The following is a 55,614-nucleotide window of genomic DNA, read 5'->3' on the forward strand; positions in this document are numbered from 1 at the left end:
AGAAGACGAGCGGACGAAGTGATGGCGTCGGCGGACGAATGGAGCCGTTCCAGGACGCGCCCTTTTCGCCGCACAGCGGCTGACCTAGACTGCCGTCGGACAGGTGCGGACAGGTGCGGACACTGGGTGGTTCAGTGATCGAGCGACTTGACACGGCGGATGTGGACCACGAACTCACCTCCGTGACGACCCGTCCAGAGCTGGCGGCCCTGCTCCGTGTCGTCCACCTCCGTGCGGATCACCCCTCCCTGCGCGAGCTGGAGTTACGCACCCGCAACGCGCCTGTCCGACTCTCCAGATCGACGACGTCGGACATGCTCGCGGGCCGACGGTTCCCGAGAAAGGCCGTGCTGCTGGTCTTCCTCGGTCAGTGCGGCATCAGCCGGACCGCCCCTTGGGAGCGGGCCTGGGAACGCATCGCCACCACCGAAGGTCCCCCGGCAAAAACCGACGTCCAGGCGGTCCGGAAACAATGCGCGGGGTTGCTCGAGGCGGCCCGACGGCAAGCGGACGAGATCATCGCCGACGCGCGGAGACAGGCCGAGGCGATCGTCGCCGCGGCCCTGGAGAACCGGTCTTCGTGCGAATCGAACCCGTTGGCCGATGCGGCGAGGGATCCGGTGAGTGTGCGTATGAGCATCGCTGAGATCCGTCGTCAGAATCCACTCGTCTACGCGACTCCGGCCGCTCTGGGCAACACCTTCGGCAAAAGCCGTGAATATCACCGGAAGGACTGTCGCAGGACCGAGACCGTCAAACTGACGGCTGTGACACTGAGCGAGGCGCGCGTGAAGGGGTTACGCCGTTGTCCTGAATGCAGGCCCGACGGCGCCCCGGCTCAGTCCGCCGAACACAACGGCGTGGAACCGGAGCGTTCATGACGGCAGGTGACGCCGGCGGGACCGATGTGAGCCGGATCTTCGAACACGCGCTGCTGCGCATCGATCAGGACATCGCCCAGGTTTCGGCCGACCTTCAAGAGGCGCACCACTACATCTACAGCCGTTTCGTCCAGCCCCCCGAGGCCGGCGGCTGGCCCCAGTTCCTGGACGAATCGGGTCCCCCGACCGCAACGGGAACCGCGTGCGTGGCGTCGTCGCTCATCCGCATGGGGGTCAAGCGCCAGGACGTCCATCTGATCGAGGCGACCGATCTGCTGTGCAGCGAGCAGTGTGCCGACGGTGGCTGGTCGAAACCGGGGTTCGCCGATCACCTGAGCCTCACTCTGGTCACCTGCTTGTCCCTGCACGCCCTGGCGGCACTCGGGCTCTTCAGCGGACACCCGGTGGTCGACGAGGGCCTGATGTGGCTCAGTCGCGCGCAGAACGACGACGGCGGGTGGGGCTGTCTGGCCTCCGACGACCTGAGTGACGTCACGGCCACGGCCTACGCGCTGAGAGCGCTGGATCTGGGCCATGCGTCGGCGGCCCCCCTCCGGCAGGTGCGGGAGAGGGGAGTCGACTGGCTCGTCCGTCAACAGAACGACGACGGTGGCTGGGGCATCCGGCACGGCGAGCACTCGACGGCCGCCCACACGGCACACGCGGTGGAGGGGATGCAGGCCGCCCACATGCCATGGGTCTGTGCCGCCGCCCTCGACGACGCAAGGGAGTGGCTGCTCACGACGCTTCCGAAGGCGCCCCTGGTCCCATGGATCGAGCACTACCAGCTGCCTGCCTCCATCGCCTCAGGGCTGCCCCGCCGCCTGCATTCGGCCCGCCTGCGCTGGACCCACCTGCCCGCCGAGAGATCGCTGATCGCCCTACTGGCACTCGGAGTCGACGTGCACCACCCCACGGTGCGCCGACTGGTCGAGGACCTGGCCGAACGGCACGAGAAGGAACTCTGCTGGCAGGTCCCCGGCGTTCCCGCCGTCTCGGCCTCCTGGGCGGTCCTCGAGGCGGTCAACGCGCTCAGCCGTTACGTGGAGGCGGTCGAGGCATCCCGCTGGCGGACTGTCTGCCAAGTGTTGACGGCGAGTGTCGTCCCGCGTATCGCGGAGCTGGAGAAGGCTCAGGAAGAACTGCGTCTGCGCACCGATGTGCTGGCAACACCACCCGTCGACGAGGGCCGTCGGGCATGGAAGACCTTGCTGTCCCCACAGGTGCTCGCGATCGAGTTGACCGCCGTCGCCCTGGGCAGCGGCCTCGTCGCCACCCTGGGGAGGGCGATCGGCGCGGACACCGAAGCCCTCGTGCTCGCTTGGGGCGCCTGGGTCGTGGCGATTCCGCTGTTCATCATGGCCGCACGACGAGGATGAGCATGCAGGAGATCTCGTATCCCGAGAAGATCGATCCTCGCCTGCACATCTACCCTTCTCAAGAAGCCGATCGCCTGAAGAGCCGTCTCCTCGAACATCATGAGACGGGCATTCTCGATGCGATCGGCAGGGAGCTGTTCACCCGTATGGACACCGCGGGGCTGGTGCCGATCTTCGTTCTGCGGGGCGGGCTCGCCCTCAAGGACGCCTACGTCGAGGCCGCGGGCTTCGGGCCGGCCGGCGTGATCGTCCCGTGGCGGGCGCGGCACACCGAGGATCCGACGGTCAGCTACGCGTCCCTGCCCGTAGTGCCCGGCGCTCGGTACGCGCTGGTGGATACGCTCATCGCTTCGGGCCGCACGATCATCGCCTGTCTCCAGGCCCTACGGGTCCGGGTTCCGGGAGCCCGGGTGGACGTCGTCGCCCCCTTCCTCGCCACCGCCGGCCGGGAACGCGTCATCGCCGACGCGGCCGACACCCACATCCACTGCGTATGGCACGCGGAGGACGTCGACGGCGACGGTCGCATGGTCGGTCCCGGGTTCGACGTCGGGGACCTGGTCCTCGGCTGGCAGGGTCGGCATCTCGTCTGGAGCGGCGAAAGGGGCGAACGTGCTTGACGGTCTCGCTCACTGGGAACGAACCCGGGCCCCTCTCACCGGCGCGGCGATCCTGAAGGGGCTCGGCGTCACGGGGTCACAGACCATGTCCGGTGTGGCACTCGATGTGGGATGCGGCTCCGCTGCCGTGGCAAGGGAGTTGAGCGATCGCTTCGACCGTGTGATCGGCCTCGACATCGATCACGCGATACTGCGCCGCGCGAGGGTTCCCGAGATTCCCTTGATCACGGCGGACGCGGCGAAGCTGCCATTGGCCACAGAAAGCATCGACTATGTCTTCAGCTACGGAGCGCTGCACCACACCGATCCGAAACAATCGCTGGCGGAAATCGTCCGGGTCACCTCTCCCGGCGGACGGATCGCTCTCATCGATTTCTCCGCGCCGAACATGCCCCGACAGCGCAGGACGGGATACACCTGGCGGGTCGTCACATCGCTCCGCAACTACAGAGGTCGCCTCGGTGTCGTCGCGGCGCTGCGGATCGTACTGTTCCGTCTGAGTCCGCGGTGGAGACGTCATCTTCGCGCGGACGTCTTTCTGAGCGAGCGGGATTTCGTATCCGTCTACGGCTCGTTCCTGCCCGGTGCACGCTTCTCCCACGAGGAAGGCCGAATGACCGTGACATGGAGCAAGCCCCATGCCCTTTGAGGAAACGACTTCGACCACGCGCCCGCGCATCGCCGTCGGCTCGACCAACCAGGCCAAGATCGACGCGATCCGGGAGGGATTCACCCAGCTGCTCGGGCCCGTCCTGGTCGAGGGCGTGGCGATCGCGGGCGCCCCGGAGCAGCCCCGCGGTGACGACGAGACGCGCAGGGGTGCCGAGTACCGCGCGGAATCGGTGCGGAAGGCACTCCCGCAAGCCGACTACTGGGTGGGACTGGAGGGGGGAGTCGAGACGGTCGACGGCACGGTCATGGTCATGGCCTGGGTCGTCATTGCCACCGCCGACCAGGTCGGACGGAGCAGAAGCTCCACCTACCAACTGCCGCCGTCCGCCGCCGCCGTGCTCACGGCCGGCGGCTCTCTCGGCGATGTCTCGGCAGCCGTGGGCGGCGACGACTGGCGCACGTGCGGCCTGGTGGCGTGGCTGTCCGGCGGGCTGATCACCAGAGGCTCTCTCTATGTACAGCCGGTGACCCTCGCGCTTCTCCCGTTCCTGAGCCCCTGGTCCGAAGCGCGGGAAAACCTCGCCTCGCACTTCGATGTCTCGCGGTGACGGCGTGGGGCTCCTCGTCGTGGGCGACATGGCGGTCGACGTCCTGGTGACGCCCGACGAGGACCTGCGCGAAGTGGGATACACCGAGGGGTCGGTTCTTCTCACTCCGGGAGGCTCCGGCTTCAACCTCGCCCGGGCGGGCAGGGAGAACGGGTTCTCTCCCGTTTCACTGGTCTGTGGCCTGGGCGACCCCAGATCCTTCCCGGCCCGATTCCTGGCCGAGGAGCTGCAATCGCTCGGCATCGAGCTGATCAGCGACAAGAACACCGTCGAGCAGACCGGGGCGGTATTCGTCGGCTATCTTCCGGACGGCTCGCGCGCAATGGTGGCGGCGCCGAATGCCAATCGGAACGCCCTCACCGAACACACGGTCGCCGTGGCAAACACCGCGCGGGCGCCTTTTGTCCTTGTCTCGGGATACATGCTGTTTCGCGCATCGACGCGGGAGGGCACTCTGGAGATCATGCACCGGGCCGCGGCCCGCGGCGCCAGGGTGGCTCTCGATATCGTCCCGCATTCGGTGAACCGGTGGCTGCGGCTGGAGGAACTGCGGTCACTGCTCGGCCCGGTGGATTTCCTGGCAGGTGAGCACAAGACGTTCGCGGCCTTCGGCGCCCCACCGGAACTTCTGCTCGACGACGTCCGCGGAGTGCTCATGCACACCCTCGGCGACCGCTACCACGTCCACACGCGCTCGGGCATCGTGCAGGGCGACTTTCCCCGCCCGTCGGACGCCACGCAACGGCGCGGACTGACCGACCGGCTCCTGGTCTCGACACTGCGCGAGCACTTCTTCTCGCTATGACGTCGTCAAGGCCACCAGCGAATCCGGTACGGGGTTCTGGTTCCGGGGCGGGCGAACAGGTCAGGCCCGGAACCGGTCCGTGGTCGGCTCCGGGTGGTTCGGGGTCGGCTTGCGGAGGTTTCCGACGAGGCCGCCGGCCGCGCCCAGCGACACCAGGCCCATTCCTGCGGCGGTCGCCACGCCCTTCACGCCGTCCATGGTCAGGTAGCAGAACGCGGCCACGCCGCCGTTGAACAGGAACAGGAACCAGAGCGTGGACGACTTCGACAGGAACGCCTTGATCTTCGGCTTCTTCGCGATGCGCGAGCCCGCCAGCAGCGAGACGGCGATGCCGGCGTAGGTGGCCACGCTCTTCGGGGTGCCGTCGAGGACGGCGCCGGAGGCGGTGCTCGCGGCGAGGCCGCCCACGAAGAACGACCAGAGCAGCAGGTTGGCGACGAACGACTTCACGGTGGCGAGCAGCGACTTCACGGGGTGTTCCTTCTGGCCGGGGGTGCGTGGTTCTCTGGCGATTGCGATCTCTGACGACCACGATCCCTTCGTCCGACCGCCGTCACGAGGGAGCGGCCTCCCGAACCCGTGGTGTAGCCCGCTACACCGTCTGCCGCTGCGGGGAGCGGGGAATTCGGTGGCGTCCCGTGAGGTGAGCCGTTAACTTCCGCCTGAGCGCGGTGAGTTACGAGGCGCGACCGTGAGGGGAGCCACGCATGGAGACCGAGGGCGCGCGACCCGACCGTCTGGGGCCACTGCTCGACCAGTTCGACCAGGCCAGGGAGATGGCCCAGGTGCGGCTGACGGGGCTCGGTGACGAGGAGTATCTGTGGGAGCCGGTACCCGGCTGCTGGTCGCTCCGGCGTCGGGGCGAAGCGGCGACCCCCAGGGCCTTCGGGCCCGGGGAGTGGGTGCTCGACCTGGGTGCCGCGGACATCCCGGCGAACGAGTACGCCGAGGTCGCCCGGCAGGCCGCCGACGGCATGTCCGTCGCGAAGATCGCCGAGGACTGGAGCGTGAGTGTCGAGCGGGTCGAGCAGATCCTCGCCCACACCGGCGCCCCGGAGCCCGACGCGACGCCGATCACGACCATCGCGTGGCGGCTGGGGCACCTGCACTTCGAGTTCGCGGGCATGTGGGAGTGGACCTTCGGTGAACGGCGACGGGACCCGAAGCTGATGGTCGACTTCACGCCCTCCGCCGCCCCGACCCTGGAGCGGTTCTGGGCGGTGATCGACCGCTGGCGGGACGGCGTCGCCGGCGTCACCGACGAGCAGCTCGACACGGTCGGGTTCTCGCGGTACCCGTACAGCAACGACCGCGACTACCCGTACATCGGTGTGCTCGCGTCGGCCAATCTCGAATTCATCCACCACATGGCCGAGATCGCGTTGCTCCGCGACCTGTGGCGGTCCCGCTTCACCTCCGCCGGCTAGGCCGGGCGCCCGGCGCCCCGCGCGGGCGCCGCGGCGTCATGGCCGCAGGTTCAGAACGAGCCGCAGTGTGTCCGTGAGGACCGTGGTGGGAACCGACGGGTCGGCCACCCGCTGGATGCCCAGGCCGATACCCAGGCTGAGCAGGGTCATCGCGGCCTGGTCGGCGGGCATGGCCAAGCCTGCCCCCAGTTCCTCGGCCAGCGCCTCCAGGAGCTGGGCCAGCACTTCGCGGACGGCCGTGGCCCGCGCCGTGATCTCACGCCGGAGCTCGTCGTCGTGACGGGCGCGCGTGAGGAACTCGACCTCGAGCGTGGTCCACGCCTCGTCGCCGATGTGTGCTTCGCCCCAGGCGGAGAAGGCCGCGAGGCGGACTTCGAACCGGTCGTCGCCGCTGACGGAGTCCGTCAGCAGCCTCAGCTGCTCGGCACGGATGTCGTCGATGGCGGCGAGGCACAGGTAGTCCTTGTTGCGGAAGTTCGAGTAGACGGCTCCCTTGGAGAACCCGGCTGCTTCCGCGACGTCGGTGAGGGAAGTGGCGGCGTAGCCGTTGCGCAGGAACAGGTCCCGGGCGGTCGTGACGAGCCGTTCACGAGTGCGTTCCTGGCTCTCGACGCGGCTGAGGCGGGCCATGTTTTCCGTTCCCTTGTCCGTCCTGTGCGGCGTCCGTCCTGTGCGGCTGTCCCGCGAAGTCCGAAGGCTCTCGGATCCTATCCCCGCAGGGCCTGTTCCCCGATTTCAGATACCGCTAGTATCCGGATCTCGGCGGTATCGCAGAGGGGCGGAGACTGCATTGACAACGACCGGCAGGCGAGCGACACCTTCCCGAGGGCTGGTGCTGGGCTGCGGCGGAACGCTCGGCGCGGCCTGGACGATCGGCGCCCTGCACTCGCTCCAGGAGGCCCTGCGCTGGGATCCGCGCGACGCGGACGTCCTGGTGGGCACCTCGGCGGGGGCCGAGCTGGCCGCCATGCTGGGGAGCGGCATCGGTGTGCGGGATCTGCTGACCGCACAGCTCGGGAGCCAGGACTCCCGTCCCGAACTGGCCCGCCACTTCGCGGCGCCGCCCCGAGGGGTACCGCCACGACCGGCGGCCCTCCTCGGATCACCACGACTCGCCCGCCGGGCACTGGCCGGCGCCCTGCCCGCGCTGACCGGTCTGTCCGGCCTGTTGCCGAGGGGCCGGGGCGACGCCACCTGGCTGGCGGCCGCCGCCGACTTCCTGGCACCGGACGGAAAGTGGGTGGCCCATCCCGCGACCTGGCTGGTGGCGACCGACTTCGATTCGGGCCGGCGCACGCCCTTCGGTCATCCCGACACCCCGCCGGTCGCCCTGCGGGACGCGCTCCGTGCCTCCTGGGCGGTCCCGGGCTGGTTTCCGCCGGTGCGCATCGGCGGCCGACGCTACGCGGACGGCGGCATCAGCTCCCCGACCTCGGCCGACCTGCTCGTGCCGTGCGGACTGGACGAGGTGTACGTCGTGGCGCCGATGAGTTCGCGGGCTCCCGGACGGCGCAGCGGACTCGGCCGGGCCGAAGCGGTGCTGCGCCGCGTCATGACCCGCATCCTGAGCGCCGAGTGCGCCGCGCTGAGCGCCGCGGGTACCCGCGTGGTCCGCATCGAGCCCACGGCCGCCGACCTGGCCGCGATGGGCGGCAACCTCATGGACCCGCGCCGCCGTCCGGCCGTGCTGGAGACCTCTCTTCGTACGACGCGGGCGACGGTTCGTGACCGTCTGACAGAGCCCGTGCCATCTCCCCGCCCGCGTACAGGAGCCTGACATGTCCCGACCCGACGGCACCGCCGCGACCGTCACGCGCGAGACCCACGCGGTGGAGGCGCTCATCATCGGCAGCGGTCTGTCCGGCATCGGAGCGGCGGTCAAGCTGCGTGAAGCCGGTCTGCGCGACCTCGTCCTCATCGAGAAGGCGGACGAACCGGGCGGCACCTGGCGGGACAACACCTACCCGGGCTGCGCCTGCGACGTCCCCTCCGCCCTGTACTCCTACTCCTTCGCGCCCAACCCCGGGTGGATGCGGGCCTTCGCCGCCCAGCCCGAGATCCGCGCCTATCTGCACCGCACGGCTGCCACGTACGGGATCACCCCGCTCATCCGCTTCGGCACCGAGGTCCTGCGCGCACAGTGGCACGCGGACGAGTCGCGCTGGCACGTCGAGACCAGCCGCGACCGCTACACGGCGCGCTTCCTCGTCTCGGCCGCGGGACCCTGGCACGAGCCGTTGATTCCCGAGATACCCGGGATGGCGGACTTCCCCGGTGAGGTCTTCCATTCCTCGCGCTGGCGTCACGACCACGAACTGGCGGGCGCGCGGGTGGCCGTCGTCGGCAGTGGCGCGTCGGCTGTGCAGTTCGTGCCCGCCATCCAGCCGCGGGTGGCCCGGCTGGACCTGTTCCAGCGGACCGCGCAGTGGGTGCTTCCCAAGCCCGACCACCATGTGCCGGGGGTCGAGCGCCGGCTCCTGCGACGCTTTCCGGCCGCCCAACGGGCCCTGCGGAGCGCGGAGTACGCGGCGATGGAGGCCCTGGGCCTCGGCTTCCGGCATCCTGCCCTGCTGCGGGCGGTGCAGAAGGTGGGCTCCCTCCACCTCGCAGCCACGGTGAAGGACCCGCGGCTGCGCCGGGCGCTGACACCCGATTACACGCTCGGCTGCAAACGGCTGTTGCTGTCGAACACGTACTACCCGGCACTGACCCGGCCCAACGTCACCGTCCACGCGACGGCGGTCGAGGCCGTGCGCGGCAACCGGGTCGTCGGCGCGGACGGCACCGGCGCCGACGTCGACACGATCATCCTGGGCACGGGCTTCCACATCCTGGACATGCCCATCGCCCAGCGGGTGTTCGACGCCGACGGCGTCTGCCTGGACGAGCACTGGAAGGGCAGCCCGGACGCCTATCTGGGCACCACCGTCAGCGGATTCCCCAACGCGTTCATCCTCCTCGGGCCGCATCTCGGAACCGGGCACTCCTCGGCCTTCATGGTCCTGGAAGCCCAACTGGAGTACCTGGCGGGCGCGGTGCGGCACTTCCGCTCGGCCGGCTGGGCGGCCATGGACGTCCGTCCCGAAGTCCAGGCCGCCTTCAACGCCGAGGTGCAGCAGGCCCTTCCGCCCACCGTCTACAACTCGGGTGGATGCTCGAGCTACTACCTCGACGACAACGGCCGCAACAGCTTCAGCTGGCCCTGGTCGACGGGCCGGATGCGCCGACGGCTGGCCGGGTTCGACCCGGAGGCGTACGACGTCACACTGACGACCGGGGTCGGGCGCCAGGCCCCAGCCGGGCGGTGACCTCCCCGGGGCCGAGGGCGGAGTGTTCCGCGGAGCACTCGACGACGACGCGGAGCGGGGCGCCGCAGTCGGTGTGGCGCACGTCCAGCACGGGACCCTCGGCGTCGAGGGTGTACGCCTCGCCCCACTGGCTCAGTGCCATCAGCACGGGCCACAGGTCCCAGCCCTTGCGGGTCAGGCGGTACTCGTTGCGGGGGCGGCTGCCCGGCTCCTGGTAGGGGACGGTCCTCAGGACGCCGGCCGCGGTCAGCTTGCGGAGGCGGTCGCTGAGGACGGCCTCCGACAGGCCGATATGGCGGTGGAAGTCGTCGAAGCGGCGGACTCCGTTGACGGCGTCGCGCAGGATCAGCAAGGTCCACTTCTCCCCGATCACGTCGAGCGTGCGCTGGACGGGACAGTTCTCCGTGCTCGCCTCAAGCCACTTCATCCCGCCATCCTAGGTCCCTGACTTCATCATTGACAGTCAGCTGACGAGGAGGCTAGCTTCACTTGAAAAAGTCAGACGGAGGCACTGGACTGTGGGACGAACACGTACGTATCAGTGGGAAGATCCGGCGGTCCTGGCGGACGCCGCCGGGCGGATGGCCGGTCTCGACTTCCTGCGCGAGCTGCAGGCGGGACGACTGCCGGGGCCGCCCGTCAGTCACGCCCTCGACTTCACCCTCGACGAGGTGGAGCCCGGCAGGGCCGTCTTCTCCCTGACGCCCGGTGAGGAGCACTACAACCCGATCGGCAGCGTCCACGGCGGCATCTTCGCCACCCTGCTCGACTCGGCGGCGGGTTGCGCCGTCCAGTCCACCCTCCCGCTGGGCACGGCCTACACCTCGCTCGACCTGACGGTGAAGTTCCTGCGGCGGATCACCGCCGACACGGGCACCGTCCGTGCCATCGGTACGGTGGTCAGTGCCGGTCGTCAAACGGCCCTGGCCCAGGCGCAGTTGTTCGACGCGACGGACCGTCTGCTCGCCCACGCCACCAGCAGCTGCCTGCTCTTCCCGGTGCCCCGCCCTCAGGGATGACCCGGCTCCGTGCGGGACCGGGCCATCCGGCCGGACGGCCTCATGCCGCGCTCGGCGCCGCGGCCAGTCCCTGCTTGACGTACCGCGTGGTCTCGTCGGCGAGGATCTCGGGCAGGCCCTGCTCGAGGCCGACGAGCGCCTGGGCGGCGACGTCGGCGGGGTCGGCCTTCTGGTCGGCGGGAACGGCGGCGGCCATGTCGGTGTCCATGTACCCGACGTGCAGCGCGGACACGGTGATGCCGCGGGGTGCCAGCTCCTCCCGGGTCGCGTTGGTCAGCGCCCAGGCGGCGGCCTTGGTGGCCGCGTAGGAGCCGAGGCCGGCCGGGTGCAGCCAGGAGAGCACGGACAGGACGTTGAGTACGGCGCCGCCGCCGTTGCGCTCGATGACCGGGGCGAAGGCACGGGTCACGGCGAGCGGCCCGAAGAAGTTCGTCGCCATCTCCAGTCGCACCGCGTCCAGGCCGCCGGCGATGAGCGAGGTGCCGGTGGAGATGCCGGCGTTGTTCACCAGCAGCGTCGCGTCGGACGCCACGCGGGCCGCGGACAGGATGGACTCCTCGTCCGTGACGTCCAGGCGGAGCGGGGTCGCGCCGGCCAGGTCGACGGTCTCCGGGCGGCGCGCTGCCGCGTACACCTTCGCGCCACGCTCCAGGAGCTGGGTGGCCAGCTCGCGTCCCAGTCCGCGGTTGGCGCCGGTGACCACTACGACGGCGTCCTTGAGTTCCATGTCTGCTCCCTGTGCTGTGGACCCCGGGGAGGGGCGTATTTAGATTACGGTCACAATCTAAACTGAGCATAGAATAGATGGCAACCGACATTCAACCGAGGAGGTCCGATGGGCCGTGTGTCACAGGCGCAGGCGCGGGAGAACCGCGAGCGGGTCGTGCGAACCGCCTCCCGGCTGTTCCGCGAGCAGGGCACGCACATCAGCGTCGCCGACCTGATGAAGGCGTCCGGGCTGACGCACGGCGGCTTCTACAAGCAGTTCGCCTCCAAGGACGCGCTCATCGACGAAGCCACCGCCCATGCCTTCGGGGAACTCGCCCAGCGCCGCGCGGCCGCCCTCGAACAGGGCACCGGGCAGCGCGCCGCCGCCCAGCAGGCGCTGATCGACGCCTATCTGTCCGTCGAGCACCGCGACAACCCGGCTGAGGGCTGTCCCACCGCCGCGCTCGCCCACGACATGGCCCGTGAACCCGGCGCCGAGGGGGCGCATCGCGTCTACACCGAGGGCGTGGGCGACTTCGCCGAGTGGCTCGCCACCGAGGACGAGGACGGCATCGCCCGCCTGTGCACGATGCTCGGCGCACTCGTCCTGGCCCGGGCCACCAAGGACTCGCCCCTCTCGGAGAAGATCCTCGCGGCCGCGCGGGCGGCCCTGACGGAAGCGGACTGATGCCGCCTGGCTCGAGGCGGATCTCGGACGGACTCGAGCGGATCCCGTACGGAGAAGTGCGCATGCGGGCCGGGGCGCCCGCCCGACGGCGTGGAGGCACGGCTGCGGGAGCCGCCCGCACCTGACTCTCGGCGGGCTCCCTCCCGCCCGGACGGGGTCGAGACGCCGGGCGGCCGACTCGACGTGCCACGTATCGAGCCTGTTCACCGCTTGCCGGGCCGGGCGTCGGGTAGCTTGTTCGCCGCGTCCGAGGTGAACCGGCGCTGGAGCTCGGCGCGGGCGATCCGCTTGCGGAATTCTCCTGCGTGGCCGGTGAAGCCGGGCGGTTGGCCGGGGCGGCCCAGGTCCCGCGCTCCGTCGCCGTGGCCGGCGCGCCCGCGGCGGCGTACACGAGCTGCCCCTCGGTGTGCGAGTGGGGGTCGAGCCGGTGGCCGTGCGGAAGCCACGCTGCTCCTTGCAGCGTCGGCTTCCGGGATTCCGAGAGGTGCTCGGCGGCTGGCGGTCTTTCGGCACAAGGCGGCAATCGACCGGTGGCCCGGCAGCGGTGGCGAAGCGGATCGTCAGGCTCGTACCTCGACCACCTCGACTCCCGCCTCGCGCAGCCGATGGCAGCTCTTCTCGTCCCCGGGCGCGTTGGTCACCACCACGTCCAGATCCTCCGGACCGCACACCCGGGCCATTCCCGTGCCGGGGAACTTGCCCGCGTCCGCCACCAGGACCACCTGGGCGCTGGCGGCGATCATGGCCCGCTTGACGGGCACCTCGACGGCGGTGGTGTCCAGCACCTGCCCGTCGGGGCGGACTCCGCTGGTGCCGAGGAAGAGCCGGTCGGCGTGGATCTGGCGCAGGTTGTCCTCGGTGAGGAAGCCGACCAGGGACCGGTAGTCGCGCCGGACCACGCCGCCCAGCAGGATCAGCTGAACGGCCTTGTCGTCCTGGAGTTCCTCGTAGACGGCCAGGTTGCTGGTGATCACGGTCAGGGACCGGCCGTGCAGATGGCGGGCCACCCGGTGGGCCGTGGTGCCGATGTCGAGCAGCACGGTCTCGCCGTCCCTGACGAGGTCCGCGCACCAGGCGGCCAGGGCGTCCTTGGCCTCGACCCGGACGCCGGCCACATCGGCGAACGGATCGTCCTCACCGAGGACCGGGGCGGCACCGCCGTAGACCCGCTTGAGCAGTCCCTCGTCCTCCAGTTGCGCGAGATCGCGCCGGATCGTGGCCTGGCTCGCCCCGACCCCCTCGGCCAGGTCGGTCACCGTGGTGGGCCCGTCCGCACGCAGGGCGCGCAGGATCAGCTGATGTCTTCGGTCCGCGAGCATGCGGCAGACCCTACGCGCCAACGCGCCAAACTCAAGCAAAGTCGAGCATGAATGTCTCGATCTACGCTTGACTCTTGTCAAAGCTGCGCACTGGGTGCACTCTCTTGCGTAATTCAGAGCCAGGCCCGGACCCCACTCCGGTCGGCCGAAGCGGATGAACGGCATATTCCGCCGTCACGGACGCGTCGGCACCGTCTGAGAGGACCAGGTCACACACCCCGGGTGGCTGAAGGGTTCCCCCTCACGCCGATGCTCTTCAGCCACCCGGCCTCCCGCCGCGTCCCCTGCGCGGCCCTGACGCGCACAGGTCCTGTCGGACATGACGGACACGTCGCACCAGCCGAACCCGCCGAACCCGCCGAAAACCAGGAGAAGATCGTGGACCTTTCCCGCAGACGGTTCCTTCAGGCCGCCGTACTGACGGCCGCCGCGGCCGGCGCCACCGCAGCGTGCGGCGGCGGCTCGGCATCGAGCGGCGCCAAGGACAGCAAGAACCTGAGCCTCTGGTACTGGTCCGGAGGCCTCAGTGACAAGGTCGTCGCGGACGCCAAGAAGCACTTCTCCGAAATCAGCCTCAAGACCTCCGTGGTCGGCGGTGACTTCAAGACCAAGCTGCTCACCGGGCTGCGGGCCGCGCAGTCCGCCCCGGACATCACCGGCATCAAGGGCGAGGACATCGCCTCCTTCCTGCCCAACGCGGACCGCTTCGTCGACCTGAAGACCGTCGGCGCGGACAAGCTGGTGCCGCAGTACCTGTCGTGGAAGCTGAAGCAGGCCACCACCCAGGACGGCAAGCTCATCGGCTTCCCGATCGACATCGGCCCGTGCGCCACCTTCTACCGCGAGGACCTCTTCGCGCAGGCGGGCCTGCCCACCGATCCCACCGAGGTCTCCGCGCAACTCGCCACCTGGGACGACTACTTCAAGGCCGGCGTCGAGCTGCACAAGGCCGTGCCCAAGACCTTCCTCGTCAACAACATCGGCTCCGTCTTCACCATGGTCGTCGGCCAGGGCACCCAGCGGTTCATCGACGAGGACGGCAGGTTCATCGGCGACCAGGACCACATCCGGGCCGCCTGGACCACCGCCGTGAAGCCCTACACCCTCGGCATCGACGCCAAGATCAACGACAACACCTGGAACGCGGCCATCAGCGGCGGCACCCTGGGCACCGAGATAGGCGCCGCCTGGCACGCGCTGGACATCAGCAACGCGGCTCCCGGCACCAAGGGCAAGTGGCGGGTGGCGAGCCTGCCCGGCGGGCCGTCGAACCTGGGCGGGTCCTTCCTGGCCATCCCCGCGACCAGCGGCAATCCGGAAGAGGCCTTCAAGATCATCAGCTGGATCCTCGGTCCGGAGAACCAGGCCCGCGGTTTCACCGACGCGGCTCTGTTCCCGACCGCGCCGGCCGCGTACAAGCTGCCGGCGCTGACCGGCGGCGACGCCTTCTTCGGCGGCCAGAAGACCATCGAGATATTCGGCCCGGCGGCCGAGAAGATCCCCGCGGCCTACGAGGCACCCGCCGACGCGGCGGTCTCCGCGCCCTTCTACAGCGAGCTGACCAGCATCGAGGCCAAGGGCAAGGACCCCGACGAGGCATGGAAGGACGCGGTCGCCCAGGCCAAGCAGATCGCCCAGCGGCAGGGAGTGAAGTGACATGTCGTCAAGCCCGGTAGCCGGCCCGGCACCCACCGGACCGACCTCCGGAACCGACACCGGATCCACCGGGCGGCACGCTCCGGACCGTGTCCGCGGGCCGGGGCGGCGCGCCCCCCGGATCAGGCCGGTGTCCGCCGGGGCCCGGCGCGGGCCGCGCCGAAGGGTCGCCAGGTACTGGCCGCAGTACCTGGCCATCTCGCCGTACTACTTGATCTTCTCCGTCTTCATGCTCTTCCCGGTGCTCTACACCGTGTTCCTGGCCTTCCAGAAGTGGGACGGCATCGGGGACATGCACTTCGTCGGGTTCCAGCAGTTCCGCTTCCTCTGGGACGACCCGGTGTTCTGGCTCTCCGTCCGCAACACCCTGGTCATCTGGGTGCTGTCGACCGTGCCGATGCTCTTCATGGCCCTGGTGCTCGCGGTGCTGGTGAACTCCACCAAACGCCTCACGGCCTTCTACCGGGTCGCCCTGTTCATCCCCAGCATCACCTCGCTGGTGGCCATCGCGATCTTCTTCGGAGCGGTCTTCAGCAACAACTTCGGCCTGATCAACGCGATTCTGCGGGCGCTGCATCTGTCGGCCGTGCCCTGGATGAGCAACGAGTGGACGATCAAGCTGGTGATCTCGGCGCTGATGACCTGGCAGTGGACCGGCTACAACGCCATCATCTACCTGGCCGGCCTGCAGGCGATCCCCTCGGAGCTCTACGAGGCCGCCAGGATGGACGGGGCGGGACCGGTGCGGATCTTCCGCTCCATCACGATCCCGCTGCTGCGGCCCATCATCCTGTTCACCGTGGTGATCTCCACGGTCACCGGACTGCAGAGCTTCACCGAACCGCAGGTGCTGTTCGGCAGCGAGGCGGCCACCAACCCCAACTCCGGTGGACCCGGCCAGGCCGGCCTGACCACCTTGCTGTACTTCTACCACCAGGCCTTCGACAACAACGACTTCGGTTACGGGGCCGCGATCGTCTGGGCCTTCTTCCTGCTGATCCTGCTCATCGTCGTCATCAACTGGCGTCTGGTGCAGCGTAAGGAGCGACGGTCGTGAACAGCCGGAACCGTAAACGCCTGCGCGGGCTCAGCGTCCATCTCGTCCTGATGACGGGCGTCGTGATCTCGGTGTTCCCGTTCTACTGGATCGTCGTCATGGCGACGAACACCTCGCAGGACATCTACCGCTACCCGCCGAAGCTGTGGTTCGGCGACCATCTGCTGACCAACATCCAGCATCTGTTCGACCGGATGGCGTTCTTCGGTTCGCTGTCCAACACGGTGATCGTCGCGGTGTCCACGACGGTACTGGTGCTGTTCTTCGACTCGCTGGCCGCCTTCGCCTTCGCCAAGTACGACTTCCCCGGCAAGAAGTTCCTGTTCGGCGTGCTGCTGTCGATGTACATCCTGCCGACCCAGCTGGCGATCATCCCGCAGTACGAGATCATGGTCCAGCTGGGCTGGCTCGGCACGCTCAAGGCGCTCGTCGTGCCCGCCGCCGCCAACGCCTTCGGCATCTTCTGGATGCGTCAGTACACCACCACCAGCGTTCCCGACGAACTGCTCGACGCCGCCCGCATCGAGGGTGCCGGGTTCTTCCGGCTGTACTGGCACGTGGTGCTGCCGTGCGTCCGCCCGGCGCTGGCGTTCCTCGGCATCTACACGTTCATCGCGGCCTGGAACGACTACATCCTGCCCTTGGTGATGCTGGTCGACCCGAGCCGTCTCACCCTCCAGGTGGCGCTGGCCCAGCTGTACGCCGGACACTCCACCGACTACAGCATGGTGATGGCCGGGGTGCTGCTCTCGGTCATCCCCCTGGTGCTGGTGTTCACCTTCTTCGCCCGTGGATTCATCGCCGACGCCACCAAGGGGGCCCTGCGCTGACTCCCCCCGGGCCGGTCAGCGCACGGAGGCGGTGCGAATGGCGGCGATGTCGAACTGGAGGCGCACCTTCTCGCTCACCATGGCGCCGCCCTCGGCCAGTCGCGCGTTGTACGTCAGACCCCATTCGGAACGGTCGATGGTGGTGGTCCCGTCGAATCCGGCCCGTTCATAGCCGAACGGGTCGGTGACATGTCCTATGTAGGTGAGTTCAAGGGCTACGGGGCGAGTGGTCTCTTTGATGGTGAGGTCGCCGGTCATGCGATAGACGTCGGGGCCCGCGAGTTGTACGGCGGTACTGGTGAAACGCATACGCGGATAGGTCGCGGCATCCAGGAAGTCACGGCCGGTCAAATGCGCGTCGCGTTGCTCCACGCCGGTGTCGACGCTGGCGGTGGACATCACGATCTCGGCCCGTGAGCGGGCCGGGTTGCGGCCGTCGAAGTAGAGCCGGCTCTGGTACTCCGTGAAAGCACCGCGCACGGTGGTCACCAGGGCGTGCCGGACGGAGAAGCCGATACGGCTGTGCGCCGGGTCGATCATCCAGTCGCCGGTCAGCGCCGCGAGGGCGGGATTCGGCAGGCCGGCGGAGGGATGGGACGGCGAGTCGGCGGGGCGTCGCGGAGCTGTGGGGGGAGCCGGGCGTCGGGAGGAAGCGCCACGGGTGAACAGGTTCATGGTTCACGTAGTTACTGCACCGCGGATATCGCCGCAAGGCTCCCTCGGGCGCGACGGCGGAAGAATCCGTACCGAAAGGCTGATACACCATCACGGAATGACCGGCGGATACAATACCCACACATGCCCGTCACTCGATGGTCAAGCGAATCCACGGACTTCGGAAGGCAGTTCCGTAGCGGACCCGCTCGACGAAATCCGGGGAAATCGCCGTCAGGCGGCCGGGACGTCGAAGAGCCGTAGCTGGAGAGCCAGGGTGCTGTAGTAGCCCACCAGCGTGGACAGTTCGAAGAGGGTGCGTTCACCCAGGGCGGCGCGGGCCGTTTCGTACGCGCGCTCCTCCAGTGCTCCGGACCCGTCGAGGAGCGCGCGGGTGAACGTCCAGGCGGCCCGCTCGACGGGATCGGACAGGCCCAGGTCACGCCCCTCGCGCAGGGCCAGCAGTTCGTCGTCCGTCAGTCCGGCGGCGGCGCCGACGGGTTCGTGCGCGTGACGTTCGAAGGCGCTGTCCCGGGCCTGGGCGACCATGAGGATCGCGGTCTCCCGCAGCCGCGGGCCGAGTCCGGAGCGATAGCGGATCGCGGCTCCCAGTTCCTGGAGCGCGCGTCCCACGCCGGGCTCAGCAGCATCGCGTTGAACGGCCCCCGCAGGCATCCCTCGTCGTCGGTGAGCGCGAAGTGCCGTGGCCCCGCGGCGCGCGGTCCGCCGGTGATCTCCGCGTACAACGCCCGCTGTCCGGGGTCGAGTTCGGCCGGGGTGAGCGGTCGCAGCCGGGCGCTCAACGCGCTTCCTCCGCGACGGACGCCGCCAGCCCGGCCAGTTCGCCGTCCGTGAGGAGCCGGCCCGCGCGCGCCATCAGCTCCCGGGCCCGGGTGAGCACCTCGTCCACCTGGGCCGGGGTCGGGTCGACGCCCAGGGCGGTCAGCCTGTCGGCCAGGGTGTACGGCCCGCTGTCCGGGGTGAAGGGGATCTCGCGGGCGTTGCCGACGGCGGCCGGTTCGAGGCAGTTGTGGAGGAGCGGGTCGATCTCCGTCTCCTGGGTGATGAGGTCCATGCCGCCCCAGCAGAAGGCGTGGGTGCCGGTCACCGGATGGTTCCAGGCGGGGTGATAGCCCGTCAGGTCGGCTCCCGGGCCAGTTCGGTCAGGGCCTCGGTCCTGACGCCGGTGCGCACGCCGTACAGCGCCTCGAACGCGAGCGCGGTCGCCGCCAGGTCGGCGTTGCCGGGGCCGCCGCAGTAGCCGTTGACCGACAGTTCGACGGCGGTGGCGCCGGCCCGGATCGCGGCCACCGCGCAACCGACCGCGAGGCCGAAGGTGTTGTGCGGGTGCAGCCCGACCTCGACCCGGGGCGCGCGGGCCTTCGTGAGCCGGACGAGATGCGCGAACGCCTCGGGGCTCATCGCGCCCGGCCCGTCGAACAGGGTGAGTTCACCGGCTCCGGCCCCGGCGAGGACGGCGACGGACTCCTCGTGGGTCTCCTCGGTGGCGTACGAGACCATCAGCAGCGGCACGATCACGTCGAGGCCGAGATCGCGGGCGTACGCGACCAGCCGCGCCGCGCGGGCCAGGACGGCGGACCGGTCGCGCGGGGTGTCCGGTGCGCGCCACTCCGCGCCGCGCCAGGCCCGTAGGGGGACTCCGTGCGGGCGGGCACCGTCGAACGACTCGATGCCATGCGGCTGCTGGCCCGCTGCCCACGGCCGCTGTAGCCCCGCCTCCCCTCCGCATCCCTCGCCTCCCCTCGAAAGGACCCCGCGTGGCCAGGCTCCCCGACACCGACACCGACACCGACGGCACCGGTGAGGTCGCCCACCGCGTCCGCGCCCGTCGGGCGGCGCGCTGCGCCCCCTCGACCGGCTGCTGCTGCACAGCCCGGAGCTCGCCGACGGCTGGAACACCCTGCTCGGCGCGATCCGGGGACGCCTGCGGCTCCCGCCGGACATACGGGAGCTGGTGATCCTGCGGATCGCCGTGCTCAACCGCGCCGCGTACGAGTGGACGTGGCACGAGCCGGAGGCGCGCGGGGCCGGACTGAGCGACGCGGACCTGGCCGAACTGCGTCGCGACAGACCGGACTTCGACGAGCGCCGTCGACGGGTCATCGCCTACACCGATGCGATGACCCGTGACGTCCGGGTCTCCGCCGAGTCGTTCGACGCCCTCCGCGTCCACTTCACCGACGTCGAACTGGTCGAACTGACGGCGACCGTGGCCGCGTACAACATGGTGTCCCGCTTCCTCGTCGCGCTGGAGGTCTAGGAGCGGCCACCCCGGTGCCGCCGGAGGAAGCCGGTCAGTAGCCGGTTCCACGCGGCCGGCTGCTCCCAGTGCGGGTTGTGGCCGGCCTCGCGGACGACATGTGTCTCGACGTCCCGCAGGTGACCGGCGTTGAGGCGCATGACGGACGGCGGGCTGTACAGGTCGGCGTCTCCGGTGATGAGTTGCACGGGCAGGGTGAGGGTCTCCAGGGCCGACCAGGTGATCGTGTTCGCGAGGGACTGGGCGAAGGCGTCGGAGGTCCTGGCGCGTTCGTGGATCTCCCCCAGGCCGTCACCCCGTCCCGGTCGCCGCCCCGGTACGAGGGGCCGAGCTCCTTGAAGTCGGCGGGCAGGTCGCCGAACGGGTCGGGCTGGAGCGCGGCGGTCAGTTCCGCGTACTCCGCGTCCTGGACGCCCATGACACTCCCGGAGACGGTGAGGCTGCGCAGCCGGTCCCCGTACGACAGGGCGTAGTCGATCGCCACCGGGCCGCCCGCCGCCGAACCGGAGAGATGGAAGCGGCCCAGGCCCAGCCGGTCGGCGAGCGTGTCCAGGTCGCCGGAGGCGGTGTCGGCGTCGGCCTTGGTGCCGGCCACCGACCCGTAGGCACCCCGCCGCGAGTACCCGACGACGCGGAAACCCGCCGCGGCCAGCACCGGTTGCTGGTAGGGCCAGCTCTCGCCGCTGCCCGAGCCGGGGTGCAGCAGGACCACCGGTTCCCCCTCGCCCCCGGTGTCCCAGCACCAGAGGCTGCCGCCCCCGGACACCGGCACCTGGTACTCGCTCACAGGTGCCTGGTCGGGCACCGGTACCGGCTCCCACGGCTCCCACGGATCCCCGGCGGAAGCCGTGCCGGCCTCCGCCGTACCCTGGGTGGCGCCTGTCGCCGCGATCGCCGCCCACCACGGAACGCCTGGTGAAGGCCGGTGGATTCGTGCGGACTCGCTTCATGTCTCCTCGTTTCTCCGGTGACTGTTTCTCCGGTGATTCGGGGCTGGGGCACTTTCGGTCGATGTTTTCGTCGACGTTTCCGGCGCCTTTCCTGCCGACCTTTTTGCCGACGTTTCTGTTCACTTCCGGGTCGAACTGCGGTACTGGGGCCTGTCTGTCGACAGCTAGTGGGGGATCTCCGGTGGGGACCACCCTGGGGTGAGATAGTGTCGACACCGTTGCGTCGGCTGTGAGCCCGGACAGGCAGGGAGAAGCGCCGCATGACCGATCAGGACACGCACCTCGTGCTGGAGCGCCTCCTGCGGCTGCGGGACCGGCGTGAACCGCTGGTCGCGCAGATCGCCGAATGGGTCGGCGCGGGCATCATCGAGGGCCGGCTGGAGCCAGGTCAGGACCTCAACAGCGTCGATCTGTCACGCCGGTTCGAGACCAGCCGTACGCCCGTCCGCGAGGCGCTGATGCTCCTCGAACAGGAGCGCCTGGTCGAGATGAAGGCGCGCCGCCGCCCCAGGGTGGCCGCGCCGACCCCGCAGGACATCCGGGACATCTACCAGGTGCGCAAGAACCTCCTGTCGATGCTCGCGGGGCTGCTGGTGGAGCGGGCCGACGACGAGGAACTGGCCGAGCTGCGCACCCGGGTCGAACGGATGCGCGAGCTCGCCGACGGCGGTGACGTGGACGGGTACTTCTGGAACCACGTGCTGCTCCAGGAGCGGATGACCGAGATCGTCGGCAACCCCACGCTGAAGCAGATCCTGGACTCGCTGGCCCTGCGCACGCTGATGCTGCGGCACCTCAGCCTGACCCGGGCCGGCCGGCTCGCGCACAGCGTCGACGACCAGGAACGGCTGCTCCAGGCCTGCGAGGAGCGGGACGGGGAGCTGGCCTCCGCCCTGATCGCGGGGGCGACCGTACGGGCGCAGCGGGCCGTGGAGGAGCAGTTGGAGCAGGACGGCGCGGCACGCGGACGCAAGCCCGCGCGCGGCCGTCGCGCCGCTTCGTAACCCCCGCCGCAACACCCCCTGGGAACACTTCACTTGGCCAGTACTCCGCCGTCCACGGGGAAGTTGCCGCCCGTCACCCAGGCCGACTCCCGCGACGCGAGGTAGACCGCGCACCAGGCGATGTCCTCGGGCGTCCCGACCCGGCCCAGCGGGATCCGGGCCAGCAGCGCCTCCCGGGCCGCGCCGTCGTGGGCCCCGGCGGACTCGGTCGCGGGCGTCCGCACCATGCCGGGCGAGATGGTGTTGGCGCGGATGCCCGACGGGCCTCCCTCGACGGCGAGTTGACGGGTCAGGCCGAGCACGGCCGACTTGCCCGCGCAGTGCGCGACCATCCCGAAGGTCGCGCTGCTCCGGAAGGCGTTCACCGAGGCGAAGTTGATGATCGAGCCGCCGCCCGAGGCCACCATGTGCGACCACGCGGCCCGTACGGGCAGGAAGACCACGTCCACCTCGCCGCGCAGGGTCGGCGACCACTGTGTGCCGAAGTCCATCTCGGCGGCCGTCGCCAGGTGCGGGGCGATGGCCCCCGCCGTCACCAGGACGTCGATCCGGCCGTGACGCTCGGCCGCCTCGTCGGCGAAACGCCGGGCGTCGGCGGGGACGGTCATGTCGAGCGGCGCGAGGACCTCGACGGCCAGCCCCCGGTCGGCGGCCGCCTTGCGGGTCCGCCCGGCCGCCGCCGGGTCGAGGTCGCAGCCGACGACGGTCGCGCCCTGCTCGGCGAAGAGCAGCGCGCAGCCCTGGCCGATCCCGGCGCCGGCGCCGGTGACGAGGGCGACTTTCCCGGAGAGTCTGGCGGTCACATGGACCCCTTTCGCAAGGCGGTCTCGGCAGTCGTACGCGACCGCGACGCGGCGCGCACCTCTTTCCTGGTGTCGACACTAGGGCTCGGTCAAGGGGTTGGGGGCGCAGGGAAAGCATTTCTGTCGACAGTAGTGGCGTGCCGCGCGCCCACGGCAGGCGGGGCGGCCGGCATCTCAGGCGGCCGGGAGCCGCTCGACGAAGTGCTCCAGGTCCTCGGTCGTGGGCCTCAGCAGGCCGTCGCGCAGAGCGAGCGCCGTGGCCTCGGCGCGGGAGGCGCTGCCGGTCTTGCGGAGCAGATGCTCGACATGGCTGTGCACGGTCCGCGGGGACAGGAACAGGGCCTGGGCGATGGCCTGGTTGGTCTGGCCGCGGGCGGCGCGGGTGAGCACCTCCAACTCGCGCGGGCTCAGACCGTACGGCAGCTCGGTGGGCGTCTCGGTCACCAGGACCGACTGCCGGGCGATCGGTGACCCCGAGGTGCACCGGCGCAGCACGACTCGGTGCCAGTCGCGCCCCACCGGCCACAGTGCCCGCAGCCGCAGGCCGCCCGAAGCGGTGAACTCCGCGACCAGGCGGCGGAACGCGGGGTCCGTCAGCACCCTGGCGGGCCCGCGGCCGGGCAGGTCGATGGCGCCGTCGGCCGTGACCAGGTTCGCGCCCGCGGCGGCCGGCAGGTCGTGGATGTCGCCGCTGTGCGACGTCGGGTCGGCGAGCGCGCCGAGGGCGGGCAGCATCGAGGCCAGCAGCCGGCGCGCCTCCGTGTCGTAGGTGCCCGGCCCCGCGGCGGACAGGTTGACCAGTCCGACCAGGCGGCCCTGGTGGCGCAGGGCGCCGGTCAGCGCGTCCCGGAACCCGGCGGGGCGGACCCGCTCGGCGTAGAACCAGCCGTTGCGGAAACGCTGCCCGCCGGACGTCATGTCCTCGACGTCCTCGGTGATGGACTGGGGCAGGCTCTGCCGGACCACGTTGGCGTACCAGGGCGTCGAGGTGAACTCGGCGGCCAGCGACTCGGACGTCCCGGCGGGGTAGCCGATGCCCGCGAGCTGTACATGGGTGCCCGTGATCGGATCGATGGCGAGCAATGTCGCCGCGTCCAGTGGGAGGGCGTGCGCGAGCTCGCGCAGGGCCTGGGCGCAGGCGGACGCGGTGTCGCGTTCGCGGGTGAGCATGCCGATGCGGGTGGCTGCCGCGAGCTGCTGGTGGCTGATCATGCGGGCCTCCGGGAACCCACGACCAGGAATGTCGTTTGGTCCCTAACGATATGGGTCCTTCGACGGCCGGACAAGACGTTCACCGATTTCGTGACCGGATGTCCGCCACCACCGCCCGGCACTTCGGGCGCTCGGTATTTGTACGGATGGCGGGCCGGGACGCCCGGGTCTTTCCTGTTCGCACAGCCGGACGCCCGACGTCAGCAGGACCGGGCCACATTCCTCGGAGACCGCCGCCATGAACAGATTTCCGTCCCCTTCCCAGGCCTCGCGCCGGCAGTTCCTCGCCTTGTCCGGCGGCACCCTCGCCACCGGACTCCTGGGCGCCGCCGGCTGCGCGGCACCGGACGAGGGGACGAACTCCACGCAGGCCGCGGGAGCCTCGGCGACGGGGGCGCGCACCCTCACCCGGATCGGCCTGGACTACCCCTTCACCCAGCTCCCGCTCTACTCGACACTGGTCAAGCTGTCCTCCGCCGCCGCCGAGAAGCACGGCGTCTCCCTGCTGACCACGAGCGACGCGAGCAGTGCCGACACCCAGGCCACCAATCTGCACACCTGGGTCTCCCGGAAGGTCCCGGCCATCGTGTCGTTCCCGATGGTCTTCGAGGCCGCCGAGTCGATCGCCGAGGCCGCCATGCACGCCGGACTGATCTGGGTCACGTACGGCGGATCGCTGGAGCACCAGAGCGCGGACATCCAGTTCAGCTTCCGCGAGGGCGGCACGCTCCTGGGGGAGGCCGCCGCCCGGTGGGCGCACGAGCGGCTCGGCGGCAAGGGCAAGATCGCGTTCCTCACGGACGACACGATCCAACTCGGCCGCGAGCGCACCAAGGGCATGATCGACGCCTTCACCAAGGCCGCGCCCGGCGTCGACGTGGTCGCCCGGGAGCAGGCCATCGACCCCGACACCGGGCTGTCGAAGTCCCGCGCCCTGCTGGCCAAGCACCCCGACCTCAACATCATCCTCGGGGTCACGGACGCCGCCGCGTACGGCGGGTTCAAGGCGCTCCAGCAGACGGGCCGCGGGGCGACCGACGCCAGGACCTTCGTCGGCGGACAGGACGGCGCGGCCCCCTCCCTCCTGGCGATCAAACAGGGCACCTTCTACCGCGCGTCGGCCGCCCTGGCGCCGCAGGACATCGCGAACGCCGTCGTCGACGTACCCCTCGCGGTCGCCGCGGGGAAGACGAACCCCGGCGTCCAGGTGCCCATCACGCTCGTCGGGCCCGGCGACACCGCGCGCATCGACGCCCTGCTCGCCCAGAACTCCTAGGCGCCCGCGATGACGGAACCGACCCTCCGCATCAGCGGCCTCGGCAAGTCCTTCGGCGGTGTCCGCGCGCTGGACGGCGTCGACCTCACCGTCCCGGCGGGCCAGGTGCACGCGCTCCTCGGCCACAACGGCGCCGGCAAGTCGACCCTGATCAAGTGTCTCGGCGGCGCCTTCCCGCCGGACACCGGCACGATGGCGGTGAACGGGACCGCGTACACCCGGCTGAGTCCGCGCGAGTCGATCGCCGCCGGCGTGGCGATCATCTTCCAGACGCTCAGCGTCGTCGACTCCCTCACGGTGGCCGAGAACATCTTCCTCGGCCAGGAGTGGACCCGGTACGGAACCGTCCACCGACGCGCCCAGGAAGAGGTGGCCGCCGGTCTGCTGGAGCGGGTCACGGCAACCTGCTCGCCTCGCGACCGGGTGGGAGAACTCCCCATGGCACAGCGTCAGTTGGTGGAGATCGCCAAGGCGCTCAGCCGCAGCGCCTCGGTGCTCGTCCTGGACGAACCCACCGCCGCCCTGTCCGGGACGGAGAGCGACGCCCTCGCCGCGCGCGTCGAACACCTGCGGGACCAGGGCCTGGCCATCGTCTACGTCACCCATCTGCTCGCCGAGGTGGAGCGACTCGCGGACGCGGTGACGGTACTGAGGGACGGCCGCGTGAGCCACCGCTCGACGGTCTCGGGACAGACCAGAGGAGAACTGGTGGAGGCCATCGTCGGAGCGGCGTCTTCCGAGCACCTCCCGGGAAAACCACTCAAGGCGCGCGGGGAATTGCGCGACCCGCCGCGGACGACCGTACCGCCGCCGGACGACAAGCAGCCCCCACCCCTCAGGCGCCCACGCGCTCCCCGCCTCACCGTGACCGCCCTGCAAGGCCCCGGCTTCGGCCCCGTCGACCTGGCCGTCGCCGAGGGCGAGATCGTCGGCCTGTACGGCCTCGTCGGCGCAGGCCGCACCCGCATCCTCGAGACCCTCTTCGGCAGGCGCCCCGCGACAGCCGGAACCGTCCGCGTGGGGGACCGGACCGTCACGGTCACCCGCCCCGCGGACGCGCTCGCCGCAGGCCTCGCCCTCGTCCCCGGCGACCGACGCCGACAGGCGGTGTTCCCGGTGCTGAGCGCCCAGGACAACGTGCTGCTCCCGTCGGTACGCACGCTGGCCCGGCACGGAGTGCGGGCCCTGCGTGCCGAACGGCGGATCTTCGGCGCGCTGTCCGAAGCCGTGGGGCTGCGCCCGGACCGGCCACGGCTGCCGGCCGCCGCCTTCTCCGGCGGGAACCAGCAGAAGCTCGTCCTGGGCAGGTGGATCAACGAGGCGCGCGACATCGGCGTACTGCTCCTGGACGAGCCCACCCAGGGCGTCGACGTGGGCGCCCGCCAGGAGATCTACCAGGTGGTGTCCTCGCTGGCCGAACAGCGGGACACCGCCGTGCTGTTCGCCTCGAGCGACCCCGAGGAGATCGTCGCGCTCGCCCACCGCTGCCTGATCGTCGCCGCCGGCCGTGTCGTCGGCGAACTGTCCGGCGCCGCACTCACCGAGGCCGCCCTGCTCTCGGCCGTCCACGAAGCCGACCACCCGACCTCCCCGAGCCCGGAAGGAGCGGCATGACCACCGCGACCACGACCACCGCCTCCACCGACCCCTTCCCGCCGACCCCGCGAGCGCGGGCGGACGTCGGGCTGAACGCCGTACGGCGGCATCCGCTGCTCCTCGTCCTCGCCCTCATGGTGCTGGTCTTCCAGCTGACGACCGGCACCTTCCTGGACGCGGGCAACCTGCGCGGCATCGCCACCGACGCCGCCACCCTCGCCATCGTGGCCGTGCCCCTGGCCCTGCTGGTCATCAGCGGCTACCTCGACCTCTCGGTCGGCTCCACCCTCGCGCTCGGCGGACTGGTGGCCGGCTGGCTCGCCGGGCAGCAGCACCAGTCCCCGCTCGTCGCCGTCCTCGGCGCGCTGGCCGTGGGCGCCGCGGTCGGTGCTGTGAACGGCATCCTGTGCTGCTACCTGGGACTGTCCGCGTTCATCGTGACGCTGGGCATGCTGACGGCGGTGCGCGGCTTCGCCCAGCAGCTCTTCCCGCTGCCGCTGAGCGGCTTCGGCTCCGGGTTCGCCTGGCTCGGCGGGTCGCGGATCGCCGGGATCGACGCACCGGTCGTCCTCGCCGCGCTCGTCCTGGTCGCGGGCGCCCTGTTCCTGGCGCTCACCCCGGCCGGGCGGCACGTCTTCGCGATCGGTGTCAACCGGGAGGCCGCCCACCTCTCCGGCATCGCCGTCCGCCGTACGCCGTTCGCGCTGTTCCTCGTCACGGGGGCCGCCGCCGCGCTGGCCGGGGCGATCAAGGCGTCGGTGCTGGACAGCGTCGTCGCCGGCACCTCGGGGGCCGGGTTCGAACTGACTGTGCTCACCGCCGTCCTCCTCGGCGGGGTGGCGCTCACCGGCGGCTCCGGTTCGGTCCTCGGTGTCCTGCTCGGCGTGCTGTTCCTCGGCTGTCTCCAGAACGGCCTGACACTGCTGAGCGTGCCGACGTTCTGGCAGCAGATGGCCCAGGGCACCGCCCTGGTCGCGGGAGCGGCCCTCGCCTGCTTCGGCCCGCGACCGACCCGGTGACCCGCATCGCCCCGCCCCGCCCCCACTCCGAGAGGACCCACGTGAACGACAGCGCCCCCTCCCTCGTCCTGACCGGCGGCCAGGTCCTGACCGTCGACGCCGACTTCACCGTGAGCGAGGGCGTGGCCGTGCGCGGGCGCGACATCGTCGCCGTCGGCAGCGACGCGGAGATGCGCGCCCTGGTCGGACCCGGCACCCGGCTCGTCGAACTCGGCGGCCGGACCGTGCTGCCCGGCATCAACGACTCCCACCTCCACGGAGCCGCTTACGGCCTGACCAAGTCGCCGTTCGCCCTCGACGTCGGCCACCCGGCGGTCGGATCGATCGCCGACATCGCCGACGCCGTCGGCCGGGCGGCCCGCACGGCCCGGCCCGGCGACTGGATCATCGGCCTGGGCTGGGACACCGGCTACCTGGCCGAGTGCCTGGCCGACCCCGGGCGCTTCCCGCACCGTCGGGACCTGGACACGGTCGCACCCGACAACCCCGTCTGTCTGACGCACTTCTCCTCACACCTCGTGTGGGTCAACAGCGCCGCGCTGCGCCGCTGCGGTGTCGACGGGGCCGGCCAGCCCCCGCCGGGCGGTGTCATCGACGCCGACCCCGACGGCCGGCCCACCGGCATCCTGCGCGAGGCCGCCCAGGAACTCGTCAACGCCCGGCTGCCCTCGCCCACCGTCGCGCAACGCCGCGAAGCCATCCAGGGCGTGGTGCGCGAACTCCACACCCGTGGCATCACCAGCTACACCGAGCCAGGACTCGGCCCCGGCGGCGCCACCTCCCTCCTCGGCGGGCTGAGCACCGACAACTGGACCGCCTACGCCGAGCTCGCCGCGAGCGGAGAGCTCCAGGCCCGGGTCAGCGTCCTGCTGCTGCCCGCCCCGATGGGCGGCTCGGCCGACGACATGCGCAGGGGACTGGCCGAACTGCGCCGCCCCAGGACCGCGGACCCACGCCTGCTCGACGCCATCGGCGTCAAGATCTTCGCCGACGGGGTGCCGCCCAACCGCACGGCGTGGATGAACGAGCCGTACGCCGACGGCGGCCACGGCGCGCTGTGCGTGCACGGCGACACACCCGCCCTGCGCAGCGACGAACTGCGCGAGATGATCCGCGTCGCCCATGAGGCGGGCTTCCAGCTCGGCGTGCACGTCACCGGCGACCGGGCCATCGACGAGGTCGTCGACGCCTTCGTCGCCGCGAACACCGCCGTGCCGCGACCCGACGCCCGGCACTACGTCATCCACGGCGACTTCGTCGGCGCGCGCAGCCTCGCCAAGCTTGCCGCCCACGGCTACGGCGTCAACATGAACCCGGCCATCAAGTGGACCATCTCCGACCTGATGGACGGGGTCGTCGGCCCCGAGCGCTCCGCCTACCAGTGGCCCGTACGGTCGGCGGTCGAGGCCGGGGTGACCGTGTGCGCGAGCTCCGACGCGCCGATCACGGAGCCCGACTGGCGGCAGGGGGTGACCGCGATGCTGCTGCGGGAGTCCAAGGCCAGCGGCCGGCGCAGCGGACCCGAGCAGTGCGTTCCGCTGGCGGACGCGCTGCGCTCGTACACGGTCAACCCGGCCCGACAGGACTTCGCCGAGGGCTGGAAGGGGTCGATCGAGGCCGGGAAGGTCGCGGATCTGTGCGTCCTGGACCGCCCCCTGCTGGACCGGGACCCGCACACCCTCACCGACGCCGAGGTGGACCTGACGGTGTTCGACGGCCGGATCGTGCACGAACGCTGAGCAGGGACGGGACACGGAAGAGAGACGCGACACCGAGCAGGGACAGGACACGAAGAGAGACATGACCACCGCCGACAAGACCACCGCCGACATGACCACCGCCGACGCGACCGCCGCAGACGCGACCGCCGCACCTCGGATGCTGCTCGTCCTCAGCGAGAACTGGACGCTCACCGGCGGCCGGGCCGACCTGCCCGCCGCGATCCGGTGGGCGCGCGAGGCCGAGGAAGCCGGCTTCGACGCCGTCATGGTCAGCGAGCACATCGTGCTCGGCCCGGACGCCGCCGCCGACGGCGTCATGGGCAACCCCCGCGACTACGCCCTGCCGGGCAACCAGGACCCGTTCACCCCCTGGCCCCACTCGCTGCTCCTGCTCGCCGCCATCGCCTCCGTCACGGAGCGCCTGCGCCTGGCCGCCGCCGCCGTCCTGGCACCCCTGCGTCACCCGCTGCTGATGGCACGGGAACTGGGCACCCTGGACCTGATCAGCGAAGGACGCCTGCTGGTGCAGCCGACGGTGAGCTGGAGCCGGGACGAGTACGACGCTCTGGGCGTCCCCTTCGGACAGCGCGGGCGGCTGCTCGACGAGCACCTCGACATCTGGGCGAAGGCCTGGGGAGCGTCGCCGATCTCGCACGAGAGCGAGCACTACCCGTTCCGGGACGTCCACTTCGAACCCAAGGCGTTCCACCCCACCGGACCACGGCTCTGGTTCGGCGGTCAGCGCCTCGGCGGGCCCGTCCTGCGCAGGCTCGTACGGTACGGCCACGGCTTCCATCCGCTGGGGCGGCCGACACCGCAGGACCTGCGGACGCTCGGCGAGGCCATGGCCGCGGCCGGCCGGGACGTCGCCGACCTGGAGATGATCGGCGGCACCCGGGCGGTCTTCCCCGACGACCACTCCACCGCGGACCTCGGCGCGGCGCTCGCCTGCATCCCGGAACAGCTGGAACAGGGCTTCACCACCTTCTGCGTCAAGCCCAACCAGTTCATCGACGACCCGTCGGCCGTCGGCGCGTTCTGCCGTGAGGTGATGCGCCGCGTCGAGGCACTCACCGCCTGAGGAGGCGCACTCCCGGTGGGCCTGTCGTTTCGTACAATTTGAGTCCGAACAACACGACGACCCACGCATCACGTGGCCGAAGGAGTGTGCCGATGCCCGGCCAGCGATCCATCGCCGAAGCCGAGAAGCTCGCCGAGGCCAAGCTCGGCGGCATCCCGTTGCGGCGGGAGCAGATGGCCGTCGTCGCCAACATCTACCGCGCCGCCTCGGCGGTACGGCAGCACCTGGAGAACTCCGTGCTGCGCGGCTCGGACCTGACGTGGACGGCGTTCGTCGTGCTCTGGGTGGTGTGGGTGTGGGGGGAGTCGGAGACCCGGCACGTCGCCGAGGAGGCCGGGATCTCCAAGGGCACGCTCACCGGCGTGTCGCGGACGCTGGAAGGCCGGGGGCTGCTGCGGCGGGCCGGCCATCCCGCCGACGGCAGGCTGGTCCTGCTCAGCCTCACCGACGAGGGGGAGGCGCTGATGAAGCGCCTGTTCCCGGCCTTCAACGAGGAGGAGGCGTTCGTCGCGAGCCGGCTCAGCGACGACGAGTGCCGAAGCGTCGCCGACGGTCTGCGCCGCGTCGTGCGTCAGGTCGAGGAGAAGGGCGAGGAGCGCCGCACGGCCCTGCTCGACGGCGCCGCCCCGGCCCCCCGCCGCAGCGGCCGCCGCCCGAAGGCCTGACCTTGCCGAAGCCCTGACCCCGCCCGACCGCGCCGGGCGGTCCAGGAGACGTGGGCGGGGTCAGTGGCTGTCGAGGGCGGCCCGGACCAGTGCGTCGAAGAGTCCCTGTTGCGCGGGATCCTCGTGCGCGGTGTCCTCCGGGTGCCACTGGACGGCCGTGAACCAGCCTCGCGCGCCGGGGAGTTCGAGTCCCTCCACGGTGCCGTCGGCGGCTCGTGCGGTGACCGTGAGCCCGGCCGCGATGCCGCTCACCCGCTGGTGGTGATAGCAGGAGACCTCCACTTTCTGTGCGCCGGTGGCCCGCTCCAGCAGCGTGCCGCGCCGCACCTCCACCGGGTGCACGACATGCCGGTGTTCGCGCCCGGGCCCGCCCATGTCCTGCTCCAGAGTGCCGCCGAGGGCGACGTCGACGACCTGGAGGCCCCGGCAGATCGCGAGCAGGGGCAGGCCCGAGTCGAGGGTCCGCCGGGCGAGTTCGAGGTCGAAGGCGTCCTGGAGGTCGTCGACGTCGTAGACGCTGCCGTGGGTGTCCGTGACGCCGTAGCGGTGCGGGGCGAGGTCGCCGCCGCCGGGCAGCAGGACGCCGTCGAAGCGGGCGAGGCGAGAGGCGACGTCGCCCTTGGCGGGGTGGATGGTCGCCGGTTCGCCGCCCGCCCGCCACACGGCCTCGATCAGGGCCCGGGCGTTGACCTCGGCGGCGTACCGGAGCGCTGAGGTGGTGGCGGAGAAGCGGGCGGGGATCGCGATGAGCGGGCGTACGGACGTCGTCACAGCTGGATCCAGGTGGTCTTCAGTTCGGTGTACTTCTCCAGGGCGTGGGCGGACTTGTCGCGACCGTTGCCGGACTGCTTCATGCCACCGAAGGGGACGGTCAGGTCGCCCTCCTCGTAGCAGTTGACCCAGACCGTGCCCGCCCTGAGCGCGCGCGAGACCCGGTGGGCGGTGGACAGGTCGGAGGTCCACAGGCCGGCGGCGAGACCGTACTCGGTGGCGTTGGCCAGGCGGACCGCCTCGTCGACGTCGTCGAAGGCGAGCACGGACAGGACGGGTCCGAAGATCTCCTCGCGGGCCAGCCGCATCCCCGGGTCCACCCGGTCGAAGACCGTCGGCTCCAGGTAGCTGCCGCCGGTGTCGGCGAGGACCCGCTCGCCACCGGCCCGGAGCCGGGCGCCCTCGGCCAGCCCGGTGCCCACATGCTCCCGTACCCGGTCGAGATGAGCCGCGCCGGCCAGCGCGCCCATCTCGGTGGCCGGGTCGAGGGGGTCGCCGACCCGCAGTTCCCGGGCGCGGGCCACGACCGCCTCGGTGACGCGTTCGGCGATCGAGGAGTGCACCAGCAGGCGAGAGGGTGCGGTGCACATCTCGCCCTGGTTGAAGAAGATGCCCCAGGCGGCGGTGGCGGAGGCCTTCGCCAGGTCGGGGGCGTCGGGCAGGATGATGTTGGGGGACTTGCCGCCCAGTTCGAGCCAGACGCGCTTGAGGTTGGAGTCGGCGGCGTAGTGCAGGAAGTGGCGACCCACGGCGGTGGAGCCGGTGAAGGCCAGGACATCGACGTCCGGATGCAGCCCGAGGGCACGGCCCGCCACCGGCCCCCGGCCGTTGACCACGTTGAGCACGCCCGCCGGCAGCCCGGCCTCGGTCGCGATCCGGCCCAGCAGCAGGGCGGACAGCGGTGAGTTCTCCGACGGCTTGAGGACGACCGTGCAGCCTGCCGCCAGCGCCGGGGCGACCTTCCAGCCCGCCAGCGTGAGCGGGAAGTTCCAGGGCACGACCGCGCCGACGACCCCGGCCGGCTCCCGCGTGACCAGGGCGAGCGCGTCGGCAGCGGTGTGCGGGGCCTCGTCGGTGAGCTTGTCCGCCAACTGCCCGTACCAGCGGAAGGTGTTGATGAGGGCCCGCAGCTCGATCCCGTACGCGTCGGTGACGGGCTTGCCCATCTCCAGAGTGACGGTGAGCGCCAGTTCCGTACGCCGTTCCTCGAGCAGGTCGGCGATCCGGAGCAGCGTCCGGCCGCGGTCGGCGGGTGCGAGGCGCGGCCAGGGGCCGGTGTCGAAGGCCCGGCGGGCGGCGGCCACCGCGGCGTCCACCTCGGCGGCGCCCCCGTCGGCGACCCGCGCCAGTACCTGGCCGTCCCGGGGCGAGACGGCGGCGAAGGTGGCTCCGCCACCGCTCTCGTCGGCGCCGTCGAGGTGATGGGCGCCGGACACCTCAAGGGTCTTGGCGCGGCGCAGCCACTCGTCGTGGGTGAGGTCCGGCATGCCAGGTCTTCCCTTCACGGGGTATCATTTGATGTCAAACGATATGGCTTCGCGGGTCTCCCCACAAGGCTCGGCGGCCTCCCCGCATCCGGCGGGACCCTGCGCAAGGGCTTGACGTGTACTTGACGTAGTGGCTTCATGGGAGCGCTCCCACATGCCACCCCCCGCACCCCCCACCCCCTCTGCCGCCTGAGTTTCTTGGCCTCACTTCTGGAGTCGCAGTGAGAACGACAAGGAGCACGACACCGAGCACGGCAAGGAGCACGACACCGAGCACGGCAAGGAGCACGACACCGAGCACGGCAAGGAGCACGACCCGAAGCGCGTCGCGAGCGCACCCGCTGGGCACGCTGTTGACCAGACTCGCGGCCCTCCTCGGCCTGGTCCTCGTCGGTGCCCTCTGCCCGGCCGCCGCCCAGGCCCAGACCCGATCGCCCGACGCTCTCGCCACCGGCCTGCACATCAGCGACGGCCGACTCGTCGAGAGCAACGGGAACGACTTCGTCATGCGCGGCGTGAACCACGCCCACACCTGGTATCCGGGCAGGACGCAGCAGTCCCTCGCCGACATCAAGGCGATGGGCGCCAACGCGGTGCGCGTCGTCCTCGCCGACGGCCACCGCTGGAGCGCGAACAGCGCCTCGGACGTGGCGACCGTCGTCGCGCAGTGCAAGGCCAACCGGCTCATCTGCGTACTGGAGGTGCACGACACCACCGGGTACGGCGAGGACACCGCCGCCGGCACGCTCGACCAGGCGGCCGACTACTGGATCGGCCTGAAGGACGTCCTGGCCGGCCAGGAGAACTACATCATCGTCAACATCGGCAACGAGCCCTGGGGCAACACCGACCCGGCGGGCTGGACCGATCCGACCATCGCCGCGATCAAGAAGCTGCGCAACGCCGGTTTCCAGCACACGATCATGGTGGACGCGCCCAACTGGGGTCAGGACTGGCAGGGCGTCATGCGCGCCAACGCCCAGGCCGTGTACGCCGCCGACACCACCGGCAACCTGATCTTCTCGATCCACATGTACAGCGTCTTCGACACCGCCGCGGAGATCACCGACTATCTCGACGCCTTCGTCGACGCCCGACTCCCGATTCTCATCGGCGAGTTCGGCGGCCCCGCCGACCAGTGGGGCGACCCCGACGAGGACACCATGATGGCCACCGCCCAGCAGCTCGACCTGGGCTACCTCGCCTGGTCCTGGAGCGGGAACACCGACCCGATCCTCGACTTGACGATCAACTTCGATCCCGCGCAGCTCAGTTCATGGGGCCAGCGCATCTTCAACGGCGTCAACGGCATCGCCCAGACCGCCGAGGAGGCCACGATCTTCGGCGGCGGCACCCCGGGCGACACCCAGGCCCCCACCACCCCGGGTACCCCGACCGCCGCCACGGTGACGGCCACCTCCGCGACGCTCTCCTGGACGGCCGCCACGGACAACGTCGGCGTCGCCGGCTATGACGTCGTACGGATCAGCGGCACCACCGAGACCGGTGTCGCCGCCTCGACCACCAACTCCGCCACCGTGACCGGCCTCACCGCGAACACCGCGTACACCTTCGCCGTCTACGCCCGCGACGCCGCCGGGAACCGCTCGGCCCGCTCCGCCTCGGTGACCGTCACCACCGGCAGCGCGCCCGCCGTGGCCTGCTCCGTCGGCTACCGCGTCGTGGGGGAGTGGCCCGGCGGCTTCCAGGGCGACATCACCCTGCGCAACACCGGCACCACCGCCATCAGCGGCTGGAAACTGGCCTTCGCCTTCGCCGACGGCCAGACCGTCACCAACATGTGGGGCGGGACCGCCACCCAGAGCGGCGGCTCGGTGAGCGTCGCCCCCGCCTCGTACACGTCCACCGTCCCCGCCGGCGGTTCGGTCACCGTCGGCTTCATCGGCAGCAAGGGAGCGACCAACACCGCACCGACCGCGTTCACTCTCAACGGCAGCGCCTGCGCCACCACTTGACCGGCGCTCCCGCCGACCGGCGGAGGACTTCGGTGCCTCCGCCGGCCGGTGCTCCGTATCGGTGTTCCGCACCGGCGTTCCGTACCGGCGTTCCGTACCGGTGCTTTGTACTCGCGTTTCGGACCGGAACGGGTTTGCCGAAGATCGGCCGCCGCGTTGCGTTCGGCGCACTCCGACGAAGCGGTCCGGCGTATCCGGTTCGCCCAGCCGTTCCGGTTCGCCCAGCCGTTCCGGTTCGCCCAGCCGTTCCGGCCGGTCTTGCCGGTCTTGCCGTTCCGGCCGGTCCTGCCGTTCCGGCTCTCCGGGCGGGGACGGGCCCACCCCGTAGGGTGTGCCCATGTCCACGACGCCCCGCTGGCTCAACGCCGACGAACGACGAGCCTGGCTGGCCTACATCGACTTCTCCACCCTGCTCGCCGACCACCTCAACCGGCAGCTGCGACGCGACGCGGGTATGACACACGCCGACTACAGCGTGCTCGCCTACCTCTCCGCGGCCCCGGACGGCACCCTCGGCATGTCCGAGCTCGCGCAGCGTCTGAAGATCACCCGCAGCCGGCTCACCCACGCGGTGAACCGGCTGCGCGAGGTCGGTCTCGTGGACCGCCGGGAGGACCCCGCCGACGGCCGGGGCCAGCTCGCCTTCCTCACCGAACAGGGCAGGTCGCTGCTGGAGGAGGTCGCCCCGGGGCATGTGGAGGCCGTCCGCCGGGCGGTGTTCGACGCCCTCACCCCCGAACAGGTGCGCCAGTTCGCGGACATCGGCGAGGCTATCAGCGCGGCTCTGGTACGGGCCGAGAACACCGAGGCCGACCCCGCGGGTCTGCCCTGGCGTCGCCGGTAGCGGGTCGGGCGACCCGGTCGCTCCCGCCGGTCCGGGCGGCTCGACCGGTCCCGACCGGCTCACGCAATCGCTGATCGTCGCAAGGAATCGCCGACGGATCGAGAAGAACCGGCCGACGGTCCGTACCTGGGGGTACCGGGGGGCCGCCCGCCCCTCCGACCACGCCACCGATCCTAGGGACGTACCTCGTGAACGCAACCGCCGCCATCGGCGTCACCGGCCTCGGCGTGATGGGCCGCAACCTCGCGCGCAACTTCGCCCGCAACGGCTACACCGTCGCCGTCCACAACCGTTCCGCCGGTCGCACCCGCGCGCTCGTCGAGGAGTTCGGCCACGAGGGCGCCTTCGTCCCCGCCGAGTCGGCCGCGGACTTCGTGGCCGCGCTCGAACGGCCCCGCCGGCTGATGATCATGGTGCAGGCTGGCGCGGTCACCGACGCGGTCATCGACGAGTTCGCCCCGCTCCTGGAGCCCGGCGACATGATCATCGACGGTGGCAACGCCCACTACGCCGACACCCGCCGCCGCGAGGAGGCCCTGCGCGAGCGCGGTCTCCACTTCGTCGGCGCCGGCGTCTCCGGCGGCGAGGAGGGCGCGCTGAACGGGCCGGCCGTCATGGTCGGCGGCTCGACCGAGTCGTACGACGTCCTCGGCCCGATGTTCGAGTCCATCAGCGCGAAGGTCGGCGGCGAGCCCTGCGCCACGCACATCGGCACCGACGGCGCCGGGCATTTCGTCAAGATGGTGCACAACGGCATCGAGTACGCCGACATGCAGCTCATCGCCGAGGCGTACGACCTGCTGCGCCAGGTCGCCGGCTACACCCCGGCGGAGATCGCCGACATCTTCCGCACCTGGAACGAGGGCCGGCTCGGCTCCTACCTGATCGAGATCACCGCCGACGTCCTCGGCCACACCGACGCCACCACCGGCCTGGCCTTCGTCGACATCGTCGCCGACGCCGCCGGTCAGAAGGGCACCGGCCGCTGGACCGTGCAGACCGCCCTGGACCTGGGCTCCCCGGTCACCGCCATCGCCCAGGCCACCTTCGCGCGCGCCGCCTCCGGGCAGAGCGCACTGCGCGCCGCCTACGCGGGCCTCCCCGGGGGCACCACACCCCCGCTCAGCCGCACCGAGGCCACCCGCTTCACCTCACAGGTCGAGCACGCCCTGTACGCCTCGAAGGTCATCGCCTACGACCAGGGCTGGAAGATGATCCAGGACGCGGCCGGCGAGTTCGGCTGGAAGATCGACCTGGGTGCGGTCGCCCGGATCTGGCGCGGTGGCTGCATCATCCGCGCCTCGTTCCTCGACCGCATCCGCGCCGCGTACGCCGCCGACCCGGACCTGGTCAGCCTGCTCGGCGAGATGGAGTTCGCCATGGAGATCACGGACGCGCAGGTGCCCTGGCGGGAGACGGTGGCCTCCGCCGCCCGTCGTGGCATTCCCGTGCCCGCCTTCTCGGCCGCGCTCGCCCACTACGACACCCTGCGCGCGGAGCGCCTGCCCGCAGCCCTTCTCCAGGGCCAGCGCGACTACTTCGGTGCCCACACCTACCAGCGCACCGACCGTCCCGGCGCTTTCCACACGCACTGGGCCGAGGCCGACCGCCCGGAGACGTCGGCCTGACACACGGGAGTGGGGCGCCCTCGGCCCAGGGCGCCCCACTCCTTCTCCGCGCGGTCGGTCTCAGACGCCCGTCGCCGGGTACGTCGGGTACTCCACCCCGGAGACGTGCTGGACGACGCGGACGACCTGGCAGGAGTAGCCGAACTCGTTGTCGTACCAGAGGTAGAGGATCGCGTTGTCGCCGTCGACCTTGGTGGCGCCGGCGTCGATGATCGAGGAGTGGCGCGAGCCGATGAAGTCCATCGAGACCGCGTCCGGCGCCGTGGTGAAGTCGATCTGGCGCTTGAGCGGCGAGGTCAGTGACACCTCACGGAGGTGATCGAGGACCTCCTCGCGGGTCGTCTCCCGGCCGAGCCGCAGGCTGAGGATCGCGATCGAGACGTCCGGCACCGGCACACGGATCGAGCTGCCGGTGATCGGCGCCTTGAGGTCGGGCAGCGCCTTGGCGACCGCGGAGGCGGCGCCGGTCTCGGTGATGACCATGTTCAGCGGCGCCGAACGGCCGCGACGGTCGGCCTTGTGGTAGTTGTCCAGCAGGTTCTGGTCGTTGGTGAACGAGTGGACGGTCTCCACGTGGCCGCGCAGCACGCCGTACTCGTCGGCCATCGCCTTCAGCGGCGGGACGATCGCGTTGGTGGTGCAGGAGGCGCAGGACAGGATCTGCTCGTCCGGCTTGATGGTGTCGTGGTTGACGCCATGCACGATGTTCGGCACATCGCCCTTGCCCGGCGCGGTCAGCACGACCTTGTCGATGCCCGGTCGCAGGTGCTTGGCGAGGCCTTCGCGGTCGCGCCACTTGCCGGTGTTGTCGATGAGGATGGCGTTGCGGACGCCGTACGCCGTGTAGTCGACCTGGCTCGGGTCGTCGGCGTAGATCACCGTGATCTCGTTGCCGTTGGCGATGATCCTGCTGTTGGCCTCGTCGACCGTGATCGTGCCCTGGAACTGGCCGTGCACCGAGTCGCGGCGCAGCAGGGACGCGCGCTTGACGAGATCCTGCTCGCCGCCGCCGCGCACCACGATGGCGCGCAGTCGCAGGCCGTTGCCGGAGCCGGACTTCTCGATGAGCAGACGGGCGACGAGCCGGCCGATGCGGCCGAAGCCGTACAGGACGACATCGCGCGGCTCGCGCCGGTCGATCTTGTTCGCGCCGGTGGCGCCGGCCACGGCCTCCGCGGTGAACTCCGCCACCGACAGTCCGCGGCCGTCGGCCCGGTAGGTCGCGGCGAGCATGCCGAGGTCGATCTGCGACGGGCCGAGATCGAGCGCGGTGAGGGCCTCGAGGAACGGCAGCGTCTCGGTGACCGAGAGCTCCTCGCCCGCGATCTGGCGGGCGAACCGGTGGGTCTTGAGGATGCTGACCACCGACTTGTTCACCAGGGAGCGGCTGTGCAGCAGGACGGTCACGTCCCGCTCGCGGTGCAGCTTCCCGATCATCGGGATCATCGACTCCGCGATCTCCTCGCGGTTCTTCCAGTTGGTGAACGAATCGTCGTTGAGCGTCACGGGCCTATCTTTCGAGCTAGGTGGCGCTCATATGCTAACCCTCCGGTCATTCGATCATTCAAGCGGGCCCGCGCTCAGCTGTGCACCCCGTGCCGGGAGGCCGCGCGGGGAGCGTTTCAGCTGTCGGCCCGCTCCTGGTCGGCGAGCCGCCGCCGGGCGTCCGTCCAGTCGACGGGCAGGTCGGCCGCCGGTACCTCCCAGAACGTGAAGACCGAGCCCTTCGTCGTGGGCCGCAGCCCTTGCATGATCGACCTGTGCGGTTCGGTCCGCGCGTACGTGTACAGCGCGGCCTTGTCCTCCCAGGCCGACAGGGTCCAGAAAGTGCGCTTCAGGGGCTGGGCGATCAGCGAGGCCCCGTAGGCGCCGGGCGCGCCGGAGACCTGCTTCCAGGCTTTGAGGGACTGGGCGAAGAAGCGGGGCACGTCCTTGAGGGAGCGCACCTCGAACCGGGACGCCATGACGAACGCCTCGGTGTCCGGAGCGGGGGTGTTGACGGTGGTCCAGCGCAGGGTGGGCATGGCTGTTGCCTTCTCTCCGGTGATGCGAAGGAATATTGGATACCTTCACTATCTATGTTAGACAGTAGAGGTATCCAGTTTTCAAGGGCAGTGCCGGACCGAAACCGAACCGCAGGAACCGGAGCCGAACCGCATGCGCATCTCCGAGCTGAGCCGCCACAGCGGCGTCTCCGTGACGACGATCAAGTACTACCTCCGCGAGGGCCTGCTCCGGCCCGGCCGGCAGACGGCGGCGACCCAGGCCGAGTACGACGACCAGCACCTGCGCCGGCTCCGCCTGATCCGCGCCCTGACCGGCGTGCGGGGGCTGTCGGTCAGCACCACCCGCGAGGTGCTGGACGCCCTCGCGGAGCACACCGGCGACACCCACCGCCTGCTCGGCCTCGCCCTGGGTTCGCTCCGGGTGGACGACGAGCCCGCCGAGGAAACACCCGAGGTTGCCGAAGTGGCCGCGCTGGTCGAGGAGTTGGGCTGGGACGTGCACGAGTCGGCGCCCGCCCGGGCCACCCTCGCCGAGACCCTGTCCTCGCTGCGCTCCCTCGGCGTCCCGCTGGACCGGCGTACCCTGCTGCCGTACGCGCGACTCGCCGAGCGCACCGCCACCCTCGATCTCGACCAACTCGACGGCCTCACCGACCCGTTGGAGGCCGCCGAACGCGCGCTGCTGCTGACCGTCCTGCTGGAGCCCGCGCTGATGGCCCTCAGGCGCATGGCGCAGGAGAACGAGTCGGCCCGCCGGCACCCCTCCCAGGACCTGCCGTAGCCGGGGACCCGCCGACGTCGTGAAGGGGCTGCCGCACGGTCCGCGTCGCCGAGTGGTGAGGGTTTTCGCGCGGCCGGCGTGCGGCGCCCGAGTGTCGCCGGGCCGGCCGGGGGAACCCGTTTCGGACCGGCCGAGGAAAGCCGTTCCCGGCGGGCCTCAGGTCGCCACTCCCATGGATCACACGGATCGCACGGATCGTCCGGATCTGTGCCGGGCATGTGGTGGTCGGCCCCCCGGCGGCCGACGGGGGATTGAGCGTCTGCCGGTCGGGTACGCGTGGCCGGACCGCCGCTACCAGGGGAGACCGTCATGGAGACACCCGCGCACGACCGCATCAACAACCCCGCCGCGCTGGCGCTGGACGCGCTGGCCCGGGACACCGAGGACACCGCCGCACTGGACACGCTCGCGCACTGCGACGTCCTGGTGCCCGTGCCCGACGACGCCATCGACGAGGACGTCACCAACCCGGCCACGGTCGCGCTGCCCGTCCTCGAACAGCCAGGTGGCGCGCCCGTCGTGCCGGTGTTCACCTCCGAACCGGAGATGGCGGACCTGCTGCCCGAGGTCGCCCGCTACCGACTCGTGCCGCTCGGCGCGCTCGCCGCACAGTGGCCGACCGGTGAGCTGTCCCTGTCGATCGACGCGGCCGGCGACCATCCGCTGACGCTCACCTCGGAGGGGGTCCGCACGCTGCTGGCCCGCTGAACCACGGACGCTTCCCCGCACCGGGCTCCCCCGCGGACCGGGGGAGCCGGGAAGGCCTAGGACTCGGCCAGCATCCGCCCCAGCACCGCCCGCTGGAGCGGCAGTACCTCGGTGTGCAGGTCGCGGCCCTTACGGGTGAGGGCGACCCACACCCCGCGCCGGTCCTCCATGCAGACGGAACGCTCCACCAGGCCCTCCTTCTCCAGGCGGCCGATGAGCCGGGACAGCGCGCTCTGGCTGAGGTGCACCCGTCCGACCAGGTTCTGCACCCGGCACTGGTCGCCCTCCCGGGGTGCCTCGGAGGCGAGGATGTCGAGGACTTCGAAGTCGCTCGCCCCGAGACCGTGCGGGTGCAGCGCGCGATCGATCTCGCACATCGTGCGCGCGTGCACCGACAGGATGTCCCGCCACCGCTCTTCGAGGCCCGCCCCGGCCGTCTTCGCTGCCATATGTGCACGGTAACACCGAAACGGCGATTCATTGAGTGTGCAACTAGTGCGGGTGCAAGCGGTTCCTCCGGCGCCTCGGGCGCCTCAGGCGGCCGGGTCCTGGAGCAGCCCCACCAGGTTGCCGTCCGCGTCCTTCACGAAGGCGATCAGCCTGCCGCCGCCGACGTCCTGCGCGTCCTGGAGCAGCTCCGCCCCCGCCGCGACCAGCGCCGCGAGCCGCTCGCGCAGGTCGGTGACGTGCCAGTACGGAACCGGCCCGGTCATGCCCTTGGCGTGCCCGTTCGGGTCCAGCCCGACGTCCTGCCCCGCGGCCTTGAAACCGACGTAGTAGGGCTCGTCGGCGTACGGCTCGACCTCCAGCAGCGCGCTGAACAGGGCCTTCGCCCGGGCGAGGTCCTTGACGGGGTAGATGATGGTCTGCATGCCGGCGCTCATGGCGTTCTCCTCGGTGACGTGCGGTGGGCGGGAACGGGTCCGTGTTCCCGCACTGCTCACGCTAGGCCGGGGAGCGGCTGACGGCTTCTTCGATCCTGACCGGTTCGGCGCGCACCGCCCGGTCCGCTACGTCGACTCCCGCTTCACCAGCTCCGTCGGCAGGATCACCGCCGCCGGGTCCTCGCCCCCGATCTGGGCGAGCAGCACCCGGACCATCTCGTTGCTGATCCGGTCCCAGGGCTGACGGATGGTGGTGAGGGAGGGGCTGGCCGCGGTCGCCGCCGGGGAGTCGTCGAAGCCGCCGACCGCGACGTCCTCGGGCACCCGCCGTCCCGCCCGGTGCAGCGCCGTCAGCACGCCCTGTGCCATCAGGTCGGACGCGACGAAGACCGCGTCGAGGTCCGCTGCCTGCGCCAGCAGCCGCTCGGCGCCCGCCTCACCGCTGGCCCGGCTGTAGTCACCGGAGACGACGATCCGCTCGTCGTAGTCGACACCCGCCTCGGCGAGCACCTCCCGGTAGCCCGCGAGCCGCTCCACACCACCGGGGGTGTCCAGTGGGCCGGTGACCACGCCGACCCGCCGACGGCCCTGCGCCAGCAGATGGCGCACCATGTCCCGGGCGCCGTCCCGGTCGTCGGCGGCCACGTAGCTCACCTTGGACCCGATCCCGATCGGCTTGCCGCACGCGACCAGCGGGACGCCCGCCTCGCGCAGCTCCGTGGCGATCGGGTCCCCGGAGTGGCTGGAGACCAGCAGCACCCCGTCGACATGCCCGGCGGTGATGTACCGCGTGATGCGCCGCCGCTCGTCCTCGGTCCCGGCCAGCATCAGCAGGAGGGGGATGTCGTGCGCGGCCAGCGCCTGCGTGCAGCCGCGCAGCAGGACATTGAAGTTGGGGTCCTCGAAGAACCGTTCCTGGGGCTCGGTCAGCAGGAAGCCCACCGAGTCGGAACGGCCGGTGATCAGGGAACGGGCGTGCCGGTTCACGACGTAACCCGTTCTGCGGATCGCGGCGTTGACCGCCTCGGCCGCGGAAGGGCTGACGTAGTGTCCACCGTTGAGCACCCGCGAGACCGTGCCCCGCGAGACTCCGGCCTCCCGCGCCACGTCGTGGATGGTCGGCGGTCTGCGCCGGCCCCCCGCACCATTGTTCATGGTCATGACTTTACGGCTCCGGACAGCAGGTCCAGGCTCCAGAACCGCTGAATGACCAGGAACAGCGCCACCAGCGGGATCACCGCGAGGAACGCGCCGGTGATCACCAGCGTGTAGAGCGCCGGGGTGTTGGCGCCCTGTTCGAGGAGCGTGAACAGACCGAGGGTGAGCGGGAACTTCTCGTCGTCGCTGAGCATGATGTAGGGCAGCAGGAAGTTGTTCCAGATCGCCACGAACTGGAACAGGAACACCGTCACCATGCCGGGCACCATCATCGGCAGCGCGACCCTGGTGAAGATCCGCCACTCGCTCGCCCCGTCCATCCGGCCGGCCTCCACCACGTCGCTCGGCACGGCCGCGGCCGCGTAGATGCGCGCGAGGTAGACGCCGTACGGGGAGAGGACCTGCGGCAGCAGCACGGACCAGTAGGAGTCCGTCAGGTCCGCCTTCGCCATCAGCAGGTACTGGGGGATGGCGAGGATGATCGGCGGCATCAGCACGCCCGCGAGCAGGACGTTGAACAGCGTCTCGCGGCCCCGGAAGCGGTACGTCGCCAGCGCGTAGCCGCTGAACGCCGACACGCACATGGACAGCAGCGCGCCGAGCACGGCGTACAGGGCGGAGTTGGCCATCCACTGCCAGTAGATGCCGTCGCGGTAGGCGTTGAGGTCGTGCAGGTTGTCGGTGAACCCGCTGCCCGGCAGGAAGGTGAACGTGGAGAACAGCTCGCTGCCGGACTTGGTGGACGCGATCACCACCCAGGCCACCGGCAGCAGGCAGTAGATCGCCCCCAGCAGCAGTGTGATCGTCGGCACCAGTGCGATCCGGCCGCGCAGCGGCGGACGGCTTTGGGCGGTGCCCGTGGCGCTGGCGGCCGAGGAGGCCTTCTGGACGGCAAGAGAACTCATCGTGCTGCCTCCTGCTTGTTGCGGCGGTTCGCGGCCCGCAGGAAGCCGAAGGACAGCACCAGCGTGGCGAATGCGATGATCACGGCCTCGGCGGCCGCCTGGTAGATGTCTCCGGTGCCGAACGCGTCCCGGTACACCTTCATCAAGGGACTCCAGGTCGTGGACACGGAGTTGGTGAGCGGCTTGAGGGTGGTCGGCTCGTTGAACACCTGGAGGGTGGCGATGATCGAGAAGAAGAAGGTCAGCACCAGCGAGGGCGCCACCATCGGGATCTTGATCCTGAGCGCGATCTGCGTCGGGGTGGCGCCGTCCAGCTTCGCCGCCTCGTACACCTCGGCCGGGATGGCCTGCAACGAGGTGTAGATGACGATCATGTTGAAGCCGGTGCCGCCCCAGACCGCGATGTTCGACAGGGCGAGGTACAGCGGACCGCCGTCCAGCAGGTCCGGCTGCGGCATGCCCAGCTTCTCCAGCACGAAGTAGAACGGGCTGACGTCGGGCAGGTACAGGAAGCCCCACAGCAGTGCCGCCACCACGCCGGGGATGGCGTACGGCAGGAAGATCGCGAGCCGGGTGAACGGCGCGAGGCGCACCTTGTCGGAGTCGAGCATCAGCGCGAACAGCAGTGCCAGGCCCAGCATCACCGGGACGACGATGCAGCCGTAACCGAGGACGCGCAGCGCGCCGTCGAGCAGCTCGCTGTCGGTGAAGGCGTCGGTGTAGTTCTCGAGGCCGGCCCAGACCTCCTTGCGCGCACCCGAGCCCAGGCCGAGGCCGGAGACGTGCACCTTGCGGAAGCTGAGCCACACCGCGTACCCGATGGGCAGCGCGAAGAACAGGGCGAAGAGGATCGTCGCCGGGACAAGGAAGGCGTACGGGGCCCCCTTGACCCCGTACGACCTCCGGCGTGCGATGGTCACTCGGAGACCTCGAAGCCCTGCTTCTTGAGGTCGGCGACCGTGTCCGCCTGCATCTTGGCCAGGGCGGCGGAGAAGTCCGACTTGTCCTTCGCGGCGGCGCCGAACGCGTCCTTGAAGGTGGTGTAGGCGACGTTCACGTTCGGGCCCCAGGCCGACGGCGCCGTGGTCTTCGCGATCTTGGCGGCCGTGGTGTAGAAGTCCGCCTGGTTCGAGAAGTAGTCCGGCGGGGTGGTGAAGGCGCCGCTGAGCTGGGCGGAGGTGGAGGCCGGGTAGATGCCGCTCTCCTTGGCCAGCGCGTTGAGGGCGTCGCCGTCGGTGTTCAGCCAGGCGGCGAACTTCGCGGCGGCCTCCTTGTGCTTCGAGTCCGTCGTCACGGCGGTGGAGGATCCGCCCCAGCTGCCGGTGACGTTCTCGCTGTTCGACCACTGGGGGAGCGGGGCCATGGCCCACTTGCCCTTGGTATCGGGCGCGGCGGTGGTCAGGGTGCCCGGGGCCCACACGGCGGAGACCCAGGCGATCTGCTTGCCGGTGTTGAGCGCCTTGTTCCAGGCCGGCGTGTACATCGGCTGGTTGTCGATGGCGCCCTCCTTGACGAGGCCGCCCCAGAAGTCGGCGACCTTCTTGGTGGCCGCGTCGTCGATGCCGACGTTCCACTTGTCGCCGGAGGTGGTCCACCACTTGGCGCCGGCCTGCTGGGCGAGGCCCGCGAAGAGGCCGGAGTCGTTCGCGGAGAAGGTGGTGAGGTCCGTGTCCGGAGCCTTCTCCTTCAGCGTCCGGGCGGTGGCCGCGAACTGCTCCCAGGTCGTCGGGACCGTCAGGCCGTACTTCTTGAACAGGTCCGCGCGGTAGTAGAACATCATCGGGCCGATGTCCTGCGGCACCGCGTAGACGGCGTCCGTGCCCAGCGTCGTCTGCTGCCAGACACCGTCGGCGAACTTGGCTTTCGCGTCGCCGACGTTCTTCGCTATGTCCGCCAGCGCGTCATTGCTGACCAGCGTCGGCAGCGCCTGGTACTCGGCCTGGACCAGGTCGGGGGCCTTGCCGGCCTTGTGCGCGGTGAGGATCTTGGTGACCAGCGTGTCGCCGGACGCCTGCTTCTTCACCGTGACGGTGATCTGGTCCTTCTTGCCCTGGCCCTTGTTCCACAGGTCCACGACCTTGTCCATGCCGGGCGTCCACGTCCAGTACGTGAGCGAGACCGGACCGGACTCGGCGCTGTCCTCGTCGGACGAGCCGCAGGCGGTGAGTGCGGTGGCGCCGAGGGCGACGGCGATGGTGGCAGCCGCACCTCTGGCAAAGAGCCGCCGACGCTTCGTGTTGGGCATGGATCTCTCCCCTGACCTGGGTTCTCGCCCGGTGCGAAAACCTGCCATGCGATCGCAGGAGCGGGCTCCCCGCCCGTCGCGAGAAGCTGCTCTGCTGTCTGTGAGCGTTCACAGTAGAGAAACATCCCGGACACTTGTCAATGGTTGTTGCTGTGCGGTTATGTTGGGATCCGAACGCCGCCGCAGTGTGTGCACGTTCCCAAATGATCGATTAAACGGGAGAGATCCATGCCGGAGACCAGCCCCAAGGGCCTCACCAGGCTCGCCTTCGGTGGGGACTACAACCCCGAGCAGTGGCCGGAAAGCGTCTGGCAGGACGACGTCCGGCTGATGCGCGAGGCCGGCGTCACCATGGTGAGCGTCGGGATCTTCTCCTGGGCCCTGCTGGAGCCGTCACCCGGGGAGTACGACTTCGGCTGGCTGGACCGCGTCATCGGCCTGCTGCACGACAACGGCATCCGCGTCGACCTGGGCACCCCCACCGTGGCGCCGCCGGTCTGGTTCTACCGCGACCATCCCGACGCCCTGCCCGTGACCCCCGAGGGCGTGCGCTACGAGTTCGGCTCCCGCGCCGCGATATGTCACAGCAACGCGGACTACCGCGCCGCCGCGGCGAACATCACCACCCGCCTCGCCGAGCGCTACGGAGACCACCCGGCGCTGGCGATGTGGCACGTGCACAACGAGTACGGCGTGCCCGTCTCCGCCTGCTACTGCGACTCCTGCGCCGCCCACTTCCGCCGCTGGCTGGAGACGACGTACGGCACGGTCGAGGCGGTCAACAAGGCCTGGGGCACCGCCTTCTGGGGCCAGCGCTACGCGAGCTTCGAGGACGTCAACCCGCCGCGTGCCACCCCGACCGTCGGAAACCCGGGGCAGGCCCTGGACTACAAGCGGTTCGCCGACGCCACCATGCGCGAGAACTTCCGTGCGGAGCGGGACATCCTGCACCGCCTGGCGCCCGGCGTCCCGGTGACGACCAACTTCATGACCGCCCTCAGCCAGTGCGACTCGGTCGACTACTGGGCCTGGGGCCGTGAGGTCGACATCGTCACCAACGACCACTACCTGATCACCGACGGCCGCCGCACCCACGTCAACCTCGCGATGGCCGCCGACCTCACCCGCTCCGTCGCCGCCGGCGCCCCCTGGATCCTCCTGGAGCACTCCACCTCGGGCGTCAACTGGCAGCCGCGCAACCCCGCCAAGGCCCCCGGCCAGATGGCCCGCAACTCCCTCGGCCACGTGGCCCGCGGCTCCGAGGGCGCGATGTTCTTCCAGTGGCGGCAGTCCCGGCGCGGCGCCGAGAAGTTCCACTCGGCGATGGTCCCGCACGGCGGCACCGACACCCGCGTCTGGCGCGAGGTCGTCGAGCTCGGTGCCTCCCTCGACTCGCTCGGCGCGATCCGCGGCACCCGCACCGAGGCCGACGTGGCGGTCCTGTGGGACTGGCACTCCTGGTGGGCGCAGAACCTCGACTGGCGGCCCAGCGAGGACGCCGACCCGCGCGAACGCGCCGACGCCTTCTACGAGGCCCTCTACGACCGCCACCTCACCGTCGACTTCGCCCACCCCGAGGCCGACCTCTCCCGGTACCCGCTGGTCGTGGTGCCCGCCCTGTACCTGATGACGGAGGCGGCCGGGAACAACCTCAAGGAGTACGTCGCGAACGGCGGCACCCTGGTCGTGTCGTACTTCTCCGGCATCGTCGACGAGCACGACGCCGTCCACGAGGGCGCCTACCCCGGCGCGCTCCGCGACGTACTGGGCCTGACGGTCGAGGAGTTCTCGCCGCTGCTCCAGGGCGGGAGCGTGCGCCTGACCGGCCCCGACGGCAGCGAGCTCGCCGGCGACGTGTGGACGGAGTTCGTGGTGCCGCGCGGCGCCGAGACCGTCTGGACCTACGCCGATGGCCTCACCGCCGGCCACCCCGCCGTCACCCGGCACCGGCTCGGCGAGGGCACCGCCTGGTACGTCTCCACCCGCCTCGGCCACGAGGGCCTGGACACGCTGCTCGGCCGGGCCGCCGAGGACGCGGCGATCGCCCCGCGCGCCGACCTGCCGCACGACGTGGAGGTCGTGCGCCGCTCCGGCGAGACGGGCAGCTACCTCTTCGCGATCAACCACACCACGACCGACGCCAAGGTGCCGCTGGAGACCTCCGGCACCGAACTGCTGACGGGCGAACGAGCCGCCGGCCGCCTCGCGGTCCCGGCGGGAGCCGTACGGGTCGTGCGACTCGACGGCTGAGCCGACTCCCCCTTCGCCCGTGGAGCCGCGAGCCGCGGGCGGAGGGGGCCCCTCGTCGCACGAGGGAATCCCCATCCATCACGTCGAAGGGACGACGGACGACGATGTTCCATCCCAGACGCACACTCAGAACCCTGCTGCTGCCGCTCGCCGCGGGGCTCGCCCTCACCGTCCTGCCCGCGCAGACCGCGCAGGCGGCCACCACCCTCACCAACGCCGGCTTCGAGACCGACGGCGCCGGCACCGCGACCCCGTCCGGCTGGTCGACGTACTCGGCGGCCGGGCAGAACTCCGCCTCCTTCACCGAGTCCGGTGGTCACGCGGGCAGTTACCGCCTCTCGCACTACTCGGCCTCCGCCTACAAGGTCGAGACGTACCAGTACCTGTCCGGGCTCACCAACGGGAACTACAAGCTCACCGCCTGGGTGCGCTCCGGCGGCGGCCAGAACTCCGCGTACCTCGCGCTGAAGAACTGCGGCAGCGCCGAGCAGCGCACCGCCATCCCGGTCTCCGCCAGCGGCTGGATCCGGATCGTCACCTCCATCGCGGTGACGAACAACCAGTGCACCATCAGCATCAACTCGGACGCCAACGCCGGGAACTGGATCAACGTCGACGACCTGACCTTCGCGTCGGGCTCCACCGGCCTGTCCATCAAGGGCTCGGACGTGTCGTCGCTCATCAAGAGCGAGGCCCTGGGCGGCGTCTACAAGAACAGCTCCGGCACCACCCAGGACGCGCTCGCCGTCCTGAAGAACGCCGGACAGAACTACGCGCGCCTGAAGGTCTGGGTGAACCCCGCCGACGGCTACAACAACAAGGCGCGGGTCCTGGCGGCGGCCAAGCGCATCAAGGCGCAGGGCACCAAGCTCCTGGTGGACTTCCACTACTCGGACACCTGGGCCGACCCGGGGGCGCAGACCGTGCCCGCCGCGTGGGCCGGGCACTCCTACAGCCAGCTGAAGACGGACGTCTACAACCACACCTACGACGTCCTCAACGCCCTCAAGGCCCAGGGCACCACCGCGGACATGGTGCAGGTCGGCAACGAGATCAACGGCGGCATGCTGTGGTCCACGGGCTCCACCGACAACTGGTCGCAGCTCGCCGGACTGCTCAACTCCGGCTACGACGCGGTCAAGGCGGTCAACTCCGGGACGACCGTGGCGCTGCACCTCGCCAAGGGCGGTGACCTGGCCGGCACCCGCTGGTGGTTCGACAACGCCGTCTCGAACGGTGTGAAGTTCGACGTCATCGGCTTGTCGTACTACGGGTACTGGCACGGCACGCTCGCCGACTTCCAGAGCACCCTCGACGACGCGGCCTCCCGCTACGCCAAGCCCGTCTACGTCGCCGAGACGGCGTACCCCTTCCGGCTGGACAGCGAGGACTCGACCGAGAACATCATCGACCTCGCCGGCGAGCTGGTGTCCGGCTATCCGGCGACCGTCGCCGGGCAGACCCGGTGGATGAACGACGTGGCGAGCATCGTGGAGGCCGTCCCGAACGGCCGCGGACTCGGCGTCTTCTACTGGGAGTCCACCTGGACCGCCGTCACCGGCAACGGCTGGGACCCGACCGACGCCGCTTCCGGCAACGGCTGGGAGAACCAGGCCCTGTTCGGCTACGACGACAAGGCCCTGTCCTCCATGTCGTGGTTCAGCCACCGCTGATCCGCCCTTCCCTCCCGGAGCGGGGGCCCGGCCGCACCGCGCGGCCGGGCCCCCGTCCGTCTTCCGACCGTTCATCCGAACACCCTTGTGGGGCAAAGGTGTTCGATCCCGGCCAAGGCTCGCGGAGTGCGGGACACGACGGCCCCGGCTGCGGAACAGTGGGACGACGCGGTACCGGGGGAGCCCCGACCACAGGGACGGAGGGGACGACGATGCTGAGGACTCCCGTGAGTGAGAGGCGACTGGAAATCCTGGAGTGGCTGAAGGAGCCGGCCCGGCACTTCCCGCCGCAACGCCACGGCGACCTGGTCGAGGACGGCGTCACGGCGGACCTCGTCGCGGCGAAGCTGGGCGTGCGCCGGCAGGTGGCCGGCACCCACCTCAGCCTGCTCGCCGGCATCGGCCTGCTGCGCGCCAAGCGGATCAGGCGGCGCACCTACTACCGGCGCGACGAGATGCGCATCGCCGAAGTGGCGCGGATGTTCGAGAAGGGGTGGTGAAGGACTTCGGGAAGGGGCGGTAGAGGACGGAGGGTCCACCCTCCGGAAAGGCCCGGCAAAAGACGACGGCCACGACCTGTCGACGCCATGCCCGCCTGCGAGGATGGCCGCCTCCTCAAGGAAGGGCGGCCCATATGGACCGTCGGACGCCTCTCGTCCCCCTCAGGTACATCACTCTCCCCGGACACGGCCCCGAAGACGTCGTCGCCGACCCCAGAGGGCGGGTACTGACCGGGGTGGCGGACGGGCGGATCCTGCGTATCGACGGTCTGGACGACCCGCCCGCGGCCCGTGTCGAGCACATCGCCGAGATCGGCGGCCGGCCGCTCGGCCTCGAACTCCTTCCGGACGGCGACCTGTTGGTCTGCTGCGCCGAGGGCGCGCTGCTGCGCGTCGACCCCGACGGCGGCACCGGAAACGTCCGTGTCCTGACCGAGTCGGCGGCGGGGGAGCGGCTGCGCTTCTGCAGCAACGTCGTCGCGCTGCCCGACGGCACCGTGTACTTCACCGTGTCCAGCCAGGTCCACCCCCTGCGCGACTGGATGGGCGACCTCGTCGAACACACCGGCACCGGACGCCTGTTGCGCCTGGAACCCGGCGCCCGGGAGGCCGAAGTCGTCCTGGAGGGGCTCCAGTTCGCCAACGGCCTGGCGCGCGGCGCCGACGACTCCTTCCTGATCGTCGCCGAGACCGGCGCGCGCCGCCTCACCCGCTACCAGCTCACCGGCCCCCGGGCCGGCCGGGCCGAGCCGCTCGTCGAGCGGCTGCCGGGGTTCCCGGACAACCTGTGGCGCGGCGCGCCCGACGGCCCGGTCTGGGTGGCGCTGGCCGGCCCGCGCGTCCCCCCGCTCGACCTCCTGCACCTCGCCGGCCCCGCCGTACGCCGCCGAGCCGCCCGCCTCGCCGTGAACGCGCCGTACCGTCCGTCGGGCACGACGGGGGTGCTCGCGGTCGACGACGACGGCCGGATCGTCCACCACCTCACCCACCGCCGCTCCGGGTTCCGCATGGTCACCAGCGTCTGCGAGACCGGCGGCCGACTGGTCCTGGGCAGCCTCTGGGAGCGCGGCATCGCGGTCTGCGAGGCGCCCGTGACCAAGTGAGACGGCGTTACGCTGGTGCCCGGTCGTGATCACTCCGATGAGGCGGGACGGTCCCGGCCCGGGCAGGAGACGTACGACATGACAGCTCCGGAGGCCGAGGGCCTCCGCACCGGCGCGGCGCGCAGGGCCACCGGGACGGGTCAGCTCCCGGTGGTCGCCGTCGTGGCCGTCGGTGGCGGGATCGGTGCCGCCGCCCGCTACGCGGCCTCCCTGTGGTGGCCCACGCAGACCGGCGGGTTCCCGTGGACCACCTTCTGGGTGAACGTCGTCGGCTGCGCGGTGATCGGTGTCTTCCTGGTGGTGATCACCGAGGCGGTCACCGCCCACCGGCTCGTGCGGCCGTTCTTCGGCACCGGTGTGCTGGGCGGATTCACCACCTTCTCGACATACGCCGTCGACATCCGCAAGCTGTTCGACGAGGACCGCCCCGGCACGGCCCTGGCCTACCTCGCCGCGACCCTGTTCGCGGCGCTCCTCGCGGTCCGGCTGGCGGCCACGGCCACCCGCCGCGTTCTCCTGTGGAGGCAGCGATCGTGGAGGCGGCGATGACGAGACCGACCGGCGCGGCCCTGCGGCTGACCGTCTTCATCGGCGAGAGCGACACCTGGCACCGCAAGCCCCTCTACACGGAGATCGTGCACCGCGCCCGTGCGGCCGGTCTCGCGGGAGCCAGTGTCTTCCGCGGCATCGAGGGCTTCGGCGCCTCCTCGCTGATCCACACCTCCCGGCTGCTGTCGCTCAGCGAGGACCTGCCGGTCGCGGTGGTCGTCGTGGACACCGAGGAGCGGGTGCGGGCCTTCCTGCCCGAGCTCGACGAGCTGGTCACGGAGGGCATGGTGACCCTCGATCGCTGCGAGGTCATCCGGTACGTCGGCCGGGGCGGGGACCGGGACGAGAACCAGGGCGATCCGGACATGAAGGGTAAGAAGTCGTTGTGAACTGGCTGGTGGTCGTCGTCGGCGGCATGATCGGCGCCCCGCTCCGCTACCTGACCGACCGCGCGGTACAGGCGCGGCGCGACTCGCTCTTCCCCTGGGGCACCTTCGTCGTCAACATCGGCGGCTGCCTGATCCTCGGCGCGCTGACCGGCGCCACCACCGTCGGTCCCGACCTGCGGTTGTTCCTGGGGACGGGTTTCTGCGGAGCGCTGACGACGTACTCGACGTTCTCGTACGAGACACTGCGGCTGACCGAGACCGGCGCGGGCCTCTACGCCACCGTCAATGCCGTCGCGAGCGTGGCGGTGGGGCTCGGGGCCGCGTTCGCCGGGGTCGCGATAGGCCGGTGGGCGTGGTCGTAGGCGGTCCGGCCGGCTCCACGCCTGGTAGGACTGTGTACGACACCGGAGCGTCTACAACGCTGTCGACCGATTCGTCTCCTCAGAACTGGATTCCATGAGCGCCATCTCCGTCGGCCAAGCCGTCGTCCTCGGAGCCGTCGAGGGAGTGACCGAGTTCCTCCCCGTCTCCTCCACCGGCCATCTGAAGATCACCGAGGGCCTGATGGGCATCAAGGTCGACGACGACGCCGTCGTCGGGTTCTCGGCCGTCATCCAGGTCGGGGCGATCGCCGCCGTGCTCGTGTACTTCCGCAAGGACATCGTGCGGATCGTCACGGCCTGGTTCCGCGGGCTGCGCAGCCGTGAGGAGCGTCACCACCACGACTACAAGTTCGCCTGGTGGGTGATCTGTGCGACGATCCCGATCGTCGTCGTGGGCCTCGCCGCCAAGCCGCTCATCGAGGGCCCGCTGGCCTCGCTGTGGGTGGTCGCGGGTTCGCTGATCGTCGGCAGCGGCGTGATGTGGGCGGCCGACCAGATGGGCCGCCACAAGCGCGGCGAGGACGACACCTCGTTCAAGGACGCGATGCTGGTCGGCAGCTCCCAGATCCTCGCGCTGCTCTTCCCCGGCTTCTCCCGCTCCGGCGCCACCATGTCCACCGCGCTCATGCTCGACCTGGACCGGGTGGCCGCCACCCGGTTGTCGTTCTTCCTCGGCATCCCCGCCCTGACCGGCGCCGGCATCTACGAGCTGAAGGACGCCCTGGGCACGGGCGCCGGCGCGGCGCCGCTGGCCGTCGGCACGGTGGTGTCCTTCGTGGTCGCCTACGCCTCCATCGCCTGGCTGCTGAAGTTCGTCGCCAAGCACTCCTTCAACGCGTTCGTCATCTACCGGCTCGTCGTCGGCGTGGCCCTGTTCGGGCTGCTGGCCGCCGGGGTCCTCGACAGCTGACCGGGCCCGGCAGCCGGCCGGCCGCCGGCCGGGGAATCCCCTCGTCATCCCCCTCAGGGGGCGGGAAGGTGCCTTTCAGGCTCCCCGCCCTCTGAATTTTTTGTTTCAAGGCACGTCTTGACAGCGGTGGCGGCGCACCCGGAGTATCACTCCCGTGAACCTGTCAGACAGCCAGACAGGTGGGGCGGGGCCGCGGCGCATCAGCGCGATGGAAGCGGTCCTCACCCACCTCCGCGGCGCCATCGAGCGCGGCCGCTACGCCATCGGTGACAAGCTCCCTTCCGAGGCGGAGCTCTGCCGCACCCTCGAGGTGTCCCGGCCCGTCCTGCGGGAAGCCCTGCGCGCCCTGCAGACGATGGGCCTGACCGTCGCCAAGACGGGCAAAGGCACCTTTGTGATCGCGAACACCGTGGAGGACCCCACCTTCGGCGACTACGCGGCCAGCGACCTGCTCGAAGTGCGCCGGCACGTCGAGGTCCCGGTCGCCGGATACGCGGCGCTGCGCCGCACCCCGGAGAACCTGGACCACCTGGCACATCTGCTCGACCGCATGGAGCGGGAGACGGACACCACCGCGTGGGTCGCGATGGACACCCTCTTCCACCTGGCCGTCGCCGAGGCCGCCCAGAACCCGGTGTTCCGCCGGGTCATCGAGGAGATCCGGGACGCACTGGCGCGTCAGTCGGCCTTCCTCAACGAGCTGGGCGGACGGCGCGAGCAGTCCAACCGCGAGCACCGGGCGATCGTCGAGGCGCTGATCGACGGTTCCGAGCCCGACGCGGTGGAGGCCATGAGCCACCACCTCGACCGCGTCGAGACGACCCTCACCGACATCGTGCGCGCCCCGCGCACGGACACTCCCCTGGAAGGCGGACCCGCGGCGTGAGCGACCAGCACCTCAAAGACGAGACGCGCCCCTCGACCCGTCACGTCGACGCCGGAGACGAGGGCTACAGCAAGTCGCTGAAGTCCCGCCACGTCAACATGATCGCCATCGGCGGCGCCATCGGCACCGGTCTCTTCCTCGGCGCCGGCGGGCGGCTCGCCGACGCGGGCCCGTCCCTCTTCATCGCCTACGCGGTCTGCGGGATCTTCGCCTTCCTCGTGGTGCGCGCCCTCGGTGAACTCGTGCTGTACCGGCCCTCCTCCGGCGCCTTCGTGTCCTACGCCCGCGAGTTCATGGGCGAGAAGGGCGCGTACACGGCCGGCTGGATGTACTTCCTGAACTGGGCCACCACCGGCATCGCCGACATCACCGCGGTGGCCACCTACACCCACTACTGGG

59 protein-coding genes (1 of these 59 cut by a window edge) are annotated in these 55,614 nt (G+C 70.7%); 37 read left to right on the plus strand and 22 right to left on the minus strand.

Features of this window, described 5'->3' with window-relative positions; genetic code table 11:
* Positions 1-134: 134 nt before the first annotated feature.
* Genes OG933_RS38550 through OG933_RS38575 form a run of 6 tightly spaced genes read left to right on the plus strand, consistent with a single transcriptional unit; the run spans position 135 to position 4,905 of the window.
* Positions 135-881: a hypothetical protein gene (locus OG933_RS38550; RefSeq protein WP_362521405.1), complete on the plus strand. Its 747-nt coding sequence runs from the start codon at positions 135-137 to the stop codon at positions 879-881.
* A complete protein-coding gene (locus OG933_RS38555) occupies positions 878-2,260 on the plus strand; it encodes a prenyltransferase/squalene oxidase repeat-containing protein (RefSeq protein WP_405631638.1) in 1,383 nt (460 codons plus the stop codon). The genes OG933_RS38550 and OG933_RS38555 overlap by 4 nt, the downstream gene beginning before the upstream one ends.
* A 2-nt stretch (positions 2,261-2,262) precedes the next feature.
* Positions 2,263-2,880, plus strand: coding sequence for a uracil phosphoribosyltransferase (locus tag OG933_RS38560; RefSeq protein ID WP_362521411.1), 618 nt, complete (start codon positions 2,263-2,265; stop codon positions 2,878-2,880).
* Complete coding sequence (locus OG933_RS38565; protein WP_362521414.1) at positions 2,873-3,529, plus strand: methyltransferase domain-containing protein; 657 nt, start codon at positions 2,873-2,875, stop codon at positions 3,527-3,529. The genes OG933_RS38560 and OG933_RS38565 overlap by 8 nt, the downstream gene beginning before the upstream one ends.
* A complete protein-coding gene (locus OG933_RS38570) occupies positions 3,519-4,100 on the plus strand; it encodes an inosine/xanthosine triphosphatase (protein ID WP_362521417.1) in 582 nt (193 codons plus the stop codon). Before OG933_RS38565 ends, OG933_RS38570 begins: the two co-directional genes overlap by 11 nt.
* 4 nt (positions 4,101-4,104) lie before the next feature.
* Positions 4,105-4,905, plus strand: coding sequence for a PfkB family carbohydrate kinase (locus OG933_RS38575; RefSeq protein ID WP_405631643.1), 801 nt, complete (start codon positions 4,105-4,107; stop codon positions 4,903-4,905).
* 60 nt (positions 4,906-4,965) lie between these two features.
* On the opposite strand, the gene OG933_RS38580 is transcribed toward OG933_RS38575, so the two are convergent.
* A complete protein-coding gene (locus OG933_RS38580; protein WP_405631646.1) occupies positions 4,966-5,376 on the minus strand; it encodes a hypothetical protein in 411 nt (136 codons plus the stop codon).
* 236 nt (positions 5,377-5,612) lie between these two features.
* On the opposite strand from OG933_RS38580, the gene OG933_RS38585 reads away from it, so the two are divergent.
* Positions 5,613-6,332, plus strand: a complete 720-nt coding sequence (locus OG933_RS38585; protein ID WP_405631648.1) for a DinB family protein — start codon at positions 5,613-5,615, stop codon at positions 6,330-6,332.
* A gap of 36 nt (positions 6,333-6,368) precedes the next feature.
* Here the strand turns inward: OG933_RS38585 and OG933_RS38590 are convergent, their stop codons facing one another.
* A complete protein-coding gene (locus tag OG933_RS38590; protein WP_405631651.1) occupies positions 6,369-6,962 on the minus strand; it encodes a TetR/AcrR family transcriptional regulator in 594 nt (197 codons plus the stop codon).
* A gap of 160 nt (positions 6,963-7,122) precedes the next feature.
* Here OG933_RS38590 and OG933_RS38595 point away from each other — a divergent pair, with 160 nt between their 5' ends.
* Entirely contained in the window at positions 7,123-8,109 is a 987-nt protein-coding gene (locus OG933_RS38595) for a patatin-like phospholipase family protein (RefSeq protein WP_405631654.1), read from the plus strand.
* A 1-nt stretch (position 8,110) separates the two neighbouring features.
* On the plus strand, positions 8,111-9,640 hold the full coding sequence (locus OG933_RS38600) for a flavin-containing monooxygenase (protein ID WP_405631656.1): 1,530 nt from the start codon (positions 8,111-8,113) through the stop codon (positions 9,638-9,640).
* On the opposite strand, the gene OG933_RS38605 is transcribed toward OG933_RS38600, so the two are convergent.
* A complete protein-coding gene (locus OG933_RS38605; RefSeq protein ID WP_362521437.1) occupies positions 9,594-10,067 on the minus strand; it encodes a helix-turn-helix domain-containing protein in 474 nt (157 codons plus the stop codon). The genes OG933_RS38600 and OG933_RS38605 overlap by 47 nt on opposite strands.
* 91 nt (positions 10,068-10,158) lie before the next feature.
* Here OG933_RS38605 and OG933_RS38610 point away from each other — a divergent pair, with 91 nt between their 5' ends.
* Positions 10,159-10,659 carry a PaaI family thioesterase gene (locus OG933_RS38610; protein WP_405631658.1) on the plus strand — a complete coding sequence of 167 codons (501 nt, stop codon included), beginning with the start codon at positions 10,159-10,161 and terminating at the stop codon, positions 10,657-10,659.
* 40 nt (positions 10,660-10,699) lie between these two features.
* Here the strand turns inward: OG933_RS38610 and OG933_RS38615 are convergent, their stop codons facing one another.
* On the minus strand, positions 10,700-11,386 hold the full coding sequence (locus OG933_RS38615; RefSeq protein ID WP_405631660.1) for an SDR family oxidoreductase: 687 nt from the start codon (positions 11,384-11,386) through the stop codon (positions 10,700-10,702).
* A 108-nt stretch (positions 11,387-11,494) separates the two neighbouring features.
* Here OG933_RS38615 and OG933_RS38620 point away from each other — a divergent pair, with 108 nt between their 5' ends.
* Positions 11,495-12,055 carry a TetR/AcrR family transcriptional regulator gene (locus tag OG933_RS38620; RefSeq protein ID WP_362521445.1) on the plus strand — a complete coding sequence of 187 codons (561 nt, stop codon included), beginning with the start codon at positions 11,495-11,497 and terminating at the stop codon, positions 12,053-12,055.
* Between the two features lie 560 nt (positions 12,056-12,615).
* Here the strand turns inward: OG933_RS38620 and OG933_RS38625 are convergent.
* Positions 12,616-13,374, minus strand: coding sequence for a DeoR/GlpR family DNA-binding transcription regulator (locus OG933_RS38625; protein WP_362521448.1), 759 nt, complete (start codon positions 13,372-13,374; stop codon positions 12,616-12,618).
* Positions 13,375-13,752: 378 nt separating this feature from the next.
* Between OG933_RS38625 and OG933_RS38630 the strand changes: the two genes are divergently transcribed.
* From OG933_RS38630 to OG933_RS38640, 3 genes are all read left to right on the plus strand, one after another.
* The gene (locus OG933_RS38630; protein WP_405631663.1) at positions 13,753-15,030 is read left to right on the plus strand and encodes an extracellular solute-binding protein; all 1,278 of its coding nucleotides are present in this window, start codon (positions 13,753-13,755) and stop codon (positions 15,028-15,030) included.
* 130 nt (positions 15,031-15,160) lie between these two features.
* The gene (locus OG933_RS38635; RefSeq protein ID WP_362521453.1) at positions 15,161-16,087 is read left to right on the plus strand and encodes a sugar ABC transporter permease; all 927 of its coding nucleotides are present in this window, start codon (positions 15,161-15,163) and stop codon (positions 16,085-16,087) included.
* 50 nt (positions 16,088-16,137) lie between these two features.
* On the plus strand, positions 16,138-16,917 hold the full coding sequence (locus OG933_RS38640) for a carbohydrate ABC transporter permease (protein ID WP_082412734.1): 780 nt from the start codon (positions 16,138-16,140) through the stop codon (positions 16,915-16,917).
* A 15-nt stretch (positions 16,918-16,932) separates the two neighbouring features.
* Here the strand turns inward: OG933_RS38640 and OG933_RS38645 are convergent, their stop codons facing one another.
* The 4 genes from OG933_RS38645 to OG933_RS38660 all read right to left on the minus strand — a co-directional run bounded on the left by OG933_RS38645 (position 16,933) and on the right by OG933_RS38660 (position 19,536).
* Positions 16,933-17,592, minus strand: coding sequence for a YceI family protein (locus OG933_RS38645; RefSeq protein ID WP_405631665.1), 660 nt, complete (start codon positions 17,590-17,592; stop codon positions 16,933-16,935).
* Positions 17,593-17,805: 213 nt separating this feature from the next.
* Positions 17,806-18,204 carry a carboxymuconolactone decarboxylase family protein gene (locus tag OG933_RS38650; protein ID WP_405631668.1) on the minus strand — a complete coding sequence of 133 codons (399 nt, stop codon included), beginning with the start codon at positions 18,202-18,204 and terminating at the stop codon, positions 17,806-17,808.
* Between the two features lie 166 nt (positions 18,205-18,370).
* A complete protein-coding gene (locus OG933_RS38655; protein WP_405631671.1) occupies positions 18,371-18,679 on the minus strand; it encodes a hypothetical protein in 309 nt (102 codons plus the stop codon).
* Between the two features lie 29 nt (positions 18,680-18,708).
* The gene (locus OG933_RS38660; RefSeq protein ID WP_405631673.1) at positions 18,709-19,536 is read right to left on the minus strand and encodes a hypothetical protein; all 828 of its coding nucleotides are present in this window, start codon (positions 19,534-19,536) and stop codon (positions 18,709-18,711) included.
* Here OG933_RS38660 and OG933_RS38665 point away from each other — a divergent pair.
* Positions 19,517-19,852: a carboxymuconolactone decarboxylase family protein gene (locus OG933_RS38665; protein ID WP_405633638.1), complete on the plus strand. Its 336-nt coding sequence runs from the start codon at positions 19,517-19,519 to the stop codon at positions 19,850-19,852. The two genes, OG933_RS38660 and OG933_RS38665, sit on opposite strands and share 20 nt — an antisense overlap.
* A 34-nt stretch (positions 19,853-19,886) precedes the next feature.
* Here OG933_RS38665 and OG933_RS38670 read toward each other — a convergent pair whose 3' ends face one another.
* Positions 19,887-20,657: an alpha/beta fold hydrolase gene (locus OG933_RS38670; RefSeq protein ID WP_405631675.1), complete on the minus strand. Its 771-nt coding sequence runs from the start codon at positions 20,655-20,657 to the stop codon at positions 19,887-19,889.
* Positions 20,658-21,062: 405 nt separating this feature from the next.
* Here OG933_RS38670 and OG933_RS38675 point away from each other — a divergent pair, with 405 nt between their 5' ends.
* A complete protein-coding gene (locus tag OG933_RS38675; protein WP_405631677.1) occupies positions 21,063-21,806 on the plus strand; it encodes a GntR family transcriptional regulator in 744 nt (247 codons plus the stop codon).
* Positions 21,807-21,835: 29 nt separating this feature from the next.
* Here the strand turns inward: OG933_RS38675 and OG933_RS38680 are convergent, their stop codons facing one another.
* Positions 21,836-22,609 (minus strand): SDR family NAD(P)-dependent oxidoreductase, encoded by a 774-nt coding sequence (locus tag OG933_RS38680; protein WP_405631679.1) that lies wholly within the window; start codon positions 22,607-22,609, stop codon positions 21,836-21,838.
* Positions 22,610-22,783: 174 nt separating this feature from the next.
* Positions 22,784-23,821 (minus strand): response regulator transcription factor, encoded by a 1,038-nt coding sequence (locus OG933_RS38685; RefSeq protein WP_405631680.1) that lies wholly within the window; start codon positions 23,819-23,821, stop codon positions 22,784-22,786.
* 238 nt (positions 23,822-24,059) lie between these two features.
* Here OG933_RS38685 and OG933_RS38690 point away from each other — a divergent pair, with 238 nt between their 5' ends.
* The 6 genes from OG933_RS38690 to OG933_RS38715 all read left to right on the plus strand — a co-directional run bounded on the left by OG933_RS38690 (position 24,060) and on the right by OG933_RS38715 (position 31,179).
* Positions 24,060-25,097, plus strand: a complete 1,038-nt coding sequence (locus OG933_RS38690) for a sugar ABC transporter substrate-binding protein (RefSeq protein ID WP_405631683.1) — start codon at positions 24,060-24,062, stop codon at positions 25,095-25,097.
* A 9-nt stretch (positions 25,098-25,106) separates the two neighbouring features.
* The gene (locus OG933_RS38695) at positions 25,107-26,711 is read left to right on the plus strand and encodes a sugar ABC transporter ATP-binding protein (protein ID WP_405631686.1); all 1,605 of its coding nucleotides are present in this window, start codon (positions 25,107-25,109) and stop codon (positions 26,709-26,711) included.
* Positions 26,708-27,712, plus strand: coding sequence for an ABC transporter permease (locus OG933_RS38700; protein ID WP_405631689.1), 1,005 nt, complete (start codon positions 26,708-26,710; stop codon positions 27,710-27,712). Before OG933_RS38695 ends, OG933_RS38700 begins: the two co-directional genes overlap by 4 nt.
* Positions 27,713-27,753: 41 nt before the next feature.
* Positions 27,754-29,451 (plus strand): amidohydrolase, encoded by a 1,698-nt coding sequence (locus OG933_RS38705; protein ID WP_405631691.1) that lies wholly within the window; start codon positions 27,754-27,756, stop codon positions 29,449-29,451.
* 139 nt (positions 29,452-29,590) lie between these two features.
* Entirely contained in the window at positions 29,591-30,514 is a 924-nt protein-coding gene (locus OG933_RS38710) for an LLM class flavin-dependent oxidoreductase (RefSeq protein WP_405633640.1), read from the plus strand.
* Between the two features lie 92 nt (positions 30,515-30,606).
* On the plus strand, positions 30,607-31,179 hold the full coding sequence (locus tag OG933_RS38715) for a MarR family winged helix-turn-helix transcriptional regulator (RefSeq protein WP_020126034.1): 573 nt from the start codon (positions 30,607-30,609) through the stop codon (positions 31,177-31,179).
* 60 nt (positions 31,180-31,239) lie between these two features.
* Here OG933_RS38715 and OG933_RS38720 read toward each other — a convergent pair whose 3' ends face one another.
* Both OG933_RS38720 and OG933_RS38725 read right to left on the minus strand, forming a co-directional pair.
* Positions 31,240-31,950 (minus strand): gamma-glutamyl-gamma-aminobutyrate hydrolase family protein, encoded by a 711-nt coding sequence (locus OG933_RS38720; RefSeq protein WP_405631693.1) that lies wholly within the window; start codon positions 31,948-31,950, stop codon positions 31,240-31,242.
* Positions 31,947-33,437, minus strand: a complete 1,491-nt coding sequence (locus tag OG933_RS38725) for an aldehyde dehydrogenase (RefSeq protein WP_405631695.1) — start codon at positions 33,435-33,437, stop codon at positions 31,947-31,949. The genes OG933_RS38720 and OG933_RS38725 overlap by 4 nt, the downstream gene beginning before the upstream one ends.
* Positions 33,438-33,790: 353 nt before the next feature.
* Here OG933_RS38725 and OG933_RS38730 point away from each other — a divergent pair, with 353 nt between their 5' ends.
* From OG933_RS38730 to gndA, 3 genes are all read left to right on the plus strand, one after another.
* Entirely contained in the window at positions 33,791-35,413 is a 1,623-nt protein-coding gene (locus tag OG933_RS38730) for a cellulase family glycosylhydrolase (protein WP_405631696.1), read from the plus strand.
* A gap of 337 nt (positions 35,414-35,750) precedes the next feature.
* A complete protein-coding gene (locus OG933_RS38735; protein WP_267023896.1) occupies positions 35,751-36,257 on the plus strand; it encodes a MarR family winged helix-turn-helix transcriptional regulator in 507 nt (168 codons plus the stop codon).
* A gap of 188 nt (positions 36,258-36,445) precedes the next feature.
* Positions 36,446-37,885 carry an NADP-dependent phosphogluconate dehydrogenase gene (gene gndA, locus OG933_RS38740; RefSeq protein WP_054240726.1) on the plus strand — a complete coding sequence of 480 codons (1,440 nt, stop codon included), beginning with the start codon at positions 36,446-36,448 and terminating at the stop codon, positions 37,883-37,885.
* A 60-nt stretch (positions 37,886-37,945) separates the two neighbouring features.
* On the opposite strand, the gene OG933_RS38745 is transcribed toward gndA, so the two are convergent.
* Entirely contained in the window at positions 37,946-39,391 is a 1,446-nt protein-coding gene (locus OG933_RS38745) for a glyceraldehyde-3-phosphate dehydrogenase (RefSeq protein ID WP_362521495.1), read from the minus strand.
* Positions 39,392-39,507: 116 nt separating this feature from the next.
* Positions 39,508-39,909, minus strand: a complete 402-nt coding sequence (locus tag OG933_RS38750) for a DUF3291 domain-containing protein (RefSeq protein WP_362521498.1) — start codon at positions 39,907-39,909, stop codon at positions 39,508-39,510.
* 133 nt (positions 39,910-40,042) lie between these two features.
* Between OG933_RS38750 and OG933_RS38755 the strand changes: the two genes are divergently transcribed.
* Positions 40,043-40,672 (plus strand): MerR family transcriptional regulator, encoded by a 630-nt coding sequence (locus OG933_RS38755; RefSeq protein ID WP_405631697.1) that lies wholly within the window; start codon positions 40,043-40,045, stop codon positions 40,670-40,672.
* A gap of 309 nt (positions 40,673-40,981) precedes the next feature.
* Positions 40,982-41,380, plus strand: coding sequence for an SseB family protein (locus OG933_RS38760; protein ID WP_020126043.1), 399 nt, complete (start codon positions 40,982-40,984; stop codon positions 41,378-41,380).
* Between the two features lie 56 nt (positions 41,381-41,436).
* Here the strand turns inward: OG933_RS38760 and OG933_RS38765 are convergent, their stop codons facing one another.
* The 6 genes from OG933_RS38765 to OG933_RS38790 form a co-directional block, all read right to left on the minus strand.
* Complete coding sequence (locus tag OG933_RS38765; protein ID WP_362521506.1) at positions 41,437-41,829, minus strand: MarR family transcriptional regulator; 393 nt, start codon at positions 41,827-41,829, stop codon at positions 41,437-41,439.
* A gap of 84 nt (positions 41,830-41,913) precedes the next feature.
* The gene (locus OG933_RS38770; protein WP_362268423.1) at positions 41,914-42,264 is read right to left on the minus strand and encodes a VOC family protein; all 351 of its coding nucleotides are present in this window, start codon (positions 42,262-42,264) and stop codon (positions 41,914-41,916) included.
* A 126-nt stretch (positions 42,265-42,390) separates the two neighbouring features.
* The gene (locus OG933_RS38775) at positions 42,391-43,425 is read right to left on the minus strand and encodes a LacI family DNA-binding transcriptional regulator (RefSeq protein ID WP_405631699.1); all 1,035 of its coding nucleotides are present in this window, start codon (positions 43,423-43,425) and stop codon (positions 42,391-42,393) included.
* A complete protein-coding gene (locus OG933_RS38780) occupies positions 43,422-44,327 on the minus strand; it encodes a carbohydrate ABC transporter permease (RefSeq protein WP_405631700.1) in 906 nt (301 codons plus the stop codon). The genes OG933_RS38775 and OG933_RS38780 overlap by 4 nt, the downstream gene beginning before the upstream one ends.
* Positions 44,324-45,247: a sugar ABC transporter permease gene (locus OG933_RS38785; RefSeq protein ID WP_362521515.1), complete on the minus strand. Its 924-nt coding sequence runs from the start codon at positions 45,245-45,247 to the stop codon at positions 44,324-44,326. The genes OG933_RS38780 and OG933_RS38785 overlap by 4 nt, the downstream gene beginning before the upstream one ends.
* Positions 45,244-46,572 (minus strand): extracellular solute-binding protein, encoded by a 1,329-nt coding sequence (locus tag OG933_RS38790; RefSeq protein ID WP_362521518.1) that lies wholly within the window; start codon positions 46,570-46,572, stop codon positions 45,244-45,246. Before OG933_RS38790 ends, OG933_RS38785 begins: the two co-directional genes overlap by 4 nt.
* 228 nt (positions 46,573-46,800) lie before the next feature.
* Here OG933_RS38790 and OG933_RS38795 point away from each other — a divergent pair, with 228 nt between their 5' ends.
* From OG933_RS38795 to OG933_RS38840, 10 genes are all read left to right on the plus strand, one after another.
* A complete protein-coding gene (locus tag OG933_RS38795) occupies positions 46,801-48,822 on the plus strand; it encodes a beta-galactosidase (protein WP_405631701.1) in 2,022 nt (673 codons plus the stop codon).
* A 104-nt stretch (positions 48,823-48,926) separates the two neighbouring features.
* Positions 48,927-50,495, plus strand: a complete 1,569-nt coding sequence (locus tag OG933_RS38800; protein WP_405631702.1) for an arabinogalactan endo-beta-1,4-galactanase — start codon at positions 48,927-48,929, stop codon at positions 50,493-50,495.
* Positions 50,496-50,707: 212 nt separating this feature from the next.
* A complete protein-coding gene (locus OG933_RS38805) occupies positions 50,708-50,995 on the plus strand; it encodes a hypothetical protein (RefSeq protein WP_028806200.1) in 288 nt (95 codons plus the stop codon).
* 134 nt (positions 50,996-51,129) lie between these two features.
* Positions 51,130-52,098 (plus strand): SMP-30/gluconolactonase/LRE family protein, encoded by a 969-nt coding sequence (locus OG933_RS38810; RefSeq protein ID WP_405631704.1) that lies wholly within the window; start codon positions 51,130-51,132, stop codon positions 52,096-52,098.
* A gap of 78 nt (positions 52,099-52,176) precedes the next feature.
* On the plus strand, positions 52,177-52,647 hold the full coding sequence (gene crcB, locus OG933_RS38815) for a fluoride efflux transporter CrcB (RefSeq protein ID WP_362521530.1): 471 nt from the start codon (positions 52,177-52,179) through the stop codon (positions 52,645-52,647).
* On the plus strand, positions 52,644-53,036 hold the full coding sequence (locus tag OG933_RS38820; RefSeq protein ID WP_362521533.1) for a DUF190 domain-containing protein: 393 nt from the start codon (positions 52,644-52,646) through the stop codon (positions 53,034-53,036). The genes crcB (OG933_RS38815) and OG933_RS38820 overlap by 4 nt, the downstream gene beginning before the upstream one ends.
* A complete protein-coding gene (gene crcB / locus OG933_RS38825; protein WP_362268433.1) occupies positions 53,033-53,398 on the plus strand; it encodes a fluoride efflux transporter CrcB in 366 nt (121 codons plus the stop codon). Before OG933_RS38820 ends, crcB (OG933_RS38825) begins: the two co-directional genes overlap by 4 nt.
* Positions 53,399-53,492: 94 nt before the next feature.
* On the plus strand, positions 53,493-54,329 hold the full coding sequence (locus OG933_RS38830; protein WP_362521536.1) for an undecaprenyl-diphosphate phosphatase: 837 nt from the start codon (positions 53,493-53,495) through the stop codon (positions 54,327-54,329).
* Between the two features lie 208 nt (positions 54,330-54,537).
* Positions 54,538-55,215, plus strand: a complete 678-nt coding sequence (locus tag OG933_RS38835; protein ID WP_020126059.1) for a FadR/GntR family transcriptional regulator — start codon at positions 54,538-54,540, stop codon at positions 55,213-55,215.
* Positions 55,212-55,614, plus strand: the 5' portion of a protein-coding gene (locus OG933_RS38840) for an amino acid permease (protein WP_405631708.1). 1,037 nt of this gene lie beyond the right edge of the window; 403 of the gene's 1,440 nt are visible here — the first part of the coding sequence; the start codon lies at positions 55,212-55,214; its stop codon lies beyond the right edge, outside the window. Before OG933_RS38835 ends, OG933_RS38840 begins: the two co-directional genes overlap by 4 nt.

The sequence above is a fragment of the Streptomyces sp. NBC_00016 genome (genome assembly GCF_045040885.1).
Lineage (GTDB): Bacteria > Actinomycetota > Actinomycetes > Streptomycetales > Streptomycetaceae > Streptomyces > Streptomyces coriariae.

Coding starts and splice junctions, on each gene's coding strand:
- OG933_RS38555 (WP_405631638.1), top strand. CDS start 878: ATGACGGCAGGTGACGCCGGCGGGACCGATGTGAGCCGGATCTTCGAA.
- OG933_RS38560 (WP_362521411.1), top strand. CDS start 2,263: ATGCAGGAGATCTCGTATCCCGAGAAGATCGATCCTCGCCTGCACATC.
- OG933_RS38570 (WP_362521417.1), top strand. CDS start 3,519: ATGCCCTTTGAGGAAACGACTTCGACCACGCGCCCGCGCATCGCCGTC.
- OG933_RS38585 (WP_405631648.1), top strand. CDS start 5,613: ATGGAGACCGAGGGCGCGCGACCCGACCGTCTGGGGCCACTGCTCGAC.
- OG933_RS38590 (WP_405631651.1), bottom strand. CDS start 6,962: ATGGCCCGCCTCAGCCGCGTCGAGAGCCAGGAACGCACTCGTGAACGG.
- OG933_RS38600 (WP_405631656.1), top strand. CDS start 8,111: ATGTCCCGACCCGACGGCACCGCCGCGACCGTCACGCGCGAGACCCAC.
- OG933_RS38605 (WP_362521437.1), bottom strand. CDS start 10,067: ATGAAGTGGCTTGAGGCGAGCACGGAGAACTGTCCCGTCCAGCGCACG.
- OG933_RS38615 (WP_405631660.1), bottom strand. CDS start 11,386: ATGGAACTCAAGGACGCCGTCGTAGTGGTCACCGGCGCCAACCGCGGA.
- OG933_RS38620 (WP_362521445.1), top strand. CDS start 11,495: ATGGGCCGTGTGTCACAGGCGCAGGCGCGGGAGAACCGCGAGCGGGTC.
- OG933_RS38625 (WP_362521448.1), bottom strand. CDS start 13,374: ATGCTCGCGGACCGAAGACATCAGCTGATCCTGCGCGCCCTGCGTGCG.
- OG933_RS38640 (WP_082412734.1), top strand. CDS start 16,138: ATGACGGGCGTCGTGATCTCGGTGTTCCCGTTCTACTGGATCGTCGTC.
- OG933_RS38645 (WP_405631665.1), bottom strand. CDS start 17,592: ATGAACCTGTTCACCCGTGGCGCTTCCTCCCGACGCCCGGCTCCCCCC.
- OG933_RS38660 (WP_405631673.1), bottom strand. CDS start 19,536: ATGTCCGGCGGGAGCCGCAGGCGTCCCCGGATCGCGCCGAGCAGGGTG.
- OG933_RS38675 (WP_405631677.1), top strand. CDS start 21,063: ATGACCGATCAGGACACGCACCTCGTGCTGGAGCGCCTCCTGCGGCTG.
- OG933_RS38685 (WP_405631680.1), bottom strand. CDS start 23,821: ATGATCAGCCACCAGCAGCTCGCGGCAGCCACCCGCATCGGCATGCTC.
- OG933_RS38690 (WP_405631683.1), top strand. CDS start 24,060: ATGAACAGATTTCCGTCCCCTTCCCAGGCCTCGCGCCGGCAGTTCCTC.
- OG933_RS38695 (WP_405631686.1), top strand. CDS start 25,107: ATGACGGAACCGACCCTCCGCATCAGCGGCCTCGGCAAGTCCTTCGGC.
- OG933_RS38700 (WP_405631689.1), top strand. CDS start 26,708: ATGACCACCGCGACCACGACCACCGCCTCCACCGACCCCTTCCCGCCG.
- OG933_RS38710 (WP_405633640.1), top strand. CDS start 29,591: ATGCTGCTCGTCCTCAGCGAGAACTGGACGCTCACCGGCGGCCGGGCC.
- OG933_RS38715 (WP_020126034.1), top strand. CDS start 30,607: ATGCCCGGCCAGCGATCCATCGCCGAAGCCGAGAAGCTCGCCGAGGCC.
- OG933_RS38725 (WP_405631695.1), bottom strand. CDS start 33,437: ATGCCGGACCTCACCCACGACGAGTGGCTGCGCCGCGCCAAGACCCTT.
- OG933_RS38735 (WP_267023896.1), top strand. CDS start 35,751: ATGTCCACGACGCCCCGCTGGCTCAACGCCGACGAACGACGAGCCTGG.
- OG933_RS38750 (WP_362521498.1), bottom strand. CDS start 39,909: ATGCCCACCCTGCGCTGGACCACCGTCAACACCCCCGCTCCGGACACC.
- OG933_RS38755 (WP_405631697.1), top strand. CDS start 40,043: ATGCGCATCTCCGAGCTGAGCCGCCACAGCGGCGTCTCCGTGACGACG.
- OG933_RS38760 (WP_020126043.1), top strand. CDS start 40,982: ATGGAGACACCCGCGCACGACCGCATCAACAACCCCGCCGCGCTGGCG.
- OG933_RS38765 (WP_362521506.1), bottom strand. CDS start 41,829: ATGGCAGCGAAGACGGCCGGGGCGGGCCTCGAAGAGCGGTGGCGGGAC.
- OG933_RS38770 (WP_362268423.1), bottom strand. CDS start 42,264: ATGAGCGCCGGCATGCAGACCATCATCTACCCCGTCAAGGACCTCGCC.
- OG933_RS38775 (WP_405631699.1), bottom strand. CDS start 43,425: ATGACCATGAACAATGGTGCGGGGGGCCGGCGCAGACCGCCGACCATC.
- OG933_RS38780 (WP_405631700.1), bottom strand. CDS start 44,327: ATGAGTTCTCTTGCCGTCCAGAAGGCCTCCTCGGCCGCCAGCGCCACG.
- OG933_RS38790 (WP_362521518.1), bottom strand. CDS start 46,572: ATGCCCAACACGAAGCGTCGGCGGCTCTTTGCCAGAGGTGCGGCTGCC.
- OG933_RS38795 (WP_405631701.1), top strand. CDS start 46,801: ATGCCGGAGACCAGCCCCAAGGGCCTCACCAGGCTCGCCTTCGGTGGG.
- OG933_RS38800 (WP_405631702.1), top strand. CDS start 48,927: ATGTTCCATCCCAGACGCACACTCAGAACCCTGCTGCTGCCGCTCGCC.
- OG933_RS38805 (WP_028806200.1), top strand. CDS start 50,708: ATGCTGAGGACTCCCGTGAGTGAGAGGCGACTGGAAATCCTGGAGTGG.
- OG933_RS38810 (WP_405631704.1), top strand. CDS start 51,130: ATGGACCGTCGGACGCCTCTCGTCCCCCTCAGGTACATCACTCTCCCC.
- crcB (WP_362521530.1), top strand. CDS start 52,177: ATGACAGCTCCGGAGGCCGAGGGCCTCCGCACCGGCGCGGCGCGCAGG.
- OG933_RS38820 (WP_362521533.1), top strand. CDS start 52,644: ATGACGAGACCGACCGGCGCGGCCCTGCGGCTGACCGTCTTCATCGGC.
- OG933_RS38830 (WP_362521536.1), top strand. CDS start 53,493: ATGAGCGCCATCTCCGTCGGCCAAGCCGTCGTCCTCGGAGCCGTCGAG.
- OG933_RS38835 (WP_020126059.1), top strand. CDS start 54,538: ATGGAAGCGGTCCTCACCCACCTCCGCGGCGCCATCGAGCGCGGCCGC.